The sequence below is a fragment of the Amycolatopsis sp. CA-128772 genome (assembly GCF_002904295.1).
Classification (GTDB): domain Bacteria; phylum Actinomycetota; class Actinomycetes; order Mycobacteriales; family Pseudonocardiaceae; genus Amycolatopsis.
The window spans coordinates 57,672-113,103 of sequence record NZ_PPHG01000089.1 but is presented as its reverse complement, the minus strand read 5'-3'; the positions used below and the strand labels follow the sequence as shown (position 1 = coordinate 113,103).

55 protein-coding genes (2 of these 55 only partly in view) are annotated in these 55,432 nt (G+C 71.8%); 31 read left to right on the top strand and 24 right to left on the bottom strand.

Features of this window, described 5'->3' with window-relative positions; genetic code table 11:
• The 3 genes in view from C2L59_RS39655 to C2L59_RS39645 are tightly spaced (each overlapping or abutting the next) and all read left to right on the top strand, a layout consistent with a single transcriptional unit that may run on beyond the window.
• Positions 1-916, top strand: the 3' portion of a protein-coding gene (locus C2L59_RS39655) for a cysteine desulfurase (RefSeq protein WP_233223942.1). Its footprint begins 413 nt before the window's first position; 916 of the gene's 1,329 nt are visible here — the last part of the coding sequence; the start codon falls outside the window, past its left edge; the stop codon is at positions 914-916.
• Positions 913-1,362 carry a Fe-S cluster assembly sulfur transfer protein SufU gene (gene sufU, locus C2L59_RS39650; RefSeq protein ID WP_103354720.1) on the top strand — a complete coding sequence of 150 codons (450 nt, stop codon included), beginning with the start codon at positions 913-915 and terminating at the stop codon, positions 1,360-1,362. The genes C2L59_RS39655 and sufU overlap by 4 nt, the downstream gene beginning before the upstream one ends.
• A complete protein-coding gene (locus C2L59_RS39645; protein WP_003071384.1) occupies positions 1,359-1,754 on the top strand; it encodes a metal-sulfur cluster assembly factor in 396 nt (131 codons plus the stop codon). The genes sufU and C2L59_RS39645 overlap by 4 nt, the downstream gene beginning before the upstream one ends.
• Before the next feature lie 459 nt (positions 1,755-2,213).
• Here the strand turns inward: C2L59_RS39645 and C2L59_RS47635 are convergent, their stop codons facing one another.
• The 3 genes from C2L59_RS47635 to C2L59_RS39635 form a co-directional block, all read right to left on the bottom strand.
• Entirely contained in the window at positions 2,214-2,363 is a 150-nt protein-coding gene (locus C2L59_RS47635; RefSeq protein WP_158263141.1) for a hypothetical protein, read from the bottom strand.
• A gap of 5 nt (positions 2,364-2,368) precedes the next feature.
• On the bottom strand, positions 2,369-2,608 hold the full coding sequence (locus C2L59_RS39640; RefSeq protein ID WP_103354719.1) for a hypothetical protein: 240 nt from the start codon (positions 2,606-2,608) through the stop codon (positions 2,369-2,371).
• 126 nt (positions 2,609-2,734) lie between these two features.
• Positions 2,735-3,541 (bottom strand): DUF4184 family protein, encoded by an 807-nt coding sequence (locus C2L59_RS39635; protein ID WP_199199553.1) that lies wholly within the window; start codon positions 3,539-3,541, stop codon positions 2,735-2,737.
• 18 nt (positions 3,542-3,559) lie between these two features.
• On the opposite strand from C2L59_RS39635, the gene C2L59_RS39630 reads away from it, so the two are divergent.
• Complete coding sequence (locus C2L59_RS39630) at positions 3,560-3,892, top strand: YnfA family protein (protein WP_103354718.1); 333 nt, start codon at positions 3,560-3,562, stop codon at positions 3,890-3,892.
• A gap of 76 nt (positions 3,893-3,968) precedes the next feature.
• Here C2L59_RS39630 and C2L59_RS39625 read toward each other — a convergent pair whose 3' ends face one another.
• Positions 3,969-5,915: an AarF/ABC1/UbiB kinase family protein gene (locus C2L59_RS39625; RefSeq protein WP_103354717.1), complete on the bottom strand. Its 1,947-nt coding sequence runs from the start codon at positions 5,913-5,915 to the stop codon at positions 3,969-3,971.
• 183 nt (positions 5,916-6,098) lie between these two features.
• Here C2L59_RS39625 and C2L59_RS39620 point away from each other — a divergent pair, with 183 nt between their 5' ends.
• Positions 6,099-6,638, top strand: a complete 540-nt coding sequence (locus C2L59_RS39620) for a snapalysin family zinc-dependent metalloprotease (RefSeq protein WP_103354716.1) — start codon at positions 6,099-6,101, stop codon at positions 6,636-6,638.
• On the opposite strand, the gene C2L59_RS39615 is transcribed toward C2L59_RS39620, so the two are convergent.
• Complete coding sequence (locus C2L59_RS39615) at positions 6,632-7,549, bottom strand: DMT family transporter (RefSeq protein ID WP_103354715.1); 918 nt, start codon at positions 7,547-7,549, stop codon at positions 6,632-6,634. The two genes, C2L59_RS39620 and C2L59_RS39615, sit on opposite strands and share 7 nt — an antisense overlap.
• A 110-nt stretch (positions 7,550-7,659) precedes the next feature.
• Here C2L59_RS39615 and C2L59_RS39610 point away from each other — a divergent pair, with 110 nt between their 5' ends.
• The 5 genes from C2L59_RS39610 to C2L59_RS49565 are packed head-to-tail and all read left to right on the top strand — an operon-like array spanning position 7,660 to position 11,249.
• Positions 7,660-8,124, top strand: coding sequence for an Lrp/AsnC family transcriptional regulator (locus C2L59_RS39610; protein ID WP_103354714.1), 465 nt, complete (start codon positions 7,660-7,662; stop codon positions 8,122-8,124).
• Between the two features lie 57 nt (positions 8,125-8,181).
• The gene (locus tag C2L59_RS39605; protein ID WP_103354713.1) at positions 8,182-9,408 is read left to right on the top strand and encodes a sensor histidine kinase; all 1,227 of its coding nucleotides are present in this window, start codon (positions 8,182-8,184) and stop codon (positions 9,406-9,408) included.
• On the top strand, positions 9,405-10,052 hold the full coding sequence (locus C2L59_RS39600) for a response regulator transcription factor (RefSeq protein ID WP_103354837.1): 648 nt from the start codon (positions 9,405-9,407) through the stop codon (positions 10,050-10,052). Before C2L59_RS39605 ends, C2L59_RS39600 begins: the two co-directional genes overlap by 4 nt.
• A gap of 19 nt (positions 10,053-10,071) precedes the next feature.
• Complete coding sequence (locus C2L59_RS39595) at positions 10,072-10,776, top strand: class I SAM-dependent methyltransferase (protein ID WP_103354836.1); 705 nt, start codon at positions 10,072-10,074, stop codon at positions 10,774-10,776.
• A 2-nt stretch (positions 10,777-10,778) separates the two neighbouring features.
• Positions 10,779-11,249 (top strand): hypothetical protein, encoded by a 471-nt coding sequence (locus C2L59_RS49565; RefSeq protein WP_233223941.1) that lies wholly within the window; start codon positions 10,779-10,781, stop codon positions 11,247-11,249.
• 7 nt (positions 11,250-11,256) lie between these two features.
• On the opposite strand, the gene C2L59_RS39585 is transcribed toward C2L59_RS49565, so the two are convergent.
• The 3 genes from C2L59_RS39585 to cysD are packed head-to-tail and all read right to left on the bottom strand — an operon-like array spanning position 11,257 to position 14,400.
• The gene (locus C2L59_RS39585) at positions 11,257-11,622 is read right to left on the bottom strand and encodes a VOC family protein (protein ID WP_103354712.1); all 366 of its coding nucleotides are present in this window, start codon (positions 11,620-11,622) and stop codon (positions 11,257-11,259) included.
• Positions 11,623-11,656: 34 nt separating this feature from the next.
• A complete protein-coding gene (gene cysC / locus C2L59_RS39580) occupies positions 11,657-13,468 on the bottom strand; it encodes an adenylyl-sulfate kinase (protein ID WP_103354711.1) in 1,812 nt (603 codons plus the stop codon).
• On the bottom strand, positions 13,468-14,400 hold the full coding sequence (gene cysD / locus C2L59_RS39575; protein ID WP_199199551.1) for a sulfate adenylyltransferase subunit CysD: 933 nt from the start codon (positions 14,398-14,400) through the stop codon (positions 13,468-13,470). Before cysD ends, cysC begins: the two co-directional genes overlap by 1 nt.
• Before the next feature lie 39 nt (positions 14,401-14,439).
• Between cysD and C2L59_RS39570 the strand changes: the two genes are divergently transcribed.
• The 4 genes from C2L59_RS39570 to C2L59_RS39555 are packed head-to-tail and all read left to right on the top strand — an operon-like array spanning position 14,440 to position 18,060.
• A complete protein-coding gene (locus tag C2L59_RS39570) occupies positions 14,440-14,919 on the top strand; it encodes a nuclear transport factor 2 family protein (protein WP_199199549.1) in 480 nt (159 codons plus the stop codon).
• Positions 14,916-16,106, top strand: a complete 1,191-nt coding sequence (locus tag C2L59_RS39565) for a hypothetical protein (protein WP_103354708.1) — start codon at positions 14,916-14,918, stop codon at positions 16,104-16,106. The genes C2L59_RS39570 and C2L59_RS39565 overlap by 4 nt, the downstream gene beginning before the upstream one ends.
• Positions 16,103-16,891 (top strand): SDR family oxidoreductase, encoded by a 789-nt coding sequence (locus C2L59_RS39560; protein ID WP_103354707.1) that lies wholly within the window; start codon positions 16,103-16,105, stop codon positions 16,889-16,891. The genes C2L59_RS39565 and C2L59_RS39560 overlap by 4 nt, the downstream gene beginning before the upstream one ends.
• An 8-nt stretch (positions 16,892-16,899) precedes the next feature.
• Positions 16,900-18,060: a sulfotransferase gene (locus C2L59_RS39555; protein ID WP_103354706.1), complete on the top strand. Its 1,161-nt coding sequence runs from the start codon at positions 16,900-16,902 to the stop codon at positions 18,058-18,060.
• Positions 18,061-18,093: 33 nt separating this feature from the next.
• Here C2L59_RS39555 and C2L59_RS39550 read toward each other — a convergent pair whose 3' ends face one another.
• On the bottom strand, positions 18,094-19,302 hold the full coding sequence (locus C2L59_RS39550) for a glycosyltransferase (RefSeq protein WP_103354705.1): 1,209 nt from the start codon (positions 19,300-19,302) through the stop codon (positions 18,094-18,096).
• 37 nt (positions 19,303-19,339) lie between these two features.
• Here C2L59_RS39550 and C2L59_RS50135 point away from each other — a divergent pair, with 37 nt between their 5' ends.
• On the top strand, positions 19,340-19,963 hold the full coding sequence (locus C2L59_RS50135; protein WP_103354704.1) for a TetR/AcrR family transcriptional regulator: 624 nt from the start codon (positions 19,340-19,342) through the stop codon (positions 19,961-19,963).
• A gap of 3 nt (positions 19,964-19,966) precedes the next feature.
• Here C2L59_RS50135 and C2L59_RS39540 read toward each other — a convergent pair whose 3' ends face one another.
• A complete protein-coding gene (locus C2L59_RS39540) occupies positions 19,967-21,634 on the bottom strand; it encodes a GGDEF domain-containing protein (protein WP_103354703.1) in 1,668 nt (555 codons plus the stop codon).
• Between the two features lie 127 nt (positions 21,635-21,761).
• On the opposite strand from C2L59_RS39540, the gene C2L59_RS39535 reads away from it, so the two are divergent.
• Both C2L59_RS39535 and C2L59_RS39530 read left to right on the top strand, forming a co-directional pair.
• On the top strand, positions 21,762-22,109 hold the full coding sequence (locus C2L59_RS39535; protein ID WP_103354702.1) for a helix-turn-helix transcriptional regulator: 348 nt from the start codon (positions 21,762-21,764) through the stop codon (positions 22,107-22,109).
• Positions 22,106-22,741 carry an SRPBCC family protein gene (locus tag C2L59_RS39530; RefSeq protein ID WP_103354701.1) on the top strand — a complete coding sequence of 212 codons (636 nt, stop codon included), beginning with the start codon at positions 22,106-22,108 and terminating at the stop codon, positions 22,739-22,741. The genes C2L59_RS39535 and C2L59_RS39530 overlap by 4 nt, the downstream gene beginning before the upstream one ends.
• A gap of 13 nt (positions 22,742-22,754) precedes the next feature.
• Here the strand turns inward: C2L59_RS39530 and C2L59_RS39525 are convergent, their stop codons facing one another.
• Positions 22,755-23,108, bottom strand: coding sequence for a PASTA domain-containing protein (locus C2L59_RS39525; protein WP_233223940.1), 354 nt, complete (start codon positions 23,106-23,108; stop codon positions 22,755-22,757).
• A 61-nt stretch (positions 23,109-23,169) separates the two neighbouring features.
• Here C2L59_RS39525 and C2L59_RS39520 point away from each other — a divergent pair, with 61 nt between their 5' ends.
• The 5 genes from C2L59_RS39520 (at position 23,170) to C2L59_RS39500 (ending at position 30,893) form a co-directional block, all read left to right on the top strand.
• Positions 23,170-24,741 carry a deoxyguanosinetriphosphate triphosphohydrolase family protein gene (locus tag C2L59_RS39520; protein WP_103354699.1) on the top strand — a complete coding sequence of 524 codons (1,572 nt, stop codon included), beginning with the start codon at positions 23,170-23,172 and terminating at the stop codon, positions 24,739-24,741.
• Positions 24,742-25,065: 324 nt separating this feature from the next.
• Positions 25,066-27,984: a S8 family serine peptidase gene (locus C2L59_RS39515; protein ID WP_103354698.1), complete on the top strand. Its 2,919-nt coding sequence runs from the start codon at positions 25,066-25,068 to the stop codon at positions 27,982-27,984.
• A gap of 104 nt (positions 27,985-28,088) precedes the next feature.
• Positions 28,089-28,739, top strand: a complete 651-nt coding sequence (locus tag C2L59_RS39510) for an acVLRF1 family peptidyl-tRNA hydrolase (protein WP_103354834.1) — start codon at positions 28,089-28,091, stop codon at positions 28,737-28,739.
• Positions 28,740-28,876: 137 nt separating this feature from the next.
• Complete coding sequence (locus C2L59_RS39505; protein ID WP_103354697.1) at positions 28,877-30,505, top strand: ABC-F family ATP-binding cassette domain-containing protein; 1,629 nt, start codon at positions 28,877-28,879, stop codon at positions 30,503-30,505.
• Between the two features lie 178 nt (positions 30,506-30,683).
• Positions 30,684-30,893 carry a helix-turn-helix domain-containing protein gene (locus tag C2L59_RS39500; RefSeq protein WP_003071237.1) on the top strand — a complete coding sequence of 70 codons (210 nt, stop codon included), beginning with the start codon at positions 30,684-30,686 and terminating at the stop codon, positions 30,891-30,893.
• On the opposite strand, the gene C2L59_RS39495 is transcribed toward C2L59_RS39500, so the two are convergent.
• Together C2L59_RS39495 and C2L59_RS39490 are read right to left on the bottom strand one after the other, a co-directional pair.
• Positions 30,880-32,232 carry a glycosyltransferase 87 family protein gene (locus C2L59_RS39495; protein ID WP_103354696.1) on the bottom strand — a complete coding sequence of 451 codons (1,353 nt, stop codon included), beginning with the start codon at positions 32,230-32,232 and terminating at the stop codon, positions 30,880-30,882. The two genes, C2L59_RS39500 and C2L59_RS39495, sit on opposite strands and share 14 nt — an antisense overlap.
• Positions 32,233-32,264: 32 nt before the next feature.
• The gene (locus tag C2L59_RS39490; RefSeq protein ID WP_103354695.1) at positions 32,265-33,119 is read right to left on the bottom strand and encodes an LLM class flavin-dependent oxidoreductase; all 855 of its coding nucleotides are present in this window, start codon (positions 33,117-33,119) and stop codon (positions 32,265-32,267) included.
• Between the two features lie 56 nt (positions 33,120-33,175).
• Between C2L59_RS39490 and C2L59_RS39485 the strand changes: the two genes are divergently transcribed.
• Together C2L59_RS39485 and C2L59_RS39480 are read left to right on the top strand one after the other, a co-directional pair.
• Positions 33,176-33,607 carry a MarR family winged helix-turn-helix transcriptional regulator gene (locus tag C2L59_RS39485; protein WP_103354694.1) on the top strand — a complete coding sequence of 144 codons (432 nt, stop codon included), beginning with the start codon at positions 33,176-33,178 and terminating at the stop codon, positions 33,605-33,607.
• A gap of 97 nt (positions 33,608-33,704) precedes the next feature.
• Positions 33,705-35,576 carry an ABC transporter ATP-binding protein gene (locus tag C2L59_RS39480; protein ID WP_103354693.1) on the top strand — a complete coding sequence of 624 codons (1,872 nt, stop codon included), beginning with the start codon at positions 33,705-33,707 and terminating at the stop codon, positions 35,574-35,576.
• 125 nt (positions 35,577-35,701) lie between these two features.
• Here C2L59_RS39480 and C2L59_RS39475 read toward each other — a convergent pair whose 3' ends face one another.
• Both C2L59_RS39475 and C2L59_RS39470 read right to left on the bottom strand, forming a co-directional pair.
• Complete coding sequence (locus C2L59_RS39475) at positions 35,702-36,862, bottom strand: serine hydrolase domain-containing protein (RefSeq protein WP_103354692.1); 1,161 nt, start codon at positions 36,860-36,862, stop codon at positions 35,702-35,704.
• Positions 36,863-36,969: 107 nt separating this feature from the next.
• On the bottom strand, positions 36,970-37,698 hold the full coding sequence (locus C2L59_RS39470; protein WP_199199547.1) for an SIS domain-containing protein: 729 nt from the start codon (positions 37,696-37,698) through the stop codon (positions 36,970-36,972).
• 132 nt (positions 37,699-37,830) lie between these two features.
• On the opposite strand from C2L59_RS39470, the gene C2L59_RS39465 reads away from it, so the two are divergent.
• The 4 genes from C2L59_RS39465 to C2L59_RS39450 all read left to right on the top strand — a co-directional run bounded on the left by C2L59_RS39465 (position 37,831) and on the right by C2L59_RS39450 (position 41,833).
• Complete coding sequence (locus tag C2L59_RS39465) at positions 37,831-38,523, top strand: alpha/beta hydrolase (RefSeq protein ID WP_103354690.1); 693 nt, start codon at positions 37,831-37,833, stop codon at positions 38,521-38,523.
• A gap of 89 nt (positions 38,524-38,612) precedes the next feature.
• The gene (locus C2L59_RS39460; protein WP_103354689.1) at positions 38,613-39,866 is read left to right on the top strand and encodes a cyclopropane-fatty-acyl-phospholipid synthase family protein; all 1,254 of its coding nucleotides are present in this window, start codon (positions 38,613-38,615) and stop codon (positions 39,864-39,866) included.
• A 165-nt stretch (positions 39,867-40,031) separates the two neighbouring features.
• Entirely contained in the window at positions 40,032-41,240 is a 1,209-nt protein-coding gene (locus tag C2L59_RS39455) for an LCP family protein (RefSeq protein ID WP_103354688.1), read from the top strand.
• Positions 41,241-41,278: 38 nt separating this feature from the next.
• The gene (locus C2L59_RS39450) at positions 41,279-41,833 is read left to right on the top strand and encodes a GNAT family N-acetyltransferase (RefSeq protein WP_199199545.1); all 555 of its coding nucleotides are present in this window, start codon (positions 41,279-41,281) and stop codon (positions 41,831-41,833) included.
• Here the strand turns inward: C2L59_RS39450 and C2L59_RS39445 are convergent.
• The 4 genes from C2L59_RS39445 to C2L59_RS39430 form a co-directional block, all read right to left on the bottom strand.
• Complete coding sequence (locus tag C2L59_RS39445; RefSeq protein WP_103354686.1) at positions 41,799-42,260, bottom strand: peroxiredoxin; 462 nt, start codon at positions 42,258-42,260, stop codon at positions 41,799-41,801. The genes C2L59_RS39450 and C2L59_RS39445 overlap by 35 nt on opposite strands.
• Positions 42,261-42,416: 156 nt before the next feature.
• Positions 42,417-44,234: an EAL domain-containing protein gene (locus C2L59_RS39440; protein ID WP_103354833.1), complete on the bottom strand. Its 1,818-nt coding sequence runs from the start codon at positions 44,232-44,234 to the stop codon at positions 42,417-42,419.
• A 237-nt stretch (positions 44,235-44,471) separates the two neighbouring features.
• Positions 44,472-45,932, bottom strand: coding sequence for a cytochrome P450 (locus tag C2L59_RS39435; RefSeq protein ID WP_103354685.1), 1,461 nt, complete (start codon positions 45,930-45,932; stop codon positions 44,472-44,474).
• A 304-nt stretch (positions 45,933-46,236) separates the two neighbouring features.
• Positions 46,237-47,148, bottom strand: coding sequence for an AraC family transcriptional regulator (locus C2L59_RS39430; RefSeq protein ID WP_103354684.1), 912 nt, complete (start codon positions 47,146-47,148; stop codon positions 46,237-46,239).
• An 81-nt stretch (positions 47,149-47,229) separates the two neighbouring features.
• On the opposite strand from C2L59_RS39430, the gene C2L59_RS39425 reads away from it, so the two are divergent.
• A complete protein-coding gene (locus C2L59_RS39425; protein ID WP_103354683.1) occupies positions 47,230-47,634 on the top strand; it encodes a pyridoxamine 5'-phosphate oxidase family protein in 405 nt (134 codons plus the stop codon).
• Between the two features lie 6 nt (positions 47,635-47,640).
• Complete coding sequence (locus C2L59_RS39420; RefSeq protein ID WP_103354682.1) at positions 47,641-48,096, top strand: NUDIX hydrolase; 456 nt, start codon at positions 47,641-47,643, stop codon at positions 48,094-48,096.
• 48 nt (positions 48,097-48,144) lie between these two features.
• Here C2L59_RS39420 and C2L59_RS39415 read toward each other — a convergent pair whose 3' ends face one another.
• From C2L59_RS39415 to C2L59_RS39395, 5 genes are all read right to left on the bottom strand, one after another.
• Positions 48,145-49,218: a ribonucleotide-diphosphate reductase subunit beta gene (locus C2L59_RS39415; protein WP_043788205.1), complete on the bottom strand. Its 1,074-nt coding sequence runs from the start codon at positions 49,216-49,218 to the stop codon at positions 48,145-48,147.
• A 16-nt stretch (positions 49,219-49,234) separates the two neighbouring features.
• Positions 49,235-52,138 (bottom strand): ribonucleoside-diphosphate reductase subunit alpha, encoded by a 2,904-nt coding sequence (locus tag C2L59_RS39410; protein ID WP_103354681.1) that lies wholly within the window; start codon positions 52,136-52,138, stop codon positions 49,235-49,237.
• A 208-nt stretch (positions 52,139-52,346) separates the two neighbouring features.
• On the bottom strand, positions 52,347-52,937 hold the full coding sequence (locus C2L59_RS39405) for an acetoacetate decarboxylase family protein (protein ID WP_103354680.1): 591 nt from the start codon (positions 52,935-52,937) through the stop codon (positions 52,347-52,349).
• Positions 52,934-53,773 (bottom strand): enoyl-CoA hydratase-related protein, encoded by an 840-nt coding sequence (locus C2L59_RS39400; protein ID WP_103354679.1) that lies wholly within the window; start codon positions 53,771-53,773, stop codon positions 52,934-52,936. The genes C2L59_RS39405 and C2L59_RS39400 overlap by 4 nt, the downstream gene beginning before the upstream one ends.
• An 83-nt stretch (positions 53,774-53,856) precedes the next feature.
• Positions 53,857-54,153 (bottom strand): hypothetical protein, encoded by a 297-nt coding sequence (locus C2L59_RS39395; protein ID WP_146060501.1) that lies wholly within the window; start codon positions 54,151-54,153, stop codon positions 53,857-53,859.
• A 186-nt stretch (positions 54,154-54,339) separates the two neighbouring features.
• Here C2L59_RS39395 and C2L59_RS39390 point away from each other — a divergent pair, with 186 nt between their 5' ends.
• Positions 54,340-55,432, top strand: partial view of an NACHT domain-containing NTPase gene (locus C2L59_RS39390; protein ID WP_233223939.1) — the start only. Its footprint extends 2,198 nt past the window's final position; 1,093 of the gene's 3,291 nt are visible here — the first part of the coding sequence; it begins with the start codon at positions 54,340-54,342; its stop codon lies off the right edge, out of view.

Genomic DNA, 55,432 nt, shown 5'->3' with positions numbered 1-55,432 from the left:
GTTCGTGGTCGGCCCGGGTGACGAGATCGTCGTCACCGAGATGGAGCACCACGCCAACCTCGTGCCGTGGCAGCAGCTGTGCCAGCGCACCGGGGCGACGCTGAAGTGGTTCAAGGTGACGCCCGATGGCCGCCTCGACCTGTCCGATGTGGACGAGCTGATCACCGAGCGCACCAAGGTGGTCGCGTTCGCGCACCAGTCGAACGTGCTCGGCACGGTCAACCCGGTCTCGCTGCTGGTCGAAAAGGCCAAGGCGGTCGGCGCGTTCACCGTGCTGGACGCCTGCCAGTCGGTGCCGCACTTCCCGGTGAACTTCCACGAGCTGGACGTCGACTTCGCGGCCTTCTCCGGGCACAAGATGCTCGGCCCGTCCGGCATCGGCGTCCTCTACGGCCGCACCGAGCTGCTGTCGGCCATGCCGCCGTTCCTGACCGGCGGGTCGATGATCGAGATGGTCCGCATGGAGGGTTCGACCTTCGCGCCGCCGCCGCAGCGGTTCGAGGCCGGCGTGCCGATGACGTCGCAGGCCATCGGCCTCGGCGCGGCCGTGGACTACCTCTCGGCCATCGGCATGGACCGCGTCGCGGCGCACGAGAAGGAGCTCGCCGCGGCGGCCCTCGAGGGCATCGGCGCGATCCCGGGTGTCCGGATCGTCGGGCCCACGGACCTGAAGGACCGCGGCGCGACGGTGTCGTTCGTGATCGACGGCGTGCACCCGCACGACGCCGGCCAGGTGCTCGACAGCCTCGGCATCGCCGTCCGCGTCGGCCACCACTGCGCGTGGCCGCTGCACCGCGCGTGCAACGCCCAGGCGACCGTGCGCGCGTCGTTCTACCTGTACAACGATCTGTCCGAAGTGGACGCCCTGGTGGCCGGGGTCCGCGAGGCGCAGAAGTTCTTCGGGGTGGCGCAGTGAACCTGGAGAGCATGTACCAGGAGATCATCCTGGACCACTACAAGAACCCGCACGGCCGCGGCCTGCGCGAGGAGTTCGACGCCGAGTCGTTCCAGGTCAACCCGACCTGCGGCGATGAGGTGACGCTGCGGGTCAAGCTCGACGACGGGAAGGTCGCCGACGTCTCCTACGACGGCCAGGGCTGCTCGATCAGCCAGGCGTCGACGTCGGTCATGACGGACTTGGTCGTCGGCCACACGGTCGAGGAGGCGTTCACCACCATGGACGCCTTCGTGGAACTGATGCAGGGCAAGGGAAAGGTCGAGCCGGACGAGGACGTGCTGGAGGACGGGGTCGCCTTCGCGGGCGTCGCCAAGTACCCGGCCCGCGTGAAGTGCGCCCTCCTCGGCTGGATGGCTTTCAAGGACGCCGTCGCCCGGACGAGCAGTGGAGCTGAAAAGGCATGACTGAAGAAACCGCCACTCGTGAGGGGCGCACCGCCGCCGACCTCGACGCCGAGACCACCGCGAAGCAGGACCTCGACCTCGCCAAGATCGAGGACGTCGAGGAAGCCATGCGCGACGTCGTCGACCCGGAACTGGGGATCAACGTCGTCGACCTGGGCCTGGTCTACGACATCCGCGTCGAGCCGGACAACACGGCCACCCTGGACATGACGCTGACGTCGGCGGCCTGCCCGCTGACGGACGTGATCGAGGACCAGACGAACGCCGCGCTGACGTCCGGGGGCCTGGTCAAGGACTTCCGGATCAACTGGGTCTGGATGCCCCCGTGGGGCCCGGAGAAGATCACCGAGGACGGCCGCGAACAGCTGCGCGCCCTCGGGTTCACGGTCTGAGGTCGTCCGCTGGAAGGCCGCTCTCCGGAGCGGCCTTTTCGGCGTATAACGACCTTTATCGGAGCCACCTGCGTGCTGACCTGGTGTTTTAGCCGGGCAAGGCTCCCGCCTGGTCGGTTGCCGTGTCAAGCACATCGCGCCGAGTCGCGCGTTGTCGGGTCAAATCGCTCGGAGTCGGCCTCTCTTCCCACGAGATTCCCACGCGGTCGAGGAGTTGCCTGGCACCTGGGGGCACTCCGTCGCGTCTCGTCTCGCCCACACGGCGAGCTGAGCGGGACAGGGGCTCCGCGCGTACTGGCGTTCTACGGTCTGGTGGTCGGGCCCCGACGCATCCTGGGCCAGCACCCTCCGGGTAACACCCATCGACATCACCGCGACTCCTGGCCATGATGCTCTATGAGCCTGACGAAGCGGTCCTGCTGGAACTCGGCCGCCTCGCGTGGACAAGCATGAACAACGCTACCCGATCGGCAAGGCTGAACCTTCGCGGATCCTCACGTTCGTGATCATTCTCCGGGCCGCCTGGCCGCCATGCTCCTCGAACCAGCCCCGCAACATCGCGTCCAGGTCCGCGCCGGCGACCGAGGCGTAGGCGACGACCTGTCGCATGTACGTCAGGCTGGCTGTCGAGTAGCCCGGGCTTCCATCCGGCGGTAGAGGGCGATCTGAGCCGCCTCCGCCATCCACCGCTCCTCGAACGTCTCCGTGCCGTCCTCGGGGTTGGTCGCCCACAGCTTCCGCTGGCGGTGCGAGTCCCAGACGTAGGCGCGCCAGCACTTCGAGGGGAGCTGTCCGGCCTTCGCGAGCCGGGGGCGTGTGGGTGCCTTCTTCTTCGGGGTGACCGTCGCTGCCATCGTGCCGGGGCTGCCTTCTCGTGTGGGCACGCGCGGCGTCCCGAGGGCGGACGTTGGCCCGACAGACCGGAGTGGATCAAGCCGACGTGGGAACATCGTCCCTCGCGTTGGTCTCCGCCGGTCGTTTCAAGATCCGTTCCCGGGTTTCTGAACTGCGGTAATGCTTGATCTGATGCTGAATGGCGTGACTGGTCTGAATAACGGCCTATACCGCGCGTGCCAGGCCAGCGCGTACAGGATGAGGGCGGCGGCGAAACCGCTGCAGGCGCCGGTGGCGAGCAGATAGGTCGCATTGCCGGCGACGCCCGCGCGGGTCATCGGATCGTGGTGGGCGAAGAACGGCAGCAGGGCGCCGAGCACGCCGGCCGAGGTGCCGGCAGTGAGCAGCGCGACGACGGGCTTGCGGTGCCGGAGCGGCTGCGGGGCCGGCGCGGTCGGCGCGTGGCGGTACCAGGTCCGCAGCCACCAGGCCAGCACCGCGGCGCCGGCGATCGTGCTGACCAGCTGGATCAGCCGGCCGACGTCGACGCCGGTGACGAGCGGGACGCTCAGGAACGGCAACCCCGAATCCCGGTGCGTGAAGGCGTCCCAGCCGACGTGCGTGGCGGCGCCGAGCACCAGCGAGAGGGCGATCCAGCCGGGGTTCTTCCAGCTGAAGGGGCGGGGGAGCCGCTCGGCGAGCGGTCGGGGGGCCAGCGCCAGCAGCGGCCGCTTCAGCAGCACCTGGAAGACGGCGAGCAGCACGAGCGCCAGGAGCGGGTCGAGCCAGAGCACCGACGCGAACTCGTGCGTCTTCGTCAGGCCGACACCGGGCAGGCGCGGGACGAACCAGAAGACGTCCGGCGCGACCGATCCCGCGACGAGCGCCGACGGGACCAGCGGCCCTCTCGCCAGGGGCAACACGGCGGCCGGGTGACACAGGGTGAACGGCACGGAAGCTAGTATCCCGGCGTGGTCCTGCGGTCGATCCTCCTGTTCCTGGCCGCGGCCGTCTGCGAAATCGGCGGCGCCTGGCTGATCTGGCAGGGCGTCCGGGAGCACCGCGGCCTGCTGTGGATCGGCGGCGGGATCGTGGCCCTTGGCGTGTACGGTTTCGTCGCGACCCTCCAGCCCGACGCCCACTTCGGCCGCATCCTCGCCGCGTACGGCGGGGTCTTCGTGGCCGGCTCGCTGGCCTGGGGGATGGTGGCGGACGGCTACCGCCCGGACCGCTACGACGTGCTCGGCGCGCTGCTGTGCCTGGCCGGGGTCGCGGTGATCATGTACGCGCCGCGAACCGGGTAACAGCGCAGTCCGGCGGGCGATGGGACAGCGCTGCGCTGGTGGCTGCTCGGCGGCGCCGCCCTGTTCTTCGCCGGCGTCACCGGGCTGGTCGTGACCCTCGTCCGGAACGCCGGAAGACGACGAAGAGCAGCCGCAGTCCCACCAGGGCGCTGATCACCAGCAGGTTGTAGCCGAACGCCTGGTGCAGCGTCAGGTCCGGTGCGATCCGGGGGCCGCCCGAGCCGGTCAGCAGCAGGACCGCCATCAGCCCGGTCGCCGCGCCGGTGCAGGCCAGCAGGACCTCGTGGACCAGGCCGGTGACGACCTCGCGGTCACGCTCGTCGGAGAACAGGCGGACGTTCACCGACAGCCGGCCTTCCTCGAGGGCCGCGCCGATCCGGTCGATGCGGCGGGGGATGCGGCGCAGCACCGGCAGCAGTGCCGTCAGCTCGCCGAGCGCCGTGCGGCCCAGCGGGCCCGGCCTCAGCCCGGCGCCGACCTGCTCGACGGCGAACGCCCGCGACTCGGCGACTACGTCGAAACCGGGATCCAGCGCGGCGAGCGTGCCCTCCACCGTGGCCAGGGCGCGGAACACCGCGGCCACCGGCGGCGGCACGCTCAGGCGGAAGTCCGTGACCACCCGGAACAGGCCGGTGAACAGGTCGAGGTCCGGGGTGCGGCCGGGGCCGAAGTGCCGGGCGACGAGGGCGCCGAGCGCGCGTTCGAGGCGCTGTTCGTCGATTTCGCCGGTGCGGTCGACGATTTCGAGGAGCCCGTCGCGCAGGGCCGCCGGGTCGCCGCGGTCCAGGGCCAGCACCAGGTTCTGCAGGCCGCCGCGCAGCCCGGTGTCGAGCCGGCCGACCGACCCGAAGTCGAGCAGGCCCAGCCGGCCGTCGGCCAGCAGCATGAGGTTGCCCGGGTGCGGGTCGGCGTGGAAGACGCCGCCGATCATCACCTGGTCGAGCAGGCAGCGCAGGAGCGAGCGCGCCAGCCGCTTGCGTTCCGGGGCCGGCAGGGTGTCCTTGGCCGTGGCGAGCGGTTTGCCGTCCAGGCGGGACATGACGAGCACGCGGTCGGTCGAGAGTCCTTTGTGGACCTTCGGGAGCACGACGTCCGGGGAGCTCGCGGCGGCGACGGCGGTGATGTTGCGGGCTTCGATGGTGAAGTCGAGCTCCTCGGCAAGGGCCGTGGCGAACCCGTCGGCCAGCTCGGCGACGCCGAGCGACCGGGCCCAGTCCGTGCGGTCCTCCAGCGCCGCGGCCACGCGCCGGAGGATGGCGATGTCGCGTTCCGCCTGCTCGCGCACGCCCGGCCGCTGAACCTTCACGACGACCTCTTCGCCGCTGCGCAGCCGGGCGCGGTAGACCTGCGCGACCGACGCGGCGGCCAGGGGTTCGGAGTCGAATTCGGCGAAGACTTCGTCGGGGGTGCCGCCGAGTTCGTCGGCCAGTACGGCCCACACGGCGTCGGCGCGGGCGGGCGCGACCCGATCCTGGAGCCGGCCGAGTTCGTCGACGAACACCGGTGGCAGCAGGTCCGCGCGGGTGGAGAGCAGCTGGCCGAGCTTCACGAACGTCACGCCGCCCTCCTCCAAAGCCTGGCGCAGGGACCGCGCGAGCTTGGCGTGCCGGCCCGGGGCCAGGCCGGGCTCGCGCCGGCCGGTCAGGTAGCGGCCGAGGCCGTGCTTGAGCGCGATCCGGCTGATCTGCGCGTACCGGCGGGTGCGGGAGAGCCGGCCGGGCAACCGGCCGAGCCCGACGCCGTGGGGCAGGGCGAGCTCGGCGACGAAGAGGAAGATCAGCGTCGCGAGGAAAGCGCTGCCCGCCAACGGGATCAGCAGGCCGAGGGCCGCGCCGCCGTTGTGCAGCAGGGGAACGGGGAACGCCTGCCCGATGCCACCGGCGACGAGCCAGCCGAACGCGGCGGCGCACAGCGCGCGGACGGCGCCGATCCGGACGCCGAGCACGCGCCGGGACGCGGCCACCAGCGGCCACAGCAGAAGCACGTACAGGGGGAGGGTGAGCAGGCCCAGCAGGATGTCCATCGGTTCCCTTCCGTCGGCACCGAGCAGACCACGGCGGCCGGGGCCGGGGGCTCACGCGGCGGCGGGACCGGCCTCCCTCCCGGGAGGGAGCGACTTTCGGCCGTGGCCGCGCCGGTGGTGGCCTTCTAACCTGATCGCGCGAACCACGGTGAAGTGCTTCCTGAACCGGACGAAGGAGACACGATGAACGGACGCGTGATCGGCCGGGTCGTGGCCCTGGCCACGGCGGTCGCGGCCCCGCTGGGCCTGGGGCTGGCCACCGCCCCGGCCGCTTCGGCGGCGGCTGTCACGACGCTGTACTACAGCTCTTCGGGCGCGCCGGACTACCTCGCCCAGATCGACCAGGGCGCGGCCAACTGGAACGCCGCGGTCACCGACGTGAAGCTGGTCAAGCGGAACACGAGCGCCACGATCGTGTTCCACGAGATCCACAGCGGCGGCTCGTACACGAACACGAACGGCCACGGCCGCGGCCAGATCTACCTGGACACGAGCCAGGTGGCGGAGGGCTTCGACCCGACCCGCATCGCGGCCCACGAGCTCGGCCACAACCTCGGCCTCCCGGACCACTACAGCGGCCCGTGCACGGAACTGATGTCGGGCCACGGCCCGGGGACGGCGTGCAAGAACGCGAAGCCGTCGGCGGCGGAGGCGGCGAAGGTGCAGTCGTTGTGGGTGAACGGTTTGGTGGCCGCGGCCGGGAACCGCGCGGTCGCTTACTGACCCGGCTCGGGGTGGCCTTCCGCGCGAAGGCCGCCCCGGGTCTTTTTCCGGTGCAGGCCCAGGGTGACCCCGGCGATGACGACCGCGCCGCCGAGGATCTGCGGCACCGAGAGCGTCTCGCCGGCCAGGACGACCGCCCACACCAGGCCCGCCACCGGGACGATGTTCAGCAGGTTGACCGCCACACTCGGCTCCAACCCGCGAAGCCCGTGGTTGTACAGCAGGAACGCGGCGACCGAACACAGCCCCGCCAGGAACCCGATCCGCAGCACAGTGCCCCCACCGGGCACGCTCCACCGGTCCACTTCGGACACCGACAGCACCACGAACCCGGCTGCCCCCGCCAGAGTCTGGTAGTACGTCACCACGATCGGCGACGCGCCCGAGGTGTCCCGGCGGGCGATGACGTTGTACGCCGCCCAGACCACGCCGCCCGCGATCAGAAACGCGTCGCCCCACAGGGAATGCGTGCCGCCGCCCCTGCCCCCGACCACCAGCCAGACGCCCGCGATCGCCAGCAGCATGCCCGTCAGCCGGACCGGCGAGAACGCCGTGCGCCCGGACAGGACCAGGGTCAGGAGCGGGTAGGACGCGACGATGAGCGTTGCGTCCGACGCCGTGGCCAGGTCCACGCCGACGTTCTCCAGCGCGAAGTACGCCGTGATACCGAGCAGGCCCGCCCCGCCGATGAACAGGCGCTGCCGGGGCGACGGCAGGCGCCGCCGGTGCGGGCCCGTGTGCACCGCCACGCCGAGGATCGCCGCCGCCACGAGGAACCGCAGGGCACCCAGGGTCATCGGCGGGACCTCCGACAGGACCACCTTGGTGACCGCGAACGAACTGCTCCAGATCAGCGCGGCGCCCAGCACGGCGGGTACGGCCAGGCGGGTTCGCGGAGAATCGGTGATCATGGTGCCACGGTAAACAGCGAACGATCGGGAGCCGGGAAACTCCGTGCTAGATTCGGCGAACTGCCGAAAATGGCGAATATCACGAGCCACAGCACGAGTGCAGAGGCGAGATGGACGAACTTGACACGGCCCTGCTGACCCTGCTCCAGGAGGACGCCAAGCAGACCAACAAGGAACTCGCGCGCCGGCTGCACATCGCGCAGTCGACCTGCCTCGAACGGGTGCGGGAGCTGACCCGGCGGGGGATCGTGCGCGGGCACACCGTCGACGTCGACCTGAAGAAGGTCGGGCGGCCCGTGCAGGCCATGGTCGCCGTGCGGCTGCGGCCACCCGACCGGGCCGTCATCGAATCCTTCCGCGCCTTCGTCGAGGGCCTGCCCGAGGTGCTGTCCGTCTTCGTCATGTCCGGCAGCGACGACTTCCTCCTCCACATCGCCGTCGCCGACAACGACCAGCTGAGCGGGTTCGTCCTCGACCGGCTGACGCAGCGCCGCGAGATCGTCGACGTCCGGACGTCGGTCATCTTCGCCCACTTCCGCCGCACCGTGGTGACGCCGCCCGGCGGCGACGGGTGACGCGGGTCCACCGCGGGAGGGAGGCGCACCCGGGGTTCCGGCTGCGAAGATCGGCCCGTGCGGATCTTCCGGCCCCTGACGAGCAAGGCGACCTACCGCCGCTGGGTCTACCTCGTGCTCGGTGGCGCCATCAGCGTGCCCTACATCCTGTTCGCCGCCGTTGCCGTGCCGTCGCTGCTGCCCTTCGTCACCACGCTGGGGCGGGCCACCGTGGTCGGCGGCCTGCTCACCCTGGCCGTTCTCGCCGGGACGGCGTTCCTGCCCGCGGTTCACGTGCTGGAGTCGACCGCCGTCCGTGAGCTGCTGGACGACCCGGTGCCGGACGCGCCCGCGAAACCGCACACGCGCCAGGGCCGGCTGCGGGCCGCCGCGATGTTCGTGCTGCACGTCGGGGCCGGGTTCGTCGTCAGCTTCTGCAGCCTCGCCGCGCCGGTCGCGATCGGGCTGTCCGTCAGCGCCGTCTTCACCGGGCACCTGTTCCGGACCGACGCCGGCGACCAGGTCCTGGTGCCGGCCGGCTGGGCGTCGGTGTGGCTGCCGCTGGTCTTCCTGCTCGGCCTGGTGCTGCTGGTCTACGCCGTCGGGGTGGCCGGCGGGCTGCTGCGCCGGGCCGCGGCCGTGCTGCTCGGGACGACCGCCGCCGACCGGATCGCCCGGCTCGAACGGCGGACCGAACAGCTCGCCGAGCGCAACCGGCTGGCCCGCGAGTTGCACGATTCGGTCGGGCACGCGCTGAGCGTCGTCACCATCCAGGCAGGTGCCGCCCGGCGGACGCTGCGCACCGACCCGGATTTCACCGAGCGGGCGCTGGCCGCCATCGAGGAGTCGGCGCGCACCGCGCTCGGCGACCTCGACCACGTGCTGGGGCTGCTGCGGGAGGAGGCGGCGGGCCGGGCGCCGCAGCCGCTGCTGACCGCGTTGCCGGCGCTGCTCGAAACGACCCGGCTGGCCGGCACCGAGGTGGCCGCCGAGATCGGCGGCGACCTGGCCGCCGTGCCGCCGGTAGTGTCCCGCGAGGTGTACCGGATCCTGCAGGAATGCCTGACCAACGCGGTGCGCCACGCCGGTGGGGTCCCGGTGGCGGTGGTCGTCGGGGTCGCGGCGCACGAGCTGCGCGCGCGGGTCGCGAACCCGCTGGCGAGCGGCCCCGGCCGGGCGGGCGGCGGCCGTGGCCTGCGCGGGATGTCCGAGCGGGTGGCGGTGCTCGGCGGCGAGCTGTCGGCCGGGCCGGTGGACGAGCGGTGGGAGGTCGTGGTGCGGGTGCCGTGGGGGAGCGGGCGATGAGCGTGCGCGTGCTGCTGGTCGACGACGAGCCGCTGATCCGGGCCGGGCTGCGGGCGATCGTCGACAGCGAGGACGGCCTTTCGGTGGTCGGGGAAGCCACCGACGGCGCGGAGGTGCCCGGGCTGGTCGCCCGGCTACGCCCCGACGTCGTGCTGATGGACGTGCGGATGCCCGCGGTGGACGGGATCCGGGCCACCACGCTCCTGATGTCCACTGTGGACACGCCGCCGAAGGTGATCGTGGTGACCACCTTCGAGAACGACGACTACGTCTACGACGCGCTCCTCGCGGGCGCCAGCGGGTTCCTGCTCAAGCGCGCCCGGCCGGAGGAGATCGTCGCGGCGATCCGGACGGTGGTGGCGGGGGAGTCGCTGCTGTTCCCGGCGGCACTGCGCCGGCTGGCCGCCCGGCACGCGCCGGCGGGTGACGGCCTGGCCGGCGCCGGGCTGACCGAGCGCGAACGCGAGGTGCTGCGGCTGATGGCCGGCGGGCTGTCCAATGTGGAAATCGCCGGCGAGCTGTACCTGGGCGTCCAGACGGTGAAGACCCACGTGGGCAACGTGCTGGCGAAGCTCGGCGCGCGCGACCGGACCCAGGCGGTGGTCCGGGCCTACGATTCCGGGTTCGTGACGCCCTCGGGATGATTCGGGCATGATGGGCGCCATGACTGCGGCATACGACGAATTCGCCGAGGCGTACACGGCCGAGAACGCAGACAGCCTGATGAACGCCTACTACGAGCGGCCCGCGGCCCTGGCGCTGGCCGGGGACGTGGCCGGGCGGCGGATCCTCGACGTCGGCTGCGGCTCGGGCCCGTTGTCCGCGGCGCTGCGGGACCAGGGCGCCGTCGTGACCGGGATCGACCAGAGCGCGGGCATGCTGGCGCAGGCCCGGCGCCTGGTCGGCGAGGACGTTGACCTGCGGGTCGCCGACCTGGCCGAGCCGCTGCCCTTCGGGGACGCGGAGTTCGACGACGTCATGGCGTCCCTGGTGCTGCACTACCTGCGCGACTGGGCCCCGACGCTGGCCGAGCTGCGGCGCGTGCTGAAGCCCGGCGGCCGGCTCATCGCGTCGGTGAACCACCCGATGATGGTCAACGTCACGCACCGTCACGAAGGGCCCCGGCCGGACTACTTCGAGCCGTACACCTGGACCGACGAGTTCGAGCTGCACGGCCGCAAGGCGCGCATGACGTTCTGGAACAAGCCGCTGCACGCGATGACGGACGCGTTCACCGCGGCCGGCTTCCGCATCGCGGCGATCAGCGAACCGCACCCGGTGCCGGCGGCGCGGGAACTGTTCCCCGGGGATTTCGAACTCCTCGACACCTTCCCGAGTTTCCTGTTCTTCGTGCTGGAAGCCGGATAGCCGTGTCCGGTGCGCGCCTCCTCGGCTTCCTGCGTGAGCTGCAGGCGAGCACCCCGTGGACGGTGGTGCTCGCCGAGGAGGCCGGCGCCTGCGTGAAGTGGCGGCTGACCGGGTCGACGTGGGAGGCCACCGTGATCGTCGAGCCGGGGCGCTGGCTCGGCCTTGAATTCGAGGCGCGGGACCCGTCGAGCGGCCGGCGCGTCACCTACGACATCGACACCGACCTGTACGACATCTCGCGGGACGACCAGCGCGAATCTGCCGCCGGAATCGAACGCGACATCATCGAATTCCTCGGCCACCTGCGGGCGGGGGCCGTGCTGCGCGGAACCGGCGGACCGAAGGTCGTGCTCGTCTTCCCGCTGGACGGTGCCTACGTCCGCGTCGTGCGAGGGCGTTTCATGACCGGCGCGTCCTCGCACGCGGACCTCGCCGCCGCCCGCAAGGACGGCGCCTACGTCCCGGTCGACTGAGACGCACTCAGTCCAGGCAGAACTCGTTGCCCTCGACGTCCCGCATGTTCAGGCACGACTCGTTTTCGTCGTCGGCGAGCAGGAGCTGCCCGCGGACCGCGCCGAGCGCCACCAGCCGTGCGCCCTCGGCCTCGAGCGCGGCCAGCCGCTCTTCGCCGGCGAGCCCCGTGCCGACCCGGACGTCGAGGTGCACGCGGTTCTTGACGACCTTGCCTTCGGGCACGCGCTGGAAGTACAGCCGCGGGCCCACCCCGACGGGGTCGGTGCAGGCGGTGCCCTGGAGCTCATACCCCAGCACCTCGCTCCAGAACCGGGCGACGCGCTCGGGATCCGCGCAGTCGAAGGTGACCTGGACCTGCCTGACCGACGTCATGCCGCCCACCCTAGAAGGCGCGGGCAAGCGAATTTCAGCCGAGGTCGTCGAGCCGGGCCTGGATCGCCGCCGCCATCGCCGCCGGGTCGCCGTCGCCCGGGCGCAGCACCAGATCGGGGGCCGACGGACGCTCGTAGGGCGCGTCGATGCCCGTGAAGCCGGTGATCTCGCCCGCGCGTGCCTTCGCGTACATGCCCTTCGGGTCGCGGGCTTCGCAGACCTCCAGGGGCGTGTCGACGAAGACCTCCACGAACGGCAGGCCCTCGTGCACCGCCCGCGCCCGGGCCCGATCTTCCGAATACGGGCTGATCAGGGACGCGATCGCGACCACGCCCGCGTCCGCGAACAGGCGCGCCACCTCCGCCACCCGCCGGACGTTCTCCGCGCGGTCCCCGGGGCTGAACCCCAGCCCGGCGTTGAGGCCGTGCCGCAGGTTGTCGCCGTCCAGCAGGTACGCCGGGCGGCCCGCCGCGACCAGCCGGCGTTCCAGTTCGACCGCCACCGACGACTTGCCCGACGCCGACAGCCCGGTGAGCCACACCGTCGCGCCGCGGGTCGGGCGGTCCTCGCGGCGGACCGCCGCCGTGTGCCAGACCACCGGGGACGCCGGGGCGCCGGTGATCATGCCCGCCGCGACCGTGTCGCCGGTGTGCTCGTCGACCAGCAGGAACCCGCCGGTCGCGCGGTTGCGGCGGTACGGGTCGAACAGCAGCGGGCTGCGCGTCCGCAGGCGGATGCGGCCGATGTCGTTCAAGGCCAGCGCTTCCGCGGTCTCGTCACGGTGCAGGGTGGTCACGTCGAGGCGGTATTCCAGCCGCTCCACCGTGCCGCGCGTCTCGGTGGTCGTGTGCCGGACCGCGTAGGTCGCGCCCGGCGTCAGGGCGGCGCGCTCGGAGAACCAGCAGACCAGGGCATCGACCTCGCGGGCCGATCCGGCCCGGTTGCCGGGGCGGCACAGCATGGCCCCGCGGCCGAGGTCGAGGTCGTCGGCCAGCTCGACGGCCACCGCCTGCCCCGTGAACGCCTCGTCCAGGGGCTGCCCGCCCGGGCCCCACACCGCGCGCACCTTCGAGGTGAAACCGGACGGCAGCGCGACGACCTCGTCGCCCGGCTTGAACACCCCGCCCGCGATGGTGCCCGCGTAGCCGCGGAAATCGGACCGGCGGATGACGTACTGCACCGGGAACCGGGCGTCGATCAGGTTGCGGTCGGAAGCGACGTGCACCTCTTCAAGCTGGTGCAGCAGCGAAGTGCCCTCGTACCACGGCATGCTCGCGCTGCGGTGGACGACGTTGTCGCCGTGCAGCGCGGAAACCGGCACGAAGGTCAGGTCGGCGACGTCGAGTTTCATCGCGAACCGGCGGAAGTCCTCGCGGATCTCGTCGAACCGCTCCGGGGACCAGCCGACGAGGTCCATCTTGTTCACGCACACCACGAGGTGCCCGATCCCGAGCAGCGAGGCGAGGAACGCGTGCCGCCGCGACTGTTCGAGGACGCCCTTGCGCGCGTCGACGAGGATCAGCGCCAGGTCGGCGGTGGAGGCGCCGGTCACCATGTTCCGCGTGTACTGCAGGTGACCCGGGGTGTCGGCGATGATGAACTTGCGCCGCGGCGTGGCGAAGTAGCGGTGGGCGACGTCGATCGTGATGCCCTGTTCGCGCTCGGCGCGCAGGCCGTCGGTGAGCAGCGCGAGGTCCGGGTAGTCCTCGCCGCGGTCGCGGCTGGCGCGTTCGACGGCGGCGAGCTGGTCGGTGAAGATCGCCTTCGAGTCGAACAGCAGCCGGCCGATCAGCGTGGACTTCCCGTCGTCCACGCTTCCCGCCGTGGCGATCCTCAGCAGCTGCATCAGAAGTAGCCCTCTCGCTTGCGGTCTTCCATGCCTGCTTCGGAAATCCGGTCGTCGGCGCGCGTCGCCCCGCGCTCGGTTACGCGGGTGGCGGCCACCTCGGCGACCACTTCGGACGGTGTCGCCGCCGAGGACTCGACGCAACCGGTGCAGGTGGCGTCGCCGACGGTCCGGAAGCGCACGGTCGCCTCGTACGGCTGTTCGCCGTCCACAAGGGACAGGAACCGGGTGGCCGCCAGCAGCATGCCGTCGCGCTGGACCACCGGGCGTTGGTGGGCGTAGTACAGCGGCGGCAGCGCGATCCGCTCGTCCCGGATGTACTGCCAGATGTCCAGCTCGGTCCAGTTCGACAGCGGGAAGACGCGGATGTGCTCGCCGCGGCGGTGCCGGCCGTTGTAGAGGTTCCACAGCTCGGGGCGCTGCGCCCGCGGGTCCCACTGGCCGTGCTCGTCGCGGAAGCTGAAGACCCGCTCCTTCGCGCGGGCCTTCTCCTCGTCCCGGCGGGCGCCGCCGAACACGGCGTCGAAGCCGCCCTCGCGGATCGCCCGCAGCAGCGTCACCGTCTGCAGCCGGTTGCGGCCGGCTCCCGGCCCGGTCTCCTCGACGACGCGACCGGCGTCGAGGTCGTCCTGGACGCTCGCGACGAGCAGGCGCAGGCCCAGGGCGGCGACGGTCTCGTCGCGGAACCGCAGCACCTCGTCGAAGTTGTGGCCGGTGTCGACGTGCAGCACCGGGAACGGCAGCGGCGCCGGCCAGAACGCCTTGGCGGCGGCGTGCAGCATCACCACCGAGTCCTTGCCGCCGGAGAAGAGCAGGACCGGGCGCTCGAAGGTCGCCGCGACTTCGCGGAAGACGTGCACGGCCTCCGCCTCGAGCGCGGCCAGGTGCGAGAGCTCGTACGAGGTCACGGACACCGGAAAAAAGTAGAACATGTTCTTGTCATTGGTCAAGCGGTGCGGGACGCTGTGGGGATGGACCTGGTCGTACTCGAAGAGATCAAGCGGCTGAAGTACCGGTACCTGCGCGGGGTGGACCTGAAACTGTGGGACGAGGTGGCCGGCACGTTCACCGTCGACGCCACGGCCGACTACGGGACGCACGCGGTGGGCGGTGACGGGAAGCAGTTCGAAGGCCGCGACGCCATCGTCGGCTTCCTCACCCAGAGCCTCGGCAACGGCATCATCACGGTGCACCACGCCGGTCAGCCCGAGATCGAGGTCGACGGCGACACCGCGACCGGGCGGTGGTCGTTCACCGACAAGGTCATCGTGCCCGAGCACAAGGTGATCATCGAAGGCGCCGCGTTCTACGAGGACACCTACCGCCGCGACGACGACGGCGCCTGGCGGATGTCCCACATCGGGTACGTCCGGACCTACGAGTCGATGCTGTCCTTCGACAGCGTCCCGGGCTTCCGGCTGATCGCCAACCGCTGGGCCGTCCCGGCATGATCGAGAACGAGTTCTCGTTGACCCGGCCGTTCGCCGACGCCATCGTCGAGGCCGAAAAGCTGATCGCCGCGGCCCCGCCGGCGCAGACCGAGCAGGGCCTGCTCGAGGGCTACGACTACCTCGCCGGCAGCATCCGGGCGTCCCTGCAGATAACCTGGGCCTACCAGCGCGACTTCCCGTACTTCACCGCCTCCACCGGGCCGTACACGAAGATGGGCCTGGACAACCCGGACACGCTGTACTTCAACGCGAACATCCGCGACGACCGCGAATACCTGGTCACCGGCGTCCGCGGCACCACCGCCGACCTGAGCTTCCAGGTCCTCAACGGCGACTATTCGCCGGTCGAGGTGCCCGACAGCCTGGCCGCGTTCGACGACCGCGCCCTCGAAATCGGGGCCGACGGCCGGTTCGAGCTGCGGTTCGGCCCGGCCCGCGAGAACCCGGGGCCGAACTTCTTCGTCCTCGGCAAGGGCTCGTCGATGCTCGTGGTCCGCGAGGTCCACAGCGACTGGGCGACCGAGCGGCGCGGCGAGATCCGCATCCGGTGCGTCGACACCGCGGGCCAGGCGCCGCCGGTGCCGGACCGGTCCGCGCTGGCCAAGCGCTACGGCGTCACCGGCAAGATCCTGCTGAGCCGGCTGAAGACGTTCCTGGCCTTCCCGAAGTGGTTCTACGACAACCTGCCGGTGAACACGATGACCGAGCCGCGCTCGACACCGGGCGGGCTCACCACGCAGTTCTCCTCGGCCGGGCACTACGAGCTCGGCCCCGAAGAGGCGATGATCGTCACCGTGCCGCGCTGCGCGGACGCGCCGTACCAGGGCATTCAGCTCGGCAGCCTCTGGTACGTCTCGCTCGACTACATCAACCACCAGACGAGCCTCACCGCCGACCAGGCGCACGTCGATCCGGACGGCAAGATCCGGTTCGTGATCAGCGAGCGCGACCCCGGCCTGGCGAACTGGCTGGAACTCACCGGGCACGACCGCGGGTACGTGCAGATCCGCTGGCAGCGGCTGGCGCGCGACCTCGGCCCGGCCGACGGCCCGGTCGTCGAGGTGGTCAAGACCGACGAACTGCCCGACCGGCTGCCCCACCACGCCGACGCGCGGGTGACGCCGGAGCAGTGGGCGGCGCGGATCGCGGCCCGGCAGGACGCCGTCGCCGCCCGGATGCTGGGGTGAGCGTGGACAACCTGCTGCAGGACAAGGTGGTCGTCGTCTCCGGGATCGGCCCTGGGCTCGGCCGGTCGATCGCCGTGCGCAGCGCGCTGGCCGGCGCCGACGTCGTGCTGGCCGCCCGCACCGAGTCGCGGCTCACCGAAGTCGCGAAGGAGGTCACCGACCTCGGGCGCCGGGCGGTCGCGGTCCGGACCGACATCGACGACGCGGATTCCGCGGCGAACCTGGTGACCGAGGCGGTCAAGGCGTTCGGCCGGGTGGACGCGGTGGTGCACAACGCCTTCGCCGTCCCGCCGCTGACCGATTTGGCCACTGTGGACTTCGACGCGGTCCGCGCGGGGTTCGAGACGGCGGCGATCTCGGTGCTGCGGCTGACCCGGCTGTTCCTGCCTTCGCTCAAGGAGAGCAAGGGCTCGCTGGTGATGATCAATTCGGCCGTGCTGCGGCATTCGCGGAAGACGTTCGGCGCCTACAAGATGGCGAAGTCGGCGCTGCTTTCGCTGTCCCAGAGCCTGGCCAGCGAGCTGGGGCCGGACGGCGTCCGCGTCAACACCGTGGCGCCCGGGTACATCTGGGGACCGAACCTCCAGTGGTACTTCGCCTACCTGGCCAAGGAACGCGGCATCACGCCCGAAGAGGTGTACGCGGAAACGGCGTCCACAACAGACCTGCGCAAGCTGCCGGAACCCGACGAGATCGCCGACGCCGTGGTGTTCCTCGCCTCGCCGATGGCCCGCGCGATCACCGGGCAGTGCCTCGACGTCAACGGCGGCGAGTACCACCACTAGGAGGATCCATGCGCCCCGGCCGGGAAGACGTCGGCACCTTCGACGACCTGCACGCCTCGGCGTCGAAGCTCACCGGCCTCGGCGACTTCGGTGCGGACGAATACGCCGAAGGCCTGCGTGTGCTGCTGGAGTCGTACGAGGCGGACGAGGAACTGACGCCGTACGGCAACAAGGTGCACCGGGCGATGCTGCGCGGCGCTCTGGTGGCGCGGCTGCTGAGCGAGGCGTCGTGGAAGCAGAACCCGGCGTACGCGGATGTCCGGGTGGAGCGGCCGATCTTCGTCACCGGCCTGCCGCGCACGGGCACCACGGCGCTGCACCGGCTGCTCGCCGAGGACCCCGCACACCAGGGCCTGGAAGTGTGGCTCGCCGAGGTCCCGCAGCCGCGGCCGCCGCGGGACTCGTGGGCGGACAACCCGGTCTTCCGGGGCATCCAGGCCGGCTACGAACGCCACCACGTCGAGCACCCGGAGTTCATGGGCGTGCACCACATGTCCGCCGACCAGGTGGAGGAGTGCTGGCAGCTGCTGCGCCAGTCGATGCGTTCGGTGTCGTTCGAGTGCCTCGCGCACCTGCCGCGGTACTCGCGCTGGCTGGCCAAACAGGACTGGACGGACGCCTACGCCCGGCACAAGCGCAACCTGCAGCTGATCGGCCTGCCGGACGCGGGCCGGCGCTGGGTGCTCAAGAACCCCAGCCACCTCTTCGCGCTGGACGCGCTGATGGCGAACTACCCGGACGCGCTGGTCATCCAGACCCACCGGGCGCCGCGCACGATCATGGCGTCGATGTGCAGCCTGGCGGAGAAGGCCGCGGACGGCTGGTCTTCGAAGTTCCGCGGCGAAGTGATCGGCCACGGGCAGCTCGACCTGTGGGCGCGGGGAGCGGACGAGTTCGGCTGGGCCCGCGAGCGCCACAACGCCGCGCAGTTCTGCGACGTGCGGTACGAGGACTTCGTGGCGGACCCGATCGGCACGGTGTCCACTGTGTACGACCACTTCGGACTGGAGTTCACGCCCGAGGCGCGGGCGGCCATGACGGCGGTGCACGAGGCGAGCCGGACGGGCGACCGGAAACCGGTGCACCGATACAGTCTGGCGGACTTCGGCCTGACGCCCGAGGAAGTCGACGAACGGTTCGCGAGCTATCTCGCCGCGCACGGCTCGTGAGCGCTTGAGGCGAGTCAGAACTCGCCTTGGCCCTCACGACGAGCCGCGGCAGGGCTGGGTGATGAGCTCGACCACCTCGGCCATCGTCGGGCCGGCGGTCATTTCTGCGGCCAGTTCCCGCGCGCGGGTGCGGTAGCGCGGGTCGTCGAGGACGGCGCGGACGGCTCGCCGCAGCGTGCGCGGTGAGGCCGAAGTGCGGGCGCGGCCGATCCCGGCCCCGGACCAGGCGACCCGGGCCGCGACTTCGCGCTTGTCCTCGCTGGCCCCGACCACGACCAGCGGCACGCCGTAGCGGAGGGCGCCGTTGACGCCGCCGTACCCGCCGTTGCTGACCATGGCGGCGCAGCGGGGGAGCAGCTCGTCGTAGGGCAGGAAGTCCGCCACCCGCACGTTCGCCGGCAGCGGGCCGGGCCGCGGCGGCGCGCCGCACGTCGTCACGACGACCAGGACGGCCTCGCCGGCCAGGGCGTCGATGGTGGGCTCGACGAGCCGGCCGAGGTCGTCGTTCGCGATCGTCCCCTGGGTCACGTGCACCACCGGCCGTCCGTCGTCGAGGTCGGCCCACCACGGCGGCAGCGGGTGCTCGCTCGCCGCACTGACCGTCGTCGGCCCGATGAAGTGCAGCGGCGCGCCCGGGCGCGGGTATTCGAAGCCCGGGCAGGTCATCTGCAGCACGCCGTCGCTGTGCAGCGGCCAGTCCGTGAACCGCATGCCGGGGTCGCCGCCGAGCAGGTCGTGTGCCAGTCTCTGCGCCGGTCCGGTCACCAGCGGCGCGAGCGCTTTGAGCACCAGCCCTGGGAACCGGCCGGGCGGGCCGGTCGGCACCGGCGGCAGGAACGGCAGGAACCCCAGCGTGAGCAGGCGTGGCCGGTGCTCACGGCGGACCAGCGCGAGCCCGGCCATCATCAGCGGGTCGCACAGGACGACGTCCGCTCGCTGCCGGTCGATGACGCTCAGCTGGTGCGGCATCGCGCGGACGAAGTTCGCGAGTTCGAACCGGGCGAGCCCGAGGCCGCGCTTCCCGGCGCGGCCGGGGATCGAGCCGTCGAGGTCGGTCTCGTCGAAGTCGGCCTCCGGCGGCAGCGGCTCGACGGCGGCGCCCAGCTTCTCGAACGTCTCCCGGTAGCGCGCGCCGGTGACGACGAGGGCCTCGTGCCCGGCGGCGACCAGGGCTTCGACGATCGGTTTCGTCGGGCCGACGTGACCCCGGGCGGGCTGGACGCAAACGAGGACACGGGTCATGGCTCCCCTTTGAGCGATACGTTGTACCATCCAATTGATGACGGTACCCGAAGGCGCGCGACGCCGTTACGCGTCGCCGGTGCGCGAAGCCCGCGCGCGCCGGACGCGGGCCCACGTGGTGGCGACGGCGGGGGAGTTGTTCGCCGCGCGCGGCTACGCGGGCACGAGCATGCGGCAGATCGCCGCCGAGGCCGGGGTGAGCCTGGAGACGGTGACGCAGACGGGCCGCAAGCCGCAGCTGCTGCTGGCCGCGTTCCGGGACGGCTTCGCGGGCGACCCCGACGCGGTGAACCTGGACGCGCTGGCGGGCCCGGCCGGCCCGGCGGACCTGCCGGCGGTGGTGGCGAGCGTGGCCGCGGGCGTGCACCGGTCGCTGCCGATCTGGCGCGCGTTCACCACGGCGGCCGCGGCGGACCCGAAGGTGGCGGCAGTCCGGGCCGAGCTGGCGGTGGCCCGCCGCGCGGAGATCGCGGACCGGCTCTCGGCGGCGGGCCTGGCCCCGGCAGGCGGTTCGGCGGGCCGGCTGGCGGACGCGATCGGGCTGATCACGTCCCACGAGGCGTACGACCACCTGACGACGGTGTGCGGCTGGGCGCACGAGGAGTACGTGAAGTGGGCGGCCGCGGCGATCCCGGCCCAGCTGACGCTGGACTGGGCGTGAGCGCTAGCCGGCCGCCGCCTGCAGGCCGCGGGTTCCGATGCCGCGCAGCACTTCCACCCGGTCCGAACCCGGGCGGCTCAGCACCCAGCTCGACCCCGGCACCGCCTTCGCGCGCTTCTTCAACGGCGCCAGCAACCGCGAAACCTCCTGGTACGAACCGATCGCCCCGCTCGCGCACACCAGCGTCGCCAGGGACACGGTCACCGGCAGGCCCTCCGCCGTCCAGTGGCGGTCCAGCAGCGCGCCCGCCACCGTGGCGATTTCGTCGACGTCGCAGACCACCAGGAAGTCGTCGCCGCCGACGTGGCTCACGCGCATCCGGCGCAGGCCGCCGGCCAGGTCCGTCAGGGCCGCGCCCAGCTCGCGGATCAGGTGGTCGCCCGCCGCGAAGCCGGCCGTGTCGTTGACCTCCTTGAAGCTGTCGATGTCCAGCCAGGCCGCCACGAACGGCTCGCCGATCGTGATGCGGCGGCCCACGTCGCGGGCGATCGTGTCGCTGCCCGGCAGCCGCGTCAGCGGGTTCAGCGCCGCCGCCGCTTCCACCTTCGCCTCCGCCACGCCGCGGACCACCTCGGTCACCAGCACCACGCCGAGGCAGCGGCCGAGCTCGTCGACCACGACCACGTCGTCGCCGGTGCGGCCCCAGTCGGCGTCGGTGACCAGCTCGAGGAACTCCATCGCGCCCGCGCGGCCCTCGATCGTGTGCGGCGCGTCCGCGAGCCGGGCCGCCGGGCGCTTCGCGTGCAGCGCGTGCCCGTACGGGCCGGTGACCGCCACCAGGAACCGCGTCCGGTCGACCGACCAGCGCGGCCGGTTCAGCTCGTCCACGCCGACCACGCCCGAGGGCGCGTCCGCCGCCGCGAGCACCGCGCGGACCTCGTCGCAGGTCGCCGTCTCCGGCAGCGTCGTCGCCGGGCGGAGGAAGTCGCCGACGCACGGCGCCGGCGCCGGGGCCGCGGGACGGCCGCGCGTCAGCAGGGCCGGCGCGGGCCCGGCCGCGGTCGGCGGCGCGAGGAGGTGCCCCTGCGCGATCCGGACGCCGAGGCCGCGGACGGCGTCGAGCTGTGCGTCCGTTTCCACCCCGGTCGCGACGAGCCGGGTGCCGGTGCGGTTCGTGTAGTGCAGCAGCGCCTCGACCACGGCGACCGCGGCCGGCTCGTCCGGCAGGCCGCGCAGCACCGTGCGGTCGAGTTTCACCAGGTCGATCGGCGCCTCGACGAGCAGGGCCAGCGGCAGGTCGCCGCGGCCGAGGCCGTCGAGCGCCAGCCGGAAGCCGAGCTCGGTGAGCGCCCGCATCCCGGCGAGCGCGCGGCCGGCGGGCAGCGGCGCGAACGGCGGGCCGATCTCCAGGACGACGTCACGGGTGCGGCGGCCCGCGTCGCCGAGCGCTTCGAGGAGGTCGTCGTACATCGACGGCGGCGCCGCGAGGGTGCGGGCCGAGACGTTCAGGTGCAGGGGGAGTGCGGTCGGGTTCTCGGCGTCCTGCCGGACGGCGGCGGCCGCGAGGCCGAGGTCGGCCTCGGCGAGGCGGCCTTCGCGGCGCGCCTGCGTGAGGAGCTCGGGGACCGTTCCGTGGCCGGGCCTGGCCAGCGCTTCGTGCGCCACGACGCCCCCGGTGTGGAGGCTGTACAGCGGCTGGAAGGCGAAGCGGACCGCGCGTGGCGACTTCACGGGCCGATCGTCTCGGCTCGCGCGGTGAAGGGGAACCGATGTCGACTGATGTTCACCGGGGATTACCCCCATCGGCGTACCTGTTTCAGTGTTGACTTATATAAGTTGCTACTTGTAGCTTGGCCGGGTGCACGCGTTCGACGTCCTCGGCGACCCGGTCCGCCGCCGGATCCTCGAGCTGCTGGCCGACGGCGAACGGGCCGCCGGCGCGGTGACCGAGGTGATCCGGGCCGAGTTCGGCATCTCGCAGCCGGCCGTCTCCCAGCACCTGAAGGTGTTGCGGGAGAACGGGTTCGCCATCGTCCGCCAGGACGGGACGCGGCGTCTGTACGCGGTGGGGCACGCCCCGCTGCGGGACGTCGACGGCTGGCTGGACCGGTTCCGCCGGTCCTGGACGCCGCCGCTGGACGCCCTGGCCACCGAAATCGCCCGCGGCAAGCGTGCCCGGCGCCGCACCGAAGGAGAACCACCGTGATCGACGTCAGCCACCAGATCAGCGCCGTCCGCCGGACGGTCGGCAAGCGCGTGCTCGAGGCGGGTGAGGCGCGCGTCATGACCATCAGCCAGGTCTACGACACCGACGCCGACGACATGTGGGACGCGGTGACGAACGCCGAGCGCATCCCGCGCTGGTTCCTGCCGGTGTCCGGCGAGCTGCGCGTGGGCGGGAAGTACCAGCTGGAGGGCAACGCGGGCGGCACGGTCGAGCGCTGCGACCCGCCCAAGAGCTTCGCCGCGACGTGGGAGATGCACGGCGGCGTGAGCTGGATCGAGGTCCGCCTGACGCCCGAAGGCGACGGCACGCGGTTCGAGCTGGAGCACGTCGCGCACGTCGACGACCACTGGGAGCAGTTCGGCCCGGGCGCGGTCGGCATCGGCTGGGACATGGCCCTGACGGCCCTGGTCCGGCACCTGGCCGCCGGCCCCGCGTACGTCGTCGACCCGCAGGAGGCGATGGCCTGGATGGCATCACCCGAAGGGGTCGAGTTCGTGACCGCGGCCGGCGAAGCGTGGTACGCGGCACACGTGGCCGGCGGCGAGGAGGAGGCGGTGGCCCGCGCCCAGGCCGATCGCTGCCTGGCCGCCTACACGGGCCAGCCGGAGTGATGCCCCGCGCGGATCAGCGGTCGGTGTACTTGACCGCGGTCAGGGTGATCACCGCGTCGGGCGGGACTTCGGTGCCGGGCGCCGGGTCCTGGCCCGTCTGGCGCCAGTTGCGGTCGATCACCAGCGCGCGGCCCTGGCCGGTGCCGTCGACCTCGCGCAGGTTGTAGAGGCCGGCTCGCTGCATCGCGTCCTGGGCGTCCTGGTGGTTCATGCCGGAGACATCCGGGACCTTGATCGGCGCCGCCGGAGCGGAGGCCGAGGGCGCGGTCGTGGTCGGAGTCGTCGTGGCGGGTGAGCCGGGTGGGGCGCCGCACGCGGCCGCGGCGAAGGCGAGCGCGGCCAGGGTCGTGACCATCCGTCGGGACATGCCCGCGGGGTACCCACGCGCCTGCCCGCCGTTCAGGTGAACCTGCGGATAAGGTCGGCGCATGGATCAGGGCAGCGAGCACACCGACCCGCGGGCCGCGCGGCGCGATCCCGTGGCGAACGTCGGCGGGTTCACCGACCTGGCGACCAGCCCGTTCCGGATCGACCGCGACCGGATCGCCGCGTCGCCGTTCTTCGCGCGGCTCGGCGGGGTGACGCAGGTCGTCAGCGCCGGCGGGGCCGGGCTGCTGCACAACCGGCTCACCCACAGCCTCAAGGTCGCGCAGGTCGCCCGGGCCATCGCCGAGCGGGTCACCACCGGGCCCGACGCCGGCCTGGCCGACAAGCTCGGCGGCTGCGACCCCGACGTCGCCGAGGCCGCCGCGCTCGCCCACGACCTCGGGCACCCGCCGTTCGGGCACCTCGGCGAGCAGACGCTCGACCGGATCGCCCGCCACCGCTTCGGCCTCGCCGACGGCTTCGAGGGCAACGCGCAGACGTTCCGGATCATCACCACCACCGACGTGCGCGGGCCGTCGGCGATCGGCCTCGATCTGACCGCCGCCGTGCGCGCCGCCGTGCTCAAGTACCCGTGGCTGCGGCTGCACCACCCCGCACCGCACCCGTCCGAGCTGGCCGTGCCGCCGCGCGGGGCGGCCGAGCCGGGCGGCCTGCCGGGCACCGGCGCGGCCAAGTTCTCCGCCTACGCCACCGAACTCGACGACTTCGAGCAGGCGCGTGCGGCCTTCGCCGGGCGCGTCGAAGGGTGGCAGCAGACCGTCGAAGCGTCCGTGATGGACACCGCCGACGACATCGCTTACGCCATCCACGACCTGCAGGACTTCCACCGCATCGGCGTCCTGCAGCACGCGCCGGTCGCGGCCGAGCTGGGGGAGTGGCTCGAGCACGCGGCCGAGCTGGCCGCGCTGGACGACGAGACGCTGCACGCGGACCTGCGCCGCCCGGGCCGGTCGCTGGAACGCCTCCGCCGCCGCCTGCACGCCAAGGACGCGTGGATCGTCGACGACGACGCGTTCGCGGCCGCGGTCGCCCGGGTGCGCGCGGAGCTGGTCGACGGCCTGCTGGCCGGCGAGTTCGACGGCTCGATCGAGGCCGAGCAGGCGACGGCGGCGTTCTCCGCGAACTGGACGGCCCGCCTGGTCGACGGCGTCTTCCTGGTGGCCTCGCCGTCCACGCGCACCGGGCACGTCTCGCTGCGGCCCGCCCAGTGGCACGAGGTCCAGGTGCTCAAGTTCGTGCACCGCCGGTTCGTGCTGCTGCGCCCGGACCTGGCGCTGCACCAGCGCGGCCAGGCCGGCGTGGTGACGAGCCTGGTCGACGCGCTCGACGCGTGGCTGCTCGACCGCGACGAGGTGTCCCGCCTGCCGCGCCGCCTGCACGACCTGGTCGAGCTGGCCCGCGCGGAGTACGCGGGGCTGGCGCGCTCGGCGCCGGAGCTGCTGGTGGGCGCGACGGGCGAACCGGTGACGGGGGCCGACGCGGTGCGCGGGCTGGCTCGCGGCCGCGCGGTGGTCGACTTCGTGGCTTCGCTGACCGACAAGCAGGCGGTGACCCTTTTGGACGCGCTGTCGGGCCGGGCCGCCCAGCCGTGGTCGGATTCGTTCGTGCTCTGAGCGGCGGGCCCCGGCGGTAACGAACCTCCCCCACGGCCCCGCCGGTTGCACGCTGCCGGTGAGTGGTTTGTGGACTTCCCACTCCGTGGTCACCCTTGCGGACACCGGTGGGACGATCATTTGTCCGGTGCGTGTCCGGTGACTGGTTCACCGCTGCGCTGAACGGCCTACGTCATCCGGCCTATTCGGGAAATTATCCGTCCTTTGTCACTCGAACGGCTGATGTTTACGGAGAACACCCGGTACTTAGCTGGATCCAGCCGGTGATCACCGGCGTCGGTCAGCGTGAGTCGGGGCACGCGCCTGGAGAATCGGAGGGCGCCCGTGCGTCGTACCCGTTCCAACAGATCGAGAACCACCGTCCTGACCGCCGGGGCCGCGGCGCTGCTCGCCGCCCTCGGCCTCGTCTCGCCGCCCGCCGCGGGCGCCGCGACCGCGTCCACACCGGACAGTTTCAGCGAAACCGCGCAACAGCAGATCGCCGCGCTGCAGGCGGTCAAGGCGGGCCGCACCGCCACCGAGTCCAAAGTAGACAGCAAGCTGCTGGTCGCCGAAAAGGGGCTGGGGAAGCAGCTGAACGCGCTGCAGTCCGGCGTGGGCGCCGGCGGCACCGTCGTCGTCGACATCCGGGCGAGCAAGGTCTCGCCCGACCTCATCGCCGGGCTCACCAAGGCCGGGGCGGGCATCCGCGCGGTGTCCGACCGGTACGCCAGCGTCCGGGCCGAGGTCCCGGTGGCCAAGGTCAGCGAGATCGCCGCGCGCGGCGACGTCAAGCGGGTCGAGCAGGCCGACCAGGCGATGACCGCCCGCGAGCTGGCCACCCCGGCGGCGACGCCGGGCAAGGCCGGTACCCCGGCGGAAACCAAGCAGCAGAAGGCCGATCGCATCGCCGGCGAGCTGCAGAAGGCCCTGAGCGCCAAGGCCCAGCGCAGCGCCGTCGCGGCCGCACCGCTGGTCAGCGAAGGCGACCGCGCGCACAACGCCGACATCGCCCGCCAGCAGTTCGGCGTCACCGGCGTCGGCGTCAAGGCGTGCGCCCTGTCGGACGGCGTCGACTCCCTCGCCGCTTCGCAGGCCAAGGGCGAACTGCCGCCGGACGTCGACGTCATCGCCGGTCAGGAGGGCGACGGCGACGAGGGCACCGCGATGCTCGAGATCATCCACGACCTCGCGCCCCGCGCCGCGCTCGGCTTCGCCTCGGCGTTCAACTCCGACGCCAGCTTCGCGGACAACATCCGCAAGCTGCGCTTCGAGTCGCACTGCGACGTCATCGTCGACGACGTCATCTACTTCAAGGAATCGCCGTTCCAGGACTGGATCATCGCCCAGGCCGTGAACGACGTCACCGCCGACGGCGCGCTGTACTTCTCGTCCGCGGGCAACGAAGGCAACGTCGCCAGCGGCACCGCCGGGCACTGGGAAGGCGACTTCGCCGACTCCGGCAAGGCGATCGGCAAGTTCGCCGGCACCGCGCACAACTTCGCCGGCGCGGCGGGCAACCAGATCTACGAGCCGATCTCCAACGCGTCCTCGGCCGGCGTCCCGGTGACGCTGCACTGGTCGGACCCGATCGGCGCGTCCGCCAACGACTACGACCTCTACCTGCTCAACGCCGCGGGCGCCGTGGTCAGCTTCAGCCAGAACGTCCAGGACGGCACCCAGGACCCGTACGAGATCCTGCAGACGCCCACGTTCGGCGGCACCGGGCTGCGCCTGGCCATCGTCAAGTTCTCCGGCCAGAACCGCTACCTTTCGCTTTCCGCGCTGCGCGGCCGGTTCTCCGACTCGGCGGACGGCCTCAAGGCGTTCAACACCCCGGGCGTGACGGTCGGCCACTCGGCCGCGCGGGACGCCTTCAGCGTCGCGGCCGCCCCGGCGGCCAAGGCGTTCGGCCGGGCCCTCGAGCCGGGCGACCCGGCCAACCCGGCGGGCCCGTACCCGGGCTCGTTCAGCGGCGCCACCAAGGCCGAGCGGTTCACCTCCGACGGTCCGCGCCGCGTGTTCTACGAAGCCAACGGCACGCCGATCACCCCGGGCAACGTCTCCTCGACCGGCGGCGAGGTCCGGAACAAGCCGGAGATCACCGCGGCCGACGGCGTGCAGACCAGCGTGACCGGGTTCAACCCGTTCTTCGGCACCTCGGCCGCCGCCCCGCACGCGGCCGCCATCGCCGCGCTCGTGCTGTCCGGCAACCCCGGCCTGCCGCCCGCGGAGGTGCGCGAAGCGCTGATCAACACCGCGATCGACATCGAAACCCCGGGCCGCGACAACTTCACCGGGGCCGGCGTCATCCTCGCGGACAAGGTGCTGGCCTACACCGGCGCCAGCCCGCAGCCCCTCGCGGTGGCCAAGCAGCCGACGGTCACCCCGGCCGACGGCGGCTCGGCGCTCGACCCGGGCGACACCGCCAAGGTGACGCTGCCGGTGACCAACGACGGTGACGGCACCGCGGTGTCCACCAGCGTCGTGCTCACCAGCCCGACCCCGGGCGTCACGGTGGCGCCGCGGGCCAAGTCCTACGGCACCATCAGCCCGGGACAGACCGGCGTCAACGACTTCACCATCACCGTCCCGGCGAGCCAGCAGCTCGGCGTGCCGGTGGTGCTGAACGCCCGCGTCACCTTCGCCGGCTCGCACTCGCCGACGACGTCGACGTTCTCGCTGCCGGTCGGCACCCCGTCGCCGGTCGCGCAGGACTTCGCCTACACCGGCGCGCCGGTGGCGATCCCGGACAACAGCCCGGTCGGGGCGTCGGTGACCATCCCGGTCACCGGGGTCGGCCGCGCGTCCAAGGTGACGTTCTCGGTGGACGGCACCACCTGCAGCACCGATCCGGCGTCGACCACGGTGGGGCTGAGCCACTCCTACGTCGGTGACCTCGTCGGCACGCTGACCGCGCCTTCGGGCGCCAAGGCGACGGTGTTCCAGCGCAACGGCGGTTCGGGCAAGAACCTGTGCCAGGTGGTCTTCGCCGACAACGCGGCGACCGCGTTCAGCACGGTGACCTCGGCCAACGCGCCGTTCACCGGCACGTACCGGCCGGCGCAGGCGCTGACCGGCAACCTCGCCGGTGCGGCGGCGGACGGCACGTGGACGTTCTCGGTGGTCGACGCCGCCGCGAGCGACTCCGGCACGATCCGCGCGGTGGCCCTGCACATCAACGGGTTCGTGCAGCCCCCGGCGGCCGGCGCGCCGTCGAACGTGCGGGGCGTGACGAACAACGGCCCGGTGCACCCGCTGTAGGCCCCAAGCGCCCCAATGTGGCGTTCGGTGCGTCCAACGCACCGAACGCCACATTGGGTGCGTCGGACGCAACCAACGCCACATTGGGGCGCTACCTTCTGGCCATGGCGAAGGCGCGGGACGTCGCGGGCGGCGGGCGCGCGGTCGAGGTGCCGCCCGAGCGGCTGGCCGGGTTCTTCGCCCGGTTCGCCGAGCGGCACGACGGCATCGCCGGCACCGAAGCCGGCCCGCACGAGGTCCGCGTGACGGCGGCCGACGGCACCACCGCGACCGCCACTGTCCCGTTCGGACCGCTTGGGGAGCCCTCGGTGGCCGGGCTGGTCGCGCACGCGCTGGTTCCGCGGACGATCGCGCTCGTGCTGGTGCGCCGGGGCGGCCACAGCGTCGGCATCGCGCGGGGCGGCCGGATCGAGGTCTCGCGCACCCACCGGCACCTCGTCCAGGGCCGCTCGGCGGCCGGTGGCTGGTCGCAGCAGCGCTTCGCGAGGCGTCGCGCGGGACAGGCCCGCCACGCGCTCCAGGACGCCGCCAAGGACGCCTTCGAGGTGCTCGTGCCGCGGCTGTCCGAAATGGATGCCGTGGTGCTCGGCGGCGACCGGCGGGCGCTCGACGAGCTGCGCGAGGACCGCCGGCTGGCGCCGCTGTTCGCCCGTGCGGAACCCCGCGTGCTCGACGTCGGCGAGCCCGGCCGGGCCGTGCTGGAGGAGGCCGCCGTCCGCGCGCTGTCGGTGCAGGTCACGCTGCGCGACGGGTGAGACCGCACACGTCCGGAAAACCCGGTGGACCGCGGCCCGTACACTGGGCTCCGTGGATATCCAGCTGGAGTGACGCCGCGGCCCGAGCGGCCGCCTGAAGCTGTCCTCCGTACGCCCCCATTCCACGGGAGTTCCCCTTGATCACGGCCACCGGCCTCGAGCTGCGCGCTGGTTCGCGCATCCTGCTCAACGGCGTCACCCTCCGCATCCAGCCCGGCGACCGCATCGGCCTCGTCGGCCGCAACGGCGCGGGCAAGACCACCTCGCTGAAGGTCCTCGCCGGCGAAGGCGAGCCGCACGCCGGCGAAGTCCGGCGCACCGGCGAACTCGGGTACCTGCCGCAGGATCCGCGCGAAGGTGATCTTTCGGTCACCGCGAAGGACCGCGTGCTCTCCGCGCGCGGTCTGGACAAGCTGATGCGCGACATGGAGAAGGCGCAGGCCTCGATGGCCGAGCTCGTCGACGAAGCCGCGCGCGACAAGGCCATCAACCGCTACGCCCGGCTCGAAGAGCGCTTCGCCTCCCTCGGCGGGTACGCCGCGGAGAGCGAAGCCGCGCGGATCTGCTCCAACCTGGGCCTGGCCGACCGGGTTCTCGCCCAGACACTGGGCACGCTCTCCGGTGGTCAGCGCCGCCGGGTCGAGCTGGCTCGGATCCTGTTCGCTGCGGCCGAAGCCGGCGCCGGCGGCAAGTCCGAGACGATCCTGCTGCTCGACGAGCCGACCAACCACCTGGACGCCGACTCCATCAACTGGCTGCGCGGCTTCCTCAAGCAGCACGACGGCGGCCTGGTCGTGATCAGCCACGACGTCGAGCTGCTGGCCGACGTGGTCAACAAGGTCTGGTTCCTCGACGCCACCCGCGGCGAGCTCGACCTGTACAACATGGGCTGGCAGCGGTACCTCGACGCGCGCGCCACCGACGAGAAGCGCCGCCGCCGCGAGCGCGCCAACGCCGAGAAGAAGGCGTCGGCGCTGCAGCAGCAGGCTGCGAAACTCGGGGCGAAGGCGACGAAGGCCGTGGCGGCCAAGAACATGGCGCGCCGCGCCGAGCAGATGCTGTCGTCGCTGGAAGACACCCGCCACGCCGACAAGGTCGCCCGGATCAAGTTCCCCGAGCCCGCCCCCTGCGGCCGCACCCCGCTCACCGCGGAAGGTCTCTCGAAGTCGTACGGCTCACTGGAAATCTTCACCGGCGTCGATCTCGCCATCGACCGCGGTTCGAAGGTTGTCGTACTCGGGCTGAACGGCGCCGGAAAGACGACTTTGCTGCGGCTGCTCGGCGGAATGGAAACCCAGGACACCGGATCCGTCGTTCCGGGTCACGGATTGCGCCTGGGCTATTACGCACAGGAACACGAAACTCTTGATCATGACGCGTCGGTGTGGGAAAACATCCGACATCTCGCGCCGGACACCGGCGCGCAGGAGTTGCGGAACCTGCTCGGCTCGTTCCTCTTCACCGGCGAACAACTCGACCAGCCGGCAGGCACGCTTTCCGGCGGCGAGAAGACCCGGCTCGCGCTGGCGGGCCTGGTCTCCAGCGCTGCCAACGTGTTGCTGCTGGACGAGCCCACGAACAACCTGGACCCCGCCAGCCGCGCGCAGGTCCTGGACGCCTTGCGCAGTTTCGCCGGGGCCGTCGTGCTGGTGACCCACGACCCGGGCGCGGTCGAGGCCCTGGAGCCCGAGCGGGTCATCCTGCTGCCCGACGGGACCGAGGACCACTGGTCGGCGGACTACCTCGAACTTGTCCAGCTCGCGTGAGGCGTGCGTCCATTCGGGTGCAAGATCACTGACCGCAGAGCACTGGAATGGCCCAATGTGATCGCAATTTCGGCTGTTTCACGTCTGTCGTCTGGCATTCCGGCGCTCAGTGTTCGATCATTGCCCCGGCAGGGGCCGATATGTGGCCCAGAACACTCTCGGCGGGAAGGCGATCGACGTGGCTGATCTCAAGAAAGGCGCGCGGATCACCGGCAACACGCGCGACAAGCTGGCCGCTGACCTGAAGAAGAAATACGAGAAGGGCTCGAGCATCCGGGCTCTCGCGGAGTCGACGGGGCGGTCCTACGGCTTCGTGCACCGGGTGCTGTCGGAGTCCGGCGTCCAGCTGCGGGGGCGCGGCGGGGCCACCAGGGTCAAGAAGAAGTAGTCGCGGAACGCTGCGCGGGGGGCGCAGCGGGCACTTCGGCCACGCGGAACGTCAGGTGGGCCCCGAGCAGGACCAGCGGGTACACCAGGTAGCCGTAACGGGTGGCCGGGGTGAGCAGGATCAACGCGCCGAGTCCGACGGCGGTGCGCAGCAGTGCGCCGGAGCCGTTCGCGGGGGGCCGGCGCACCAGCCACACCAGCACGGCCACGGCGGCGGCGCCGACGAGCACGAACGCCGCCACCTGACCGAACGGGCCGGTCCCGGCGATCAGATGGCCCGGCAGCGGGCTGGCCGCGGGCGAGCGCACGACGCCCATTCCGAGCGGGAACCGGAAGACGTGCTCCACGAACGCCGCCGGATCCACCAGGTACACCGGCAGGTGCACGGCGGCCGTCGTCGCCACCAGCGCCGCCGCGAACCGGCCCAGGGCCGCCCAGTCGAGCCCGTTCCCCCGGCGCACCAGCACGAGGACCGCCAGCACCGCGGCCGCGGGCGCCACGATGAGCTTCGCGCTGATCACCAGCGCCAGCACCAGGCCGGACCAGGCGAAGCGCCCGGTGGCCGCCAGCGCGCAGCTGAGCACCAGCAGGCCGACGATCGCCAGGTCCGGGCCGGCAACGGCCCAGGTGAGCGCGGTGAGCGGGCAGGCCAGCGCGAGCTGCGCGGCGCCGACCGGCACCCGTGGCCGGTTCAGCAGCTTCAGCGTGCCCAGCACGCACGCGCAGGCGGCCAGGGCGAACATCCAGCGGGCGTCGGTGAGCGCGTCGGTCAGCGGCGTGCCGCCGAACAGCGCCCGCGGCAGGCCGAAGATCGCCATCACCGGGCCGTAGGGCGTGTAATCGTTTACCACCGGCGGCCGGCCGAGCGCGGTGACGTCGACGTACGGGGTTCCGTGGTGCAGCAGCAGATCCGCGGACCGCTCGATCACCCAGACCTCGGGCTGCGCGGCCCACGAAACCGGCGTGATCAGCCAGTCCACCCCGGTGAGGCGGCGAATCACCAGAAGCGCCAACGGAAGGATCATCGCCAACAGCGCGACGACGGCGATGCCGCACCAGCGTGACCCGAGCACGCCGGCCGGGCGGCGTCCCCGGCGCGCGGCCAGCAGCAGGTATCCGCTGTGGGCCGCGCCGAAGCCGTAGGCCACCGTCGCGAAGTTGCCCCAGACGCGGTAGCCGTAGAATTCGGACACCAGCGCCGTGGGCAGCGCGAAAGCCAGGCAGGCCAGGTAGAACCCCAGGTCCCCACGCAGGGGCGCGGCCTCCCCGGTGCGCGCCGGCGCCGTGAAGAGCCGGGCCGCGCGCCGCCATGCGGGCGCCTGGCCCACCTCCGTTTCCACGTCGCCAGGCTACCGAGGCGCCTTCGCCCGGTTCAGCCGACGTCTCGCAGGCGGGGCAGCAGCTTGGCGGCAGCTTCGGAGGCGGTGACGACGTCGTCGTGACCCGTCGGCATCAGGACGAGCTCGGTGAAGCCGGCTTCGGCGTGGCTGCGCGCGAGGCGCAGCGCACTGTCCGGATCGGACGGCAGCCGGAACTGCACGGCCCGCCGGATCGTCGCCGGGTCGCGGCCGGCCGCCGCGCAGTGCGTGTCGAGGACGCGGGAAAGCCGTTGCAGCTCGGCAATTTCCGTTCCCGGCAAGGCCGCGTTGAGCCAGACGTCGGCGTGCTCGGCGACCACCCGCAGGCCGCGCTTTTCGCCGCTGCTGCCCAGCCATAGCGGCGGTTTCGGCCGTTGCACCGGCTTCGGGTCGCTGATCGCGCCGGTCAGCGTGTAGTGGCGGCCGTGGTGGGTGGTTTCCGGCCGGGTCCACAGCAGCTCGAGGATTTCGCAGGTTTCGGCCAGCCGTTCGACGCGTTCGACCGGCGACGGCGTCGGTGTGCCCATCATCGCGTCGGTCAGCGTGTCGCCGCCCGCGCCGAGGCCGACGTCGAGCCGGCCGCCGGAGAGGTGGTCGACGGTCGCGGCGATCTTGGCGAAGGTGCCCGGGTGCCGGTTGGTGTTGCCGGAGACCAGGCAGCCGATCCGCACCCGCCGGGTCGCTTCGGCCATCGCGGCCAGCAGGCTCCAGCCGTCGAAGACGTCGCCGGTGCGGCGGGGACCCATCGGGGCGAGGTGGTCGAACACCCAGCAGCCGTCGAACCCGGCGTCGTCGGCGATGGCCCAGATCTCGCGGAGGTCGGCGATGCCGATGTGCTGCTGCGGCGGCTTGAGGCCGACGGTAATCATGGGGGACTCCTGATCGTCAGTGATGCTGACGATCAGCGTAGGTGTAGAGTTCCCCCATGTCCAGCGCGCCTCCCGCCGTCACCCGCCGGCTCGGTTACCTGCTCAAGCACGCCCAGCTGCGGCTGGCGGAGCTGGCCGAGCCCTTGTATGCACCTCTCGGCGTCACCGGGCGGCAGCTCGCGCTGCTCGCGCTCTTCGGGGCGGGCCCGGCGCAGTCGCAGCAGGAGGGCGCGGCCCGGCTCGGCGTCGACCGGACGACGATGGTCGCGCTGGTCGACGAGCTGGAGGTCAAGGGCCTGGTCCGGCGCGAGGTCGCGCCGGGGGACCGGCGCAAGCGCCTGGTGACGCTGACGCCCGAAGGCGAGCGGGTCCGCGAGGCGGGCGAAGAGGTGACGCGGCAGGCGGAAGCGCTCCTGCTGGAACCGCTCTCGGCCGAGGACGCCGAACGGCTGCGCACCGCCCTGCACCGGGTGGTTCGCGTGGAGTGAACGGCCGGGGGAAGCAATCGGGCAATGGTGACGTTGTCCAGGTCATATCCGCCGAAAACCTCAGCTATGCTGGAGGTTTCCGAGACTGGGGGTTCCCGTGGACAACATGTGGGGGTTGTGGAGTTCGGCGATGCGCGCCGGCGACACACCCAAGGCGCTGAGCCGCGGCACGCTCAAGCGCGTCGCCCGCTTCGCCCGGCCGCACTGGCGGCGCCTGCTGGCCTTCCTCGTGCTGACCGTCGTCTCGGCCGTGCTGGCCGTGACGACCCCCGTGCTGGCGGGCAAGGTGGTCGACGCGATCGTCGGCGGCCGCGACCTGCCGCTGGTCATCTGGCTCGCCGTCGTCATCGCCGTGCTGGCGATCGCCGACGCCGGGTTCGGGCTGGTCGAGCGGTGGCAGTCCGCGCGCATCGGCGAGGGCATCATCTTCGACCTGCGGCGCGCGGTGTTCGAGCACGTGCAGCGCATGCCGATCGCGTTCTTCACGCGCACCCGCACCGGGGCGCTGGTCTCGCGGCTCAACAACGACGTCATCGGCGCGCAGCGGACGTTCACCGCGACGCTGTCCGGGCTGGTCACCAACGTCATCCAGCTGGCGCTGTCGCTGGCCGTGATGCTCACGCTGTCCTGGCAGGTCACCTTGATCGCGCTGGTGCTGCTGCCGATCTTCGTGATCCCGGCGCGGCGGCTCGGGCGGCGGATGGCCGGGCTGCAGCGGGAGGCCGCGGACCTCAACGCCGGGATGACCACGCAGATGACCGAGCGGTTCTCCGCGCCGGGCGCGACGCTGGTGAAGCTGTTCGGCCGGCCGGTGCAGGAGGCGGACGACTTCGCGCTGCGGGCCGGGCGCGTTCGCGACATCGGCGTGCGGACCGCGATGCTGACCCGCTGGTTCATGACCAGCCTGACCCTGGTGTCGGCGCTGGCCCAGGCGCTCGTCTACGGCCTCGGCGGGTATCTCGCGCTGACCGGCAAGCTCGCGCCGGGCACGGTCGTCGCACTGGCGCTGCTGCTGACCCGCCTCTACGCGCCGCTGACCGCGCTGGCCAACGTCCGCGTCGACGTGATGACGGCCCTCGTGTCGTTCGAGCGGGTCTTCGAGGTCCTCGACCTGGACCCGATGATCAAGGAGAAGCCGGCCGCGCGGGCGCTGCCGCCGTCGGAGGGCGTCTCGGTCGAGTTCGCGGACGTCCGCTTCGGCTACCCGGCCGCGGACCGGTACTCGCTGGCGTCGCTGGAGGACGTCGCCACGCTCGACCACCGCGGCGGCGAAGAGGTGCTGCACGGCATCTCCTTCCGCGCCGAGCCGGGGGAGATGGTCGCGCTGGTCGGGTCTTCGGGCGCGGGGAAGTCGACGATCGCGTCGCTGCTGCCGCGGCTGTACGACGTCGACGCCGGCGCGGTGCGGCTGTCCGATGTGGACGTCCGGGACCTGAGTTTCGCGTCGCTGCGGGAGACGGTCGGCGTCGTGACGCAGGACGGGCACCTGTTCCACGACACGATCCGCGCGAACCTGGCGTACGCGCGCCCGGAGGTCACCGACGACGAGATCTGGGCGGCCCTGGAGCGGGCCCGGCTCGGCGAGCTGGCGCGGTCCCTGCCGGACGGCCTCGACACGACGGTCGGCGAGCGCGGCTACCGCCTGTCCGGCGGCGAGCGCCAGCGGCTGACCATCGCGCGGCTGCTGCTGGCCCAGCCCAAGGTCGTCATCCTGGACGAGGCCACCGCGCACCTGGACTCCGAGTCGGAGGCCGCGGTCGCCGAGGCACTGACGCACGCGCTGGCCGGCCGCACGGCCCTGGTCATCGCCCACCGGCTGTCGACGGTCCGCGCGGCCGACCGCATCCTCGTCCTGGAGCACGGCGAGATCGTCGAGCGCGGCACCCACGACGAACTCCTGGCCGCCGGCGGCCGCTACGCAACCCTCCACGCAACCCAGTTCGCCGACGAAGAACCCGCCGTCGCGTGATCAGAGCCGGAACTGGCGTGATTCAAGCCGGATCTCGCGTGATTGGAGCCGGAACTCGTTAGTTACGGCTCCAATCACGCGAGTTACGGCCCCAATCACGTGGGTTCCGGCTCTGATCACGGGGATTACGTGTTGGGGAGGGACTCGTGGAGGGCTTGGACGAGGGCCATTTTGCGGGGGTCGTCGCGGATCAGGGGGCCCAGCTGGTTGAGGGTGTAGCCGAAGGCGATGCCGTTCTCCGGGTCGGCGGCGCCGGTGGAGCCGCCGAGGCCGTCGTGGCCGAAGGCCGCGGGGTTGGGGCCGAAGCCGCGGGCGTCGCTGCCGAGGTAGAAGCCCAGGCCCCACTCGTTCGGCAGGCCGAGCACCGCGTCGATCTCCTTGCCCTGGCTCTCGCGCGCCCGGGCCAGCCCCGCCGGGGACAGGAGCGTGCCGTCGGTCAGGCCGGCGTAGATCGTGGCGATCGCGCGGGCCGTGCCGTGGCCGTTCAACGCCGGCAGCACCGCACGCCGCCACGCCGGGTCGTTGGCGTCGTGGCCCTGGACGCGCGGGTTCATCAACGCGGCCTGCGCGACCGGGCCGGCCGCCGCGAACGCCGCGGCCAGCGCGTTCGCCACCTCCTCCGGCACGACCGGGTCCACCAGGGTCGCGCAGCGGTCCAGGTCGGTGTCCGGCGCGAGGCCGATCGAGAAGTCCGCGCCCAGCGGCCCGGCGACCTGCTCGGCGAAGAACTCGCGGATGCCCTGCCCGGCGATCCGCCGGACGACCTCGCCGACGAGCCAGCCGTACGCGAGCGCGTGGTAACCACCCGCGGACCCGGGCTCGGTCAGCGGTTCCTGCGCCGCGAACAACGACGTCATCAGGTCCCAGTCGTAGAGCTCCTCGACCCGCACCGGCCGGTCCAGACCGATCCCGGGCACGCCGGAGCGGTGCGAAAGCAGCCAGCGCACCGGGATCCCGTCCTTGCCCGCGGCGGCGAACTCCGGCCAGTACTTCGCGACCGGGGCGTCGACGTCGAGCTCGCCCGCGTCGGCGAGCCGGTGCGTGCAGAGCGCCGTCATGCCCTTGGTCGTCGACCAGACGTTGGCCAGGGTGTCCGGCTGCCACGGCCGCGCGCGGTCCGGACCGGACCAGCCGCCCCACAGGTCCGCCACGACTTCGCCGTGGCGGATGGCGGTGAACGCGGCCCCCAGCTCGCCGCGGGAGCGGAAGTTCTCCTCGAACGCCTCGCGCACCGGCTCGAAGCCGGGTGCGCACTCGCCGTGCACCGTCGCCGTGGCGCCGTCCATCGGACCTCCTCCGGGAGCGACCGGTCCACACCGACCAGTCGGTATGTCGACGTCAAAACCGCCGGGCACGCGCGTCAAGACGTGCCCGGCGGGTGCTTTCCGACGAACTACCGCAGGCGGGGGACGATTTCGCCGTACTTCGCCAGCAGCGCGGCGTTCGCCTCGTCGCCACCCTCCACATTGGAGCTCCGCCACAGCGGGACCTCGAGGCCCTCGGCCGTTCCGCGGTCGTACACCTGGGCCAGCACCAGGTTCCACAGGAACGCGTTGACCACAGTGGACAGCGGGGCGGTGCGCGGCGCGTCCGGCGGGTAGCTTGCGTCGCCGGGGACGACCAGCGAGTCCAGCACCACCGTGCCCTGCTCGACCAGCGTGCTCGACGACCGCCGCGGCGCCGCCGCCACGCACGCCCGCGACGTCACCGCGATCACCGCCGCGCCCCGCTCGCGCGCCTCGATGCACAGCTCGACCGGGTACGGGTTGACCCCGGAGGTCGAAAACACCACCAGCACGTCGTCCGGCCCCGGCGCGCGCTCGGCCAGCACCTCCGCGGCCAGACCGGTGCGCCGCTCGGTCCGCGTGCTCGACACCGCGCCGTGCAGCGGGAGCAGCTCCGGGTGGTACAGCGGGTAGACGCAGGCCAGGCCGCCGGCCCGGTAGAACGTCTCGGCGACCGCCGCCAGCGAGTGCCCGGCGCCGGCGGTATAGACCAGTGCGTCGGCGCGGATCACCCCCAGCACGAGGTCCGCCGCCGCGTGCACCGCCTCGGCGTTGGCCTGTTCGACGTCCGCCAGTTGCTTGGCGACACTGCCCGCGATGTCCGTGGCGCTCACCACACCCACCCTTCCGTCGGGGATCGGGCGCCGAATCTACCGCGAAGATGGTGGCAGGCGGTGGAATAGCCGGGTGACCGATCAAGGTTGACCCGAACGTCGGGATGCGGAAGTCCCGGACAGTGGGAGGTTTGGGTGAGCGAGGCGGAACCGGCGGTGTCGCGGTGGCCGGCGCGCGGGCGGACCGAAGCGGTCGTGCTCGTGCTGCACGGCGGTGCGGAACGCGGCACGGGCGCGGTGCCGCCCTGGAAGCTCGCCCACCTGCGGATGGTCCCGATGGCCCGCGCCCTGCACCGGGCCGGGCGGAAGAACGGCGTCGAGGTGCGGCTGCTGCGCAACCGCCGCTACGGCTGGAACGCCCCCGCGGAGGACCCGGTCGGCGACGCCCGCTGGGCCCTCGACCGCATCCGCGCCGAGCACCCCGGCCTGCCGGTCGTCCTGGTGGGTCACTCGATGGGGGCACGGGTGGCCCTGCGCGTGGCCGACGACCCGGCCGTGCGCGGGGTCTGCGCGCTGGCGCCGTGGACGCCGCGGGGGGAGCCGGTCGACGCCGTCGCCGGGCGGTCCGTCCTCATCGTGCACGGCACCCGTGACCGGATGACGAGCCCGGCGGAGTCGCACGCCTTCGCCGAACGCGCCGCGCTGGTCGCCGCCCGCGTCGCCCGGTTCGAAATCGCGAACGAGGGGCACGCGATGCTGCGCCGGGCCGGGGTGTGGACCCGGCTGACGGTGGCGTTCACCCGGGACCTGCTCGCCGGGAACGACGGCGGCGCGCTGCGTGAGGCGTGGGCCGCGACCGGGCCCGAGCGGCTGCGAATTTCGGTATGAAAACGCCCCGAACAGGGCATTCGGCGAAACGCGCCGCGGGGTGCGGCGAACTAGGATCGATCCGGCGCAGCCGGCCGGAGGGAGAACCCGTGACCATTTTGAGCGCTGACCGGGCGTCGGCCCAGGACGTCCCGGACGAGTCCCGCTGGCCGGGGCTCGCCACCCCACCCCACTCCGCGCTGCGCGCGCGGATCGCCGCCGCGCTGTTCCGCCGCGCGGTCCGCCCGCTCGACGTGCGGGTCACGTTCCCGGACGGCACCGTGCTCGGCGCCGGCGGCCCGGAAGCACCCGAAATGCGGGTCCTGCGGCCCGAAGCGTTCTTCCACCGCCTCGGCGTCGACGCCAAGATCGGCTTCGGCGAGTCCTACATGGCCGGCGACTGGACCGCGTCCGAGCTGGCCGAGGTGCTGACGCCGTTCGCCGAGCGGATGGCCACCCTCGTCCCGCCGGCGCTGCAGAAGTTCCGGCGGATCGCCGAGCGCACCCAGCCGCCGTCCGAGGAGAACACCCTCGAAGGCGCGCGGGCCAACATCCACCGGCACTACGACCTGTCGAACGACCTCTTCGGCGCCTTCCTCGACGAGTCGATGATGTACTCCTCGGCGTTGTTCGGCCCCGCCGACGACCTGACGGCGGCCCAGCACCGCAAGATCGACAGCGTCCTCGACTACGCCGGCGTCCGCGCGGGCAGCGAGGTCCTCGAAATCGGTACCGGATGGGGTGAACTCGCCATCCGCGCCGCCGCCCGCGGCGCCCACGTGACGTCGTTGACCATCTCGGAGGAGCAGCGCGCGCTGGCCACCGAGCGGATCGCGGCCGCCGGGTTCTCCGGCCGCGTCGACGTGAAGCTGTGCGACTACCGGGAGTCGAGCGGCCGGTACGACGCCGTGGTCAGCGTCGAGATGATCGAGGCCGTCGGCGCGTCCTACTGGCCGGCGTTCTACGCGACGATCGGCGAACGGCTGCGCCCCGGCGGGCGGTTCGGCCTGCAGGCCATCACCATGGACCACGACCGGATGCTGGCCGCGTCGCGCGCCTACACCTGGGTGCACAAGTACATCTTCCCGGGCGGCATCATCCCGTCGGTGCGCTCGATCGAGGAGGGCGTCAAGGCGAACACCCGGCTCAAGCTGGCCGGGATGCGCGAGTTCGGCCAGGACTATGCGCGCACGCTACGGTGGTGGCGCGAACGGTTCCTGCACCGCTGGACCGACATCGCCGGGTTCGGGTTCGACGACGTCTTCCGCCGGATGTGGGAGTTCTACCTGGCCTATTCCGAGGCCGGGTTCCGGTCCGGGTACCTCAAGGTCCACCAGTTCGGCTACGAGGCGACCGGCCGGTAACCCTGTCCTGCGGGGGTCGAACCCCCGCACCCCCGCCCAGGGGCTCCGCCCCTGGGAACCCCGGGAAGCGGCTGGTCGGCAACCCGACCCCGGTGCCGCACGTCTTCCTGGAGAAGGCGTGCGGTGTACTGACGGCGACAGATTTGTCCGGATCGGGATTGGGTGATGGTGATGACGTACCGTGGCGACGACGGCGGGCGCCGGATGCCGCCGCCCCGGCCGCCCGCCGGCCGCTCCCGGGACCACCAGCGCGCGCAGATGATGCCGCTGCCCGGACGGGGCCGCAGCCCGTACGACGAGCGCACCCGCCCGATGGGCACCCGCGAACCGGAGTACGCCCCGCCCCCGCCGCCGCGGCAGGCCCCGCCCCGCCGCCCGGTGGACGACGGCTACCCGCCGTCCCGGCCGCCGCGCCGCCGCCGGTGGAGCATCGGCAAGGTCCTCGGTGCCCTGGTGCTGGTCTTCGTCGTGTTCCTCGCCGGCATCTGGGTCTACCTCGAGTTCTCGATCAAGCGCGTCGACGCGCTCGCCGACTACTCCGGCCGCCCGGTCGCGGCGTCCGGCACCAACTGGCTGATCGTCGGCTCGGACAGCCGCGAAGGCCTGACCGCGGAGGACGAAGAGCGGCTCGCCACCGGCGACGTCGCCGCGGCGGGCGGCGGGCAGCGCACCGACACGATCATGGTCGCGCACCTGCCGGACAACTCCACCAAGCCGACGCTGCTCTCGCTGCCGCGCGACTCGCAGGTGTCGATCCCCGGGCACGGCAAGAACAAGATCAACGCGGCGTTCTCGCTCGGCGGCCCGAAGCTGCTCGCGCAGACCGTCGAAGGCGCGACCGGGCTGCACATCGACCACTACGCGGAAATCGGCTTCGGCGGGTTCGCCAAGATCGTCGACGCGATCGGCGGGGTCGACATGTGCATCGACAAGGACATGAACGACACCATGACCGGGATCGACATCAAGGCCGGCTGCCAGTCGCTGGACGGCCGCTCGGCGCTGGGCTTCGTCCGGATGCGCCACAGCGCGGCGACCCCGCGTTCGGACCTCGACCGCGTCGCCAACCAGCGCAAGTTCATCGGCGCGCTGGTCAGCCAGATCGCCAGCCCCGGCACGCTGCTGAACCCGTTCGACTTCTTCCCGCTGCTGTCCTCGGCGCCGGACGCGCTGACCATGGATTCGGGCGACCACGTGCACAACCTGGCCGGCCTGGCGATCGCGATGCGCGGGATCTCCTCGGGCGGCGTGGTGACCACGACGGTGCCGGTGACCAGCGGGTCGGCGGAGAACTGGGACAAGGCCAAGTCGAAGCAGCTGTTCGACGCGCTGAAGAACGACAGCGAAGTGCCGGACAGCGTCATCGTGAATTAGTTCGCGCGCAAGGTCCCGGCCGGGGCACCATGAGGTGCATGGAAATCCCGGCCGAGACCCACCGCGACGGTGACCTGACGCTGACCCGCTGGCGGCCCGCCGACCGGGCCGCCCTGACCGCGGCGGTCGGGGGGTCGCTGGACCACCTGCGCCCGTTCCTGATCTGGGTCGCGGGCGGCTACACCGACGCCGAAGCGGCGGAGTTCCTCGCGCTGACCGCAAAGCGCTGGGAGAGCGGCGAATCCTGCGAATACGCGGTCCGGGCCGGCCCGGACCTGGCCGGCGGCATCGGCGTGATGACCCGCGACGGCGGCGTCGAGATCGGCTACTGGCTCGCGCGGGGGTTCGTCGGCCGTGGCCTGATCACCCGGGCGGTCCGGCTGCTGACGGCGGAAGCGTTCCGCCTCGGCGCGGGGTACGTCGAGATCAAGCACGACGAGCGGAACGTCCGAAGTGGAGCGGTGCCGGCCCGCTTCGGGTTCACGAAGGTGCGCACGGAACCGGCGGAGAAGCCGCTGGCGCCGTCGTGCACGGGCACCAACCAGGTGTGGCGGCTGGTCAGGACACCTTGTTCCGTTCCCGCAGCACCTTGAGCGCCTGGTCGGCGTGGACGGTGAAGTTGAGCTCGCTCTTGATCCGGGCGAGGATCTTCCGGTCCTCGCCGATCACGAAGGTGGCGCGCTTGGCGTGCAGCGGCAGGAGTTTCCGCCAGACGCCGAACTGCTTCGCGACCTCACCCTCCACATCGGACAGCAGCGGGTAGTCGAAGCCGTGGGTGTCGGAGAACTGGCGCTGCTTGGTGACACCGTCCGGGCTGATGCCGACCCGGTGCGCCCCGACCGCGGCGAACTCGGCGGCGAGGTCGCGGAAGTGGCAGCTCTCGGCGGTGCAGCCACTGGTCATCGCGGCCGGGTAGAAGAACAGGACCACTGGTCCGGTGGTCAGGAAGTCGCTGAGCTTGCGCTCGGCGCCCTGGTCGTCGGGCAGGGTGAAGTCGGGGGCGAGGTCTCCGGCGTCCATGGACGTCCCTTCTCGTCGGCGGCAGGACCATTCTGTCCGGAGTTCGGAGCCGCCGTGGCACCGGCTTGGTCTTTCCCGCTGTCGGCCCGCCGCCGGCCCCCCAATGTGGCGTTGGGTGCGTCAGACGCACCCAACGCCACATTGGGGGGTTCGGGCTCAGGTTCGCGGGTGGCGGTTGATCAGCTCGTCGACCTCGTCGCCCGTGGCCGAGTCCGCCACGAACGGGCCGCGGGCCGCGAGGACCCCCAGCTGGCGCAACCGGGCCGCCTGGTCGTGCGTGCGGACCCCCTCCGCGCCGACTCGCAGGTTCAGCTCGCGGGCTCGGGTGATCAGCTGGGTCAGGTGGCGCAGGTCGGGCTCGGCCGGGTCGTCCGTGTCGAGTGCGTCGACCACCGGGCCGGACAGGATCACGTGGCGGACCGGAAGGCGGTGCTGGGGGATCAGCTCCAGGTCCGCCGAACCCGAAATCGTCAGCACCAGCTGCGCGCCCAGGTCCGCCAGGACCGCCAGGGAGTCCAGGACCTCGCCGCGGGGGTCGAGCATCGAGTCGCGGTCCGTGCACAGGCGCAGGGCGCGGGCCGGGAGCTCGTGCTTGTCCAGCTGCTCCTTCACCAGCAGGACCAGGTCCGGGTCGATCGCCAGGCGGGCCGGCAGGCGGACGCAGACGTCCGGGGCCGCGTCGCCCAGGCGGGTCCGCCAGCGGGCCGTGGCCGCCAGGGACTCGGCCAGGAGCCAGCGGCCCAGCGGCACCGTCATGCCCGTCGTCTGGGCCAGCGGGTAGAACTCGTCCGAGCCGAGCTCGCCCTTGTCCGGGTGGTTCCACCGCAGGCCCGCGTTGACCACCGCCAGCTCGTCCGGGCGGGCGAGCTTCACCGTCGGCTGGTAGACCAGCGAGAACTCGCCGTTCTCCAACGCGCCCGCGATCACCGCGCCCAGCTGGTAGCGGCCGCGGTCGCGGGCGTCGAGCTCCGGGTCGAACAGCATCCACTGCGCCTTGCCGGCCTCCTTGGCCCGGTGCAAGGCGATCTCCGCCGCCCGCAGCAGTTCCGCCGCGCCGCCCTCGACGGCCGCGCGGACCACGATGCCCGCGCTCGCGCTGACGCCGATGCCGTGCCCGCCCAGGTAGATCGGCTCGTTGAGGTCTTCCAGAGCACGCTCGACGAGGTTGACGACCTCCGTCGCCGCGAGCTCGCCGCGCAGCAGCGCCGCGAAGCCGTCGCCGGACAGCCGCGCCACGAACCCGTCGTGGTGGCCGGTGAACACCGCCGACAGCTTGTTCGCGACCCCGCGCAGCACCTGGTCGCCGACGCCGGCGCCGAGCCCGTCGTTGATCACCTTGAAGCCGTCGACGTCGAGGTACACCAGCGCGATGTCGTCGCGGGCGCCGGCGCCGAGCGCGGCCTCCAGCTTGGTCGTGAACGACGACGCGTTGGGCAGCCCGGTCAGCGGGTCGTGCACGTTCTGGTGCAGCAGGCGCTCCTGCAGCAGGTGCAGCTCGTTCGCGTCCGACACCATCAGCACCGGGTAGACCGAGCCCGGCCGGTCGCCGGGCAGCCGGGCGAGCGTGACGTCGGTCCAGAGCTGCCCGTCCTCGGAGTGGTCGAGCAGCATCCGCTCCTGGTAGCGCTCACGCCCCGAGGCCACCTGCGCCAGCCCCGCTTCGAGCCGCGAGACGTCGTGGTCGGTCGAGCCCAGCTCGGCGAGGTGCTTGCCGCGCAAGCGATCCGGGGAACAGCCGAGCAGCTGGCCGAGGGCGAGGTTCGCCTCCACGATGGCGCCGTCGGGGTCGGCGAGCGCGATCCCCATCGGCGACGCGGCGTACAGCGCGGTGAACCGCAGCAGCGCGCCGTCGTGGCGCGAGCCGGCCTGGTCGACCGCGTCGTTCGCGACCTCCAGCAGCAGCGATTCCAGCTCCTCCGGGGGAAGTGTTACTCCTTTGGTGTCGGCCAACGTCGCCGCCCACCGGCGCGCCACGTCCAGCAGCACTGGCGCGGCACCGGGCTCAGGCACACTCCACCTCTTCACGCACAGGTATGGCCAGGTCGGACACGGTGTCGGGGATCATGCAGCCACACCAGGCAGCTCTCGCCCACGATCGATGCCACGCCATCATGCGCGTCACGGGGTGTCTACCGGCTGAACGAGTGAACGAATCTCCACAACCGGTAACTTTTCGTTACCGGGTGTATGCGCTGGTGGACAGTACGCGGGTCAGCGGGGCGCCAGGTGGACCGGGAGACCGTCCGCGGGCACCGGGAGGGAGACGTAGTCCCAGCGCGCGGTGTAACTCTTTGGAACCGACCAGCGGTACGCCCGCAGCAGTTCGTGCATCAGCAACTTCACCTCGAGCCCGCCGAAGTGCAGCCCGATGCACTTGTGCGCGCCGCCGCCGAACGGCATCCACGCCATCCGGTGCGACTTGTCCTCGCGCCGCGGCTCGGCGAACCGCTCCGGGTCGAAGGCGAAGGGGTTCGTCCAGCACTCCGGCGTGAAGTGGTTGACCGTGGGCGAGACGCCAACCAGGGTGCCCGCCGGGATGTAGTGGCCCAGCACCTCGGTGTCCTTGACGGTCTGGCGGGTCAGCGACGGCACCGGCGCGACCAGCCGCAGCGCCTCTTTCATCACCAGGTCGAGGGTTTCGAGCTGTTCGACGGCGTCGATGTCGAGGAGGCCGTCGCCGAGAGCCAGGGACTCTTCACGGGCGCGTTCCTGCCACTCGGGGTGCTTGGCCAGGTAGTAGGCCATGGCGCTGCTGGTGATGGTGGTCGTGTCGTGCGCGGCCATCATCAGGAAGATCATGTGGTTGACGATGTCGGTGTCGGAGAACCGGTCGCCGTCCTCGGTGGTGGCCTGGCAGAGCGCGGCGAACAGGTCGTCGCCGCCGGAACGTCGTTTGGCGGGCAGGGTTTCACCGAAGTAGCGCTCGAGGACCTTCCGCCCGTGCAGCCCGGCCGACCAGCGCCCGCCGGGCACCGGGAAGCGCACGAAGGCGGTGCCGGCCCGCACGGAGCTGACGAACGCGCGGTTGATCCGGGCCGCGTCGCCGCCGCTGGGCATGCCCATGAACACGCGGGTCGCGACGTCGAGGGTCAGCTGCTTGAGCGCCCAGTACAGCCGCGGCCGCCCGGCCGCGCCCCAGCCCGCGACGCCTTCGCGCAGCGCGGGCCCCATTTCGCCGACGTAGCCGGCCAGCCGCGGGCGCGTGAAGGCTTCCTGCATGATCCGGCGGTGCAGGTGGTGCTCACCGAAGTCCATCAGCATCAGGCCGCGCTCGAAGAACTTCTCGATGAAGAACTTCCAGCCCTCCTGCGAGAACGCCTTGTCCTTGTTGACGAGCGCGATCTGCGTGGCTTCCGGCCCGGACAGCGCGACGATCTTCCGGCCGAACCCGCCGGTCCACGACACCGGGCCGTAGAGCTCGTGGCGGCGCAGGCCGAAGGCGGGGCCGAACCGCATCATCTCGAGCATGTGCCCGACCACGGGCGGCCCTTCGTCGCCGAGCACCGGCTTGAGGCCGCTGCCGGCGGGCGGGGTGGCGAGCTCCTTGACGGGCCAGCGCGACCGCAGCCACCGCTCGTCGACTTTGTGCGGCAGGGGGAGCGCGGTCAGCGCGGGAACGCGGTCACGCAGTGCTTCGGCGGCTCGGCTCACGGTGCCCGGCAAAACGACCATCTCCCCGTCGAGATCGGCTACCCCTCCACGATGCCCTCTTGTTGACGGTCTGACAACACCTGGGCGGCCGTCTTTTCGGGTGGTCCCGGCCGGCGCCGGCCGAGCCGGAGGGGCTTCCGGGCTGTGGTGGGTTCCTTGAACGCTGCCTAACGGGCGGCGCAGTACAACTGACGATGCGACCCCACGGCGTCGCCCGCCGGGAGGGCCTTGTCGGCCGCAGGCAGGGAGGTCGCATGGTCGCGGGTATTCGAGCCGGCGCGGTCTTGGGTTTTGGCGCAATACGAGCAGAATCCGACTTGGTCGATCAAACGGCGGCCCGCCGGTACTCGCTCGGCGTTACGCCGCGGACCCGCTTGAAGGCCGCGCTGAACCCGAAGGCGTCGGCGTACCCGACCTGCCGGGCGACCTCCGAGACGGTGACAGCCGGCCGTTCCGTCAGCAAGTCCGCCGCGAGGGCCATCCGGCGGCGGGTCAAGTACGTCAGCGGCGGTTCGCCGACCAGGTCGGCGAACCGCTTGGCCAGCGTCGAGCGGGACACCCCGGCGCGCTCGGCCAGTGCGGCGACCGTCCACGGTGCCGCGGGCTCGTCGTGCAGCAGGCGCAGCGCGGGCCCGGCCACCGGGTCGCGCTGGGCCGTCCACCAGGCCGGGGGTTCGCCGCCCGGGCGGTCGAACCACGCGCGCAGCGTGCAGACGAGCATCCAGTCGAGCAGGCGGTCGAGCACCACCTGCTGCCCGGGCGTGTCGGCGGCGACCTCCTCGGCGAGGTGGTCCAGGACGGCGTCCCCGGTGCCGCCGCCGACAACGCGCAGCACGACGGGCAGGGCGTCCAGCAGTGGCCGGCTCACCTCGCCGCCGGCCGGGTAGGCGCCGACGATCAGGGTGGTCGGGCCGTCGCCGTCGTCGCGCCAGCCGCGCCGGTGCCGCGTGCCGCCCAGCTCGGGAGCGGCGCAGAACTCGCCGCACGCCACCGGTTCGGCGGCGGTGCCGAGCTCGTCGACAAAGGTGAAGGTCCCCGGCCCGCGCACGACGACGGTGTCGTACGCCCGCAGCGGCTCGGGCTCGCCGTGCCCGGGGACGATCCAGCCGCCGCCGGAGAGCACGGTGCACAGGGTCAGCGGGGCGCCGTCGACGAAGTGCAGGGAGAAGGGCGGCGTGAGCGCCGAGCTGCCGAAGAGCGAGCCGCGGGCCCGCGCGAGGTCACCGAACACGTCCACGGCCCCGACGTTAGACGAATGGACAGGCATTCCGGCGCTTCACCCATGGGATCGTCCGCGGGCAAGCGGTTGAATCGAGACATGACCGCACTGACTTCCGACGACCTCGAGTTCCTCCGCCGTCCCCTGCACGGCTTCCTGACGGTGGCCGGCGCCGAGCCCCGCCCGGTCTGGTTCGAGGCGGCCGGCGACGGCACGATCCAGCTGTTCACCGAACCGGACGCGCTCAAGGTGCGCCGCGCCCGCCGCGACCCGCGGGCGTCGCTCGTGGTCGCGGCCCCGGTGGGGGAGCGGGAACGCTGGGTTTCGGTGGCCGGCCGCGTTTCGATCGAACCGGACGGCGCGCGCGACCTCGCCGCCCGCCTGGCGGCGCGGTACTGGGACCTCGGCGACCCGGCCCGGGCGGCGGACCTGGAGGCGATCCTGAAGATCGACCAGGTGCGGCTGGTGATCCACCCGGAAACCGTGCGCCGCTACGCGTACTGACGCGGGATGGCCGAGCTGCCGGTTCGCGATCGGGCGGGCAACGTGCTCCTCGCCGTGCGCCGGGTCGCCGAGAGCGAGCTGCCGCGCCTGGTGCCCGCCGCCCTGGTCGTGGTCGTGCACGCCGGCGCCGTCCTGCTGATGTTCGACAAGCGCCGCCGGCAGTGGGAGCTGCCCGGCGGGATGGCCGAACCCGGGGAAACCGCCCGCGAGACCGCGGCCCGTGAACTCGCCGAAGAAACCGGCATTCACGGCGTGGCGCTGACCTTCGCCGCGGTGGCCGAGTTCGCCCTGACCCGTCCGGTGCGCCGGGAACTCCTCGCCGTCTACCGGGCCGAGCTCGCCACCGCGCCCCGGCTGACGCTCAGCGAGGAAGGGCTCGGCTTCCGGTGGTGGTCGCCGCGCGAGCCCGTCGATCCGGACGTGAGCCCGCTGGATGCGGAGATGGCGATCCGCACGACGTGAAACGGCCCCGCTCCGGCGAACCGGAGCGGGGCCGGGTGCGGCCGGGACTCAGTCCCAGTCGAGGGCGCCGCCCGACTGGTACTCGATCACGCGGGTCTCGAAGAAGTTCTTCTCCTTCTTCAGGTCCATCGCCTCCGACATCCACGGGAACGGGTTCTCCGTCTCCCCGAAGATCGGCGCCAGCCCGATCTGCTGCGCGCGGCGGTCGGTGATGAAGTGCATGTACTGCTCGCACAGCTGCGCCGACAGGCCCAGCATGCCGCGCGGCATCGTGTCGCGCGCGTACTTGACTTCCAGCTCGCACGCCTCCTGCAGCATCCCGCGGACCTCGGCCTGGAACTCTTCGGTCCACAGGTGCGGGTTCTCGATCTTGATCTGGTTGATGCAGTCGATGCCGAAGTTCAGGTGGATCGACTCGTCGCGCAGGATGTACTGGTACTGCTCGGCGATGCCGACCATCTTGTTCCGGCGGCCCAGCGACAAGATCTGCGCGAAGCCGGTGTAGAACCACATGCCCTCGAAGATCACGTAGAACGCCACCAGGTCGCGCAGGAACGCCTGGTCGGCCTCCGGCGTGCCGGTCTCGAAGTCCGGGTTCTCCAGGTTCTGCGTGTACTTCAGCGCCCACGCGTCCTTGTCCGAAATGGACGGGACCTCGCGGTACATGTTGAACAGCTCGCCCTCGACCAGGCCGAGGCTCTCGCAGATGTACTGGAAGGTGTGCGTGTGCACGGCCTCCTCGAACGCCTGGCGCAGCAGGTACTGGCGGCACTCGGGGTTGGTGATCTGCCGGTACACCGCGAGCACGATGTTGTTGGCCACCAAGGACTCCGCGGTCGCGAAGAAGCCCAGGTTGCGCTTGAGCATCTGCCGCTCGTCCTCGGTGAGGCCGTCCGGCGACTTCCACAGCGCGATGTCGGCCTGCATGGCGACCTCGGTCGGCATCCAGTGGTTGTTGCAGCCGGCCAGGTACTTCTCCCACGCCCACTTGTACTTCATGGGCAGCAGCTGGTTGACGTCGGCGCGCGCGTTGATCATGCGCTTGTCGTCGACGTTGATCCGGGCGGCGCCGACCTCGATCTCCCCGAGGCCGGTCGCGTCCGTCGTCTCCACGTTGGTCATTTCGGCAGGGATTCCTTTACTGGCAGGCTTCGCAGTCGGGGTCGTCGATGCGGCAGGCGGCGCCCTCGGTGGCGACGAAGTCGACGTCCGGCTCGGGCTTGGGCGCGGGTGCGGGAGCAGGCGTCGGCGTGGGCGCCGGGGCCGGGGCGGCCGCCGGGGCCGCAACAGCCGGCGTGGCCGAGACGGCGTTCAGCTTGCCGTCGGTGCCGCGCAGGGTGCTCTTCTCCACGTGCGTCGCGGACTGCGCGCGCAGGTAGTACGTGGTCTTGAGGCCCTTGTGCCACGCGTAGCGGTACAGCTGGTCCAGCTTGCGGCCGCTCGGTGCCGCGATGTAGAGGTTCAGCGACTGCGCTTGGTCGATCCACTTCTGGCGCACCGAACCCGCGTCGACGATCCACTTCGACTCGATCTCGAACGCCGTCGCGTACAGCGCCTTCAGGTCGTCCGGGACGCGGTCGATCTGGCCGAGGCTGCCGTCGAAGTACTTCAGGTCGCTGACCATGACCTCGTCCCACAGGCCGCGGGCCTTGAGGCTCTTGACCAGGTGCGGGTTGACGACGGTGAAGTCGCCGGACATGTTCGACTTGACGAACAGGTTCTGGAACAGCGGCTCGATCGACTGCCCGACGCCGGAGATGTTGGAGATCGTCGCGGTCGGCGCGATCGCCATCACGTTGGAGTTGCGCATGCCGACCGTCTTGACGCGCTCGCGCAGCGGCGCCCAGTCCAAAGTGGACGAGGTGTCGACGTCGAGGCCGTCACCCTGGCGGGCGTCGATGAGCAGCTGCAGCGAGTCGATCGGCAGGATGCCCTTGCTCCACAGCGAGCCCTCGAACGACTGGTACTGCCCGCGCTCCTCGGCGAGGTCGGTCGACGCCGAGATCGCGTAGTAGGAGAGGTGCTCCATGGACACGTCGGCGAACTTCACGGCCTCTTCCGAGGCGAACGGGACGCCGATCTCGAACAGCGCGTCCTGGAAGCCCATGATGCCCAGGCCGACCGGGCGGTGGCGCAGGTTGGAGCGGCGCGCCTCCGGGATCGTGTAGAAGTTGATGTCGATCACGTTGTCCAACATGCGGACGGCCGTGCGCACGGTCTTCTCGAGCCGCTCGGTGTCCAAACCGGACGGGGTGACGTGCTTGAGCAGGTTGACCGAGCCGAGGTTGCAGACCGCGACCTCGTCGACGGTGGTGTTCAGCGTGATCTCGGTGCACAGGTTGGACGAGTGCACGACGCCGACGTGCTGCTGCGGCGAGCGCAGGTTGCACGGGTCCTTGAAGGTGATCCACGGGTGGCCGGTCTCGAACAGCATGGTCAGCATGCGGCGCCACAGGTCGACCGCGCGGATCCGGCGGAACACCTTGATCTCGCCGCGCTCGGCCATCGCCTCGTACTCGCGGTAGCGGGCGGAGAACTCGTTGCCGTACAGGTCGTGCAGGTCCGGCGTCTCGTTCGGCGAGAACAGCGTCCACTGCGCGTCGGCCTCGACGCGGCGGAGGAACTCGTCCGGCACCCAGTTCGCGGTGTTCATGTCGTGGGTGCGGCGGCGGTCGTCACCGGTGTTCTTGCGCAGGTCGAGGAACTCCTCGATGTCCACGTGCCATGTCTCGAGGTACGCGCAGGCCGCGCCCTTGCGCTTGCCGCCCTGGTTGACCGCGACGGCGGTGTCGTTGGCGATCTTGAGGAACGGCACGACACCCTGGGACTGGCCGTTGGTGCCTTTGATGTGCGCGCCGAGACCGCGGACCGGGGTCCAGTCGTTGCCGAGGCCGCCCGAGTACTTGGCCAGCAGCGCGTTGTTCTTGTACGCCTGGAAGATCGAGTCCAGGTCGTCGTCCACCGTGGTCAGGAAGCAGGACGACAGCTGCGGGCGCGTGGTGCCGGAGTTGAACAGCGTCGGCGTGGACGCCATGAAGTGGAAGCTCGACAGCAGCTCGTAAAACTCGATGGCACGAGATTCCCTGTCGTCCTCGCGGATCGCCAGGCCCATGGCGACGCGCATGAAGAACGCCTGAGGCAGCTCGAAGCGGGTGCCGTCGTGGTGCTGGAAGTACCGGTCGTAGAGCGTCTGCAGGCCGAGGAAGCCGAAGTCGAGGTCGCGCTCGGGGCGGATCGCGGCGGTGATCTTGTCCAGGTCGAAGCGCTGCAGCTCGGCGTCGACCAGCTCCAGCTCGATCGCGCGGCGCAGGTAGGCGCGGAAGTACGCGGGGTACTCGGCCGCCATCTCGTCCTGGCTGGCCTGACGCGGCTTCTTCGCGAGGTAGCTCAGCGCCTCGCCGCGCAGCTTGTCCAGCAGCAGCCGGGCGGAGACGTAGGAGTAGTTCGGCTCCTGCTCGACGAGCACGCGGGCGGCCAGGACCTGGGCCAGGGCCAGCTCGTCGGCGCTGATGCCGTCGTAGAGGTTGCGCTTGGCCTCGGCCAGCACCGGCTCGGCGGTGACGTCTTCGAGGCCGGCGACGGCCTCGATCACGACGTGGGAAACGCGGGCCCAGTCGAGCGGGCGCAGGACGCCGTCGGTGCCCTTGACGTTCAGCGCGACCTCGGTGGCGGCCGGCTTGGCGGCCTCGCGGGCCTTGGCGCGCTCGTCGCGGTAGAGGACGTAGGCGCGGGCGACCTTGTGGTGCTCGCCGCGCATCAGCGCGAGTTCGACGATGTCCTGGATCTGCTCGATGTGCAGGGCGGTTTCGGGGCCGGCGTGGCGCAGCAGGGTGGTCTCGACCTGCTGCGTGAGCTCGGCGACGACGTGGTGCACGCGGGAGGACGCGGCGGCGTCGCCGCCCTCGACCGCGAGGAACGCCTTGGTCAGCGCAACCGAGATCTTGCCGGCGTCGAACGGCGACACGCTGCCGTCCCGCCGGATGACCCGGATCGCGGTGGGGGTATCGGCCGCGGCGGGCCGCTGACCGGTTTCGACTGACATGCGTGTCTCCAAGTTTTCGGGCGCGTTCGATCGCCACACGGCCTCGCGAGGCCGTGCGCTGCGGTTTCTCCAAAGCTGCCCGGCGACCCTCCGCAGCGGTCTCCCCGTCGCTGGGGGCTGCCGGTTCCCAGAGACTACATGTAGGGGTTGGTGCTCGCACGGGACCCTAGATGGCGTGTCACGAGTTCACCCTGACGGGATCAGGTGCTCACCCAGCGGTGCCGAACCGCAGCTCCGCGCCGGGCAGGGCGAGGCTCAGGAAGGGCCGCCGGCCGGCCAGGTAGCCGAGCGGGCCGCGCGGGTTGACCGTCCAGTCGGCCGCGGCGAGGCCGGGCCGGATCTTCGCGCCGACCGGCGTCCGCACCGGGGTGCCGTCGCGGTCCTGGAGGACGTCGAACCGGCCGGGGAGGGCGAGCGGCGAGCCCGGCCTCGGCGTGAAGGCGGCGGTGGCGATCCAGTCGTCGCCGGTGGCCGCGGTGTACGTGCGGTCGGTGAACTGCAGGGCGGCGAGGTCCTTCGGGATGGCCCACAACTCGCGCCCGCCGCGGAGCGACCCTTCGGAGTCGACCCAGATCTGGGTGATGGTGCAGGTGGTCCGCCGGCCCCGCACGGGGACGGCGGCGAGCAGCTCGTGGTAGCTGAGCTGCCCGGGCTCGCGGTAGGCGATCCAGGCGGTGAAGACGGAGGTGTACCCGGCGACGGACAGCGCGCCCGGGTGCACGTCGCGCGCGGGGACCCGCCAGATCGAGACGTGGGCGTCGGCGACGAGGTTCCAGGGCTGCGGCGGGTACGGGGTCATTTCTCCAGCCAGGGCAGGTAGTCGGGCAGGTCCTTCTCGACGCGCATGCCGAACGAGGGCGGCCGCTTCTGCAGGAACGACAGGACCCCTTCGACGGCGTCCGGGTTGGCGCCGAGGCCGCCGATCAGCTTCGAGTCGAGTTCGTGCACGGGGAACGGCGACTCGGCGCCGGCCATCCGGTAGAGCAGCTGCCGGGTGACGGCGACCGACACCGGCGCGGTCGTCTCGACGATCTCCCGCGCGAGCCTCATCGCCTCTTCGAGCACGGTTCCGGTGGGGAAGACCTGGTGGACCAGGCCTTTTCCGAGCGCCTCGGAGGCGGGGAAGACGCGGCCGCTGATCATCCAGTCGAGCGCGGTGCCCATCCCGACGAGCCGGGGGAGGAACCAGGCGGACGCGCCTTCGGGGTAGATGCCGCGGCGGGTGAAGACGAACCCGAACCGCGAGTCCGCCGACGCGAGCCGGTAGTCGCAGGAGAGCGTGATGGTGAGCCCGCCACCGACGGCGGCCCCGTGCAGGGCGGCGATGACGGGCTTGTTCATGGTGAAGATCCGCTTCGAGCACCGCCCGGCGGGTTCCTGCCAGGCCGCGTCCGGGCCGTCCGCCGGGTCGAAGTCGAAGCCGCCTTGCGAGAGGTCGGCCCCGACGCAGAAGTCCTCACCGGCCCCGGTCAGCACGACGACGCGCACGTCCTCGTCCCGATCGGCCCGATCGAGGGCGGCGCCGAGCTCGTCGGCCATCCGGACCGTGTACCCGTTGCGCGCCTCGGGGCGGTTGAGCGTGACAATGGCGACCCGCTCCGCGACGGCGTAGGTGATCTCGGCGTAGTCGGCCATGCGACGAAGCTATTGCAGCCGGCCGCTACTGGCAAGATGTCAATAGTGGGTCCGACGGGGGGTGGCGCGGCTGGAGCGCCGGCTTAGGTGGAACCGCGGCGGGCGCGGCGGGCCACCCAGGCCGAGGCGCCGCCGGCCGCAGCCGCCGAAGCCCACGGGACCACGGCGCCGACCACGACCACGGCGCCGACCAGCAGGACGAACAGCGAAACGATCCTGAGGAAAGCTTCCCGGTCGCCGGTGAAGGCAAGGTTGACGACCTGAACGAGCAACCGGGAATCGGGCTCTTCGGTGTGCCGGGACAATTCCCGGTCTGTTGAGGGCGCGATTTGCCCGCCGGGCATCTCGTTCTCGCCTGGGACGTGTTTCCGGGTCTGCATGGTGCCTCCTCGGCCGGCGCTGGTGGAGGTCGATCGTTCGTCGATTCCCGGCGAATTGGGGCCTCGAGCGGGTGAAGCGGGCAGGTTGTGAGCTACGCTGCTCGCTGCTTCGGGCGGCGATTTCACCCGCTGCGGGCGAGGGATGGGGGCGGGGAGGGAGCCATCGCTACACGGAGTGACCGGCAGTTGTACGACGAGCTGCGCGTCCTCAAGGGCAAAGCCGACGCCGCGCGTCGCAAGGCTGGGCTCCGTCCGCTCTCGCAGGACGAGATCGAAAAAATCCTGCGCAGACCTCCGTATCTGATCGCCGAATTTCGTGGTCAGCGGCTGAGCGACTGGCTGTCGGACGATTTTTCGAAGACCAAAACGCCGTCGGCGAACAGCCTGGCCGCCGTGTTCGCGCTCGTGCGGGTGTGGAGCGAGCAGGCCGGGATGAGCGCTCCCGCCGAGCGGTACTGGGCGGACTTGTTGGAGGCTGCCCAGCCCGGCCGGCCCGCCAAAGGCCGCACCCGGCCGGAGTCCGAGCCTGCGGGCAGCCCGGCTCACTCGCTGATCGACGACTACATCGCAGCGGCCGTCCGGGCCGCTCAAGAGCACCCCTACCCGGGCGTCCTGCCGGGGAACACGCCGCCGCTGACCGAGGTCTACGTGCATCAGCGCGTCCGAGTCGAAGAGGCACGTGCGCGATCGGCGGTTCCCGGGTCGCTCGCCGCGAGCCCGGTCCCGGCCTTGGTCGGCGAAGCTGCTCCTTGGACGTCGGCACCGGGCCGGCGTGCGCCGGGTCGCTTGTCCGCCGCGGAAATCCTGGACAACGACCGCATCTGTGTGGTCGTCGGCGCCCCCGGAGGGGGCAAGACCAGCCTCTTCCGCACCCACCTGATCCGGGCCGTCGAGGCGAGGAGGGCGGGTGAGCTCGAGACCTCCCTGCCGATCCTGGTCTCCGCGGCCGCCTTGTCGGGCAAGCCCCTGGCCGCTGCACTGGCGGAGGCAGCCACCGCGGAGCTGAGCAGTTTCGGCCTGCTCGAGAAGCTGCCGGACGACCTGTTCAAGAGGTGCCCCTACGAAGATGTGCCGTGGCTCGTCATGGTCGACGGGCTCGACGAAATCACCGACCCGGCCGGCCGCCGGAACCTGCTGGCTGCGCTGGACCAGATTTCCGACGGCAGCCGCGGGCGCCAGTACCGGTTCGTCATCGCCACCCGGCCCCTTCCCGACTGGGAGCTCAACGTCCTCGGGGCGCAGGCCCCGGTGTACGAGCTGGAACCTTTCACCTGGTCGG

Excerpts from the sequence above, each read along its gene's own strand:
- C2L59_RS39645 (WP_003071384.1), top strand. The coding sequence starts at position 1,359 with ATGACTGAAGAAACCGCCACTCGTGAGGGGCGCACCGCCGCCGACCTC.
- C2L59_RS47635 (WP_158263141.1), bottom strand. The coding sequence starts at position 2,363 with ATGCGACAGGTCGTCGCCTACGCCTCGGTCGCCGGCGCGGACCTGGAC.
- C2L59_RS39640 (WP_103354719.1), bottom strand. The coding sequence starts at position 2,608 with ATGGCAGCGACGGTCACCCCGAAGAAGAAGGCACCCACACGCCCCCGG.
- C2L59_RS39625 (WP_103354717.1), bottom strand. The coding sequence starts at position 5,915 with ATGGACATCCTGCTGGGCCTGCTCACCCTCCCCCTGTACGTGCTTCTG.
- C2L59_RS39620 (WP_103354716.1), top strand. The coding sequence starts at position 6,099 with ATGAACGGACGCGTGATCGGCCGGGTCGTGGCCCTGGCCACGGCGGTC.
- C2L59_RS39615 (WP_103354715.1), bottom strand. The coding sequence starts at position 7,549 with ATGATCACCGATTCTCCGCGAACCCGCCTGGCCGTACCCGCCGTGCTG.
- C2L59_RS39610 (WP_103354714.1), top strand. The coding sequence starts at position 7,660 with ATGGACGAACTTGACACGGCCCTGCTGACCCTGCTCCAGGAGGACGCC.
- C2L59_RS39600 (WP_103354837.1), top strand. The coding sequence starts at position 9,405 with ATGAGCGTGCGCGTGCTGCTGGTCGACGACGAGCCGCTGATCCGGGCC.
- C2L59_RS39595 (WP_103354836.1), top strand. The coding sequence starts at position 10,072 with ATGACTGCGGCATACGACGAATTCGCCGAGGCGTACACGGCCGAGAAC.
- C2L59_RS39585 (WP_103354712.1), bottom strand. The coding sequence starts at position 11,622 with ATGACGTCGGTCAGGCAGGTCCAGGTCACCTTCGACTGCGCGGATCCC.
- cysC (WP_103354711.1), bottom strand. The coding sequence starts at position 13,468 with ATGCAGCTGCTGAGGATCGCCACGGCGGGAAGCGTGGACGACGGGAAG.
- cysD (WP_199199551.1), bottom strand. The coding sequence starts at position 14,400 with ATGTTCTACTTTTTTCCGGTGTCCGTGACCTCGTACGAGCTCTCGCAC.
- C2L59_RS39570 (WP_199199549.1), top strand. The coding sequence starts at position 14,440 with ATGGACCTGGTCGTACTCGAAGAGATCAAGCGGCTGAAGTACCGGTAC.
- C2L59_RS39565 (WP_103354708.1), top strand. The coding sequence starts at position 14,916 with ATGATCGAGAACGAGTTCTCGTTGACCCGGCCGTTCGCCGACGCCATC.
- C2L59_RS39555 (WP_103354706.1), top strand. The coding sequence starts at position 16,900 with ATGCGCCCCGGCCGGGAAGACGTCGGCACCTTCGACGACCTGCACGCC.
- C2L59_RS39550 (WP_103354705.1), bottom strand. The coding sequence starts at position 19,302 with ATGACCCGTGTCCTCGTTTGCGTCCAGCCCGCCCGGGGTCACGTCGGC.
- C2L59_RS50135 (WP_103354704.1), top strand. The coding sequence starts at position 19,340 with ATGACGGTACCCGAAGGCGCGCGACGCCGTTACGCGTCGCCGGTGCGC.
- C2L59_RS39525 (WP_233223940.1), bottom strand. The coding sequence starts at position 23,108 with ATGTCCCGACGGATGGTCACGACCCTGGCCGCGCTCGCCTTCGCCGCG.
- C2L59_RS39520 (WP_103354699.1), top strand. The coding sequence starts at position 23,170 with ATGGATCAGGGCAGCGAGCACACCGACCCGCGGGCCGCGCGGCGCGAT.
- C2L59_RS39510 (WP_103354834.1), top strand. The coding sequence starts at position 28,089 with ATGGCGAAGGCGCGGGACGTCGCGGGCGGCGGGCGCGCGGTCGAGGTG.
- C2L59_RS39490 (WP_103354695.1), bottom strand. The coding sequence starts at position 33,119 with ATGATTACCGTCGGCCTCAAGCCGCCGCAGCAGCACATCGGCATCGCC.
- C2L59_RS39485 (WP_103354694.1), top strand. The coding sequence starts at position 33,176 with ATGTCCAGCGCGCCTCCCGCCGTCACCCGCCGGCTCGGTTACCTGCTC.
- C2L59_RS39475 (WP_103354692.1), bottom strand. The coding sequence starts at position 36,862 with ATGGACGGCGCCACGGCGACGGTGCACGGCGAGTGCGCACCCGGCTTC.
- C2L59_RS39455 (WP_103354688.1), top strand. The coding sequence starts at position 40,032 with ATGGTGATGACGTACCGTGGCGACGACGGCGGGCGCCGGATGCCGCCG.
- C2L59_RS39450 (WP_199199545.1), top strand. The coding sequence starts at position 41,279 with ATGGAAATCCCGGCCGAGACCCACCGCGACGGTGACCTGACGCTGACC.
- C2L59_RS39445 (WP_103354686.1), bottom strand. The coding sequence starts at position 42,260 with ATGGACGCCGGAGACCTCGCCCCCGACTTCACCCTGCCCGACGACCAG.
- C2L59_RS39435 (WP_103354685.1), bottom strand. The coding sequence starts at position 45,932 with ATGGTCGTTTTGCCGGGCACCGTGAGCCGAGCCGCCGAAGCACTGCGT.
- C2L59_RS39425 (WP_103354683.1), top strand. The coding sequence starts at position 47,230 with ATGACCGCACTGACTTCCGACGACCTCGAGTTCCTCCGCCGTCCCCTG.
- C2L59_RS39420 (WP_103354682.1), top strand. The coding sequence starts at position 47,641 with ATGGCCGAGCTGCCGGTTCGCGATCGGGCGGGCAACGTGCTCCTCGCC.
- C2L59_RS39415 (WP_043788205.1), bottom strand. The coding sequence starts at position 49,218 with ATGACCAACGTGGAGACGACGGACGCGACCGGCCTCGGGGAGATCGAG.
- C2L59_RS39410 (WP_103354681.1), bottom strand. The coding sequence starts at position 52,138 with ATGTCAGTCGAAACCGGTCAGCGGCCCGCCGCGGCCGATACCCCCACC.
- C2L59_RS39405 (WP_103354680.1), bottom strand. The coding sequence starts at position 52,937 with ATGACCCCGTACCCGCCGCAGCCCTGGAACCTCGTCGCCGACGCCCAC.
- C2L59_RS39400 (WP_103354679.1), bottom strand. The coding sequence starts at position 53,773 with ATGGCCGACTACGCCGAGATCACCTACGCCGTCGCGGAGCGGGTCGCC.
- C2L59_RS39395 (WP_146060501.1), bottom strand. The coding sequence starts at position 54,153 with ATGCAGACCCGGAAACACGTCCCAGGCGAGAACGAGATGCCCGGCGGG.